The following is a 56595-nucleotide window of genomic DNA, read 5'->3' as shown; positions in this document are numbered from 1 at the left end:
GTTCGGTCCATTGGGCCTACAGACTGACCGGCCTCCCGGGAGCGCCCGGGAGGCCGGAGGTCACTGCTCGCTCAGCGGCGGACGTCAGTGGTTGACGCCGAGGTTGCCGAAGGCGGGGTTCAGCACGCCGACGACGTTCACGCTGTTGCCGACCGCGTTCACCGGGATGTGGACCGGGGCCTGGACGAGGTTGCCCGAGGCGACGCCGGGCGAGCCCACGGCCTGGCCGCCGGCGTGCGCGCCGCCGTCGGTGGCGGAGGCCATCCCGGCACCGGCGGCGATCAGCCCGCCGGCCACCATCGTCACGGCCGCTGCCTTCTTCAGGTTCTTCACTTCTAAGCCCTCCTAGCGATTGCCGCGGCAGTCGCCGCAGCATGCACTGAAGAACGCCGGAGATCCACGAAGGATGCGCCATCCGGGCGACATTCCCACGACGGTATGAATCTCAGCCCGGAGCGGAACTCTCCGTATTGCCGTCGGTCACGTCCTCCGCAGAGCGTTTCAGCCGGTCACGCCATGGCGTACGGCCCACAGCGCCGCCTGGGTGCGGTCCGCGAGGTCGAGCTTCATCAGGATGTTCGAGACATGCGTCTTGACGGTCTTCTCGGAGAGCACCAGGGCCCGGGCGATCTCGCGGTTGGAGCGGCCGTCCGCTATCAGGCCCAGCACCTCGCGCTCCCGCTCCGTGAGCGAACCGGCCCTCCCCTGGCCCGAGTTGGCCTCCTCCTGGGAGAGCAGAGCGCCGGCGACCTCCGGCTGGAGCAGGATGTGGCCCGCGTGGACGGAGCGGATGGCCCCGGCGAGGGCGTCGGGGTCCACGTCCTTGTAGACGTAACCCGCGGCGCCCGCGCGCAGGGCCGGGACCACCGTGCGCTGCTCGGTGAAGCTGGTGACGATCAGCACGCGCGCGGGGTTGTCGAGTTCGCGGAGCTTGCGCAGGGCGTCGACGCCGTCCATGCCCGGCATCTTGACGTCCATGAGGACGACGTCGGGCTTCAGTTCCTCGGCGCGGGCGACTCCCTCGGCGCCGTCGGCGGCCTCACCGACGACCTCGATGTCGTCCTGCACCTCCAGGAAGGTGCGCAGGCCGCGGCGGACCACCTGGTGGTCGTCGACGAGCAGCACCTTGATTGGGTCACCCACCGGGGACCTCCATCTCGATCGTGGTGCCCTTGCCGGGCGCCGATTCCACGGTCAGCGAGCCACCGACCCCGCTCGCCCGGTCCCGCATGGAGACCAGGCCGAGGTGGCGTCCGGCGCGGCGTATCCCCTGGGGGTCGAAGCCGCCGCCGTCGTCGGTGACCCGCAGGACGGCTCCGCTGCCGCGCCGGTCCAGGGTGACGTCGACATGCTCGGCTCCGGAGTGCCGCAGGGCGTTGTGCAGGGCCTCCTGGGCGACCCTGAGCAGGGCCTCCTCCTGGGCGGCGGGCAAGGCGCGGACGCCCCGGCCGGCGAAGGTCACGCGCGCGCTGTGGGCGCGGTCCATGACCTGGATCTGGGTACGGAGGGTCGCGGCCAGACCGTCCTCGTCCAGTGCCGCGGGCCTCAACTCGACGACGGCCGCGCGCAGTTCGTCGGCGGCCTCGGCGGCGAGGGCGGCCACCTGCTGCAGCTCGCCCTTGGCGCGGGACGGGTCGCGGTCCACGAGGGTGGCGGCGGCCTGGGCGGTCAGGCGCAGCGAGAACAGCTTCTGGCTGACCGCGTCGTGCAGTTCATGCGCGAGGCGGGAGCGCTCCTCGGCGATGGTCAGTTCGCGGCTGCGCTCGTAGAGCCGTGCGTTGGTGAGGGCGATCGCGGCGTGCTGGGCGAGGATCGACAGCAGTTCCTCGTCCTCCTCGGTGAAGCCGCAGCTGCCCTCTGGCTCGGGGCACGGGAGGTGTGGGGGGTTTCCCCCCACAGGGCGCAGCTTGTTGGCCAGGAACAGCGCGGCGATGACCTCGTCGCCGTCGCGGACCGGCAGGCCCAGGAAGTCGGACAGCTCGGGGTGGGCGGACGGCCAGCCCTCGAAGCGGGGGTCCTTGCGGACATCGGCAAGGCGCTCCGCCTTGGCCTCCTGGAGCATCGAGGCGAGGATGCCGTGCTGCCGCGGGAGGGGGCCGATGGCCCGCCACTGCTGCTCGCTGACGCCGTCGACGACGAACTGGGCGAAGCCGCCGTGGTCGTCCGGCACGCCGAGCGCGGCGTACTGCGCGTCGAGCAGCTCACGGGCCGAGGCGACGATCGTCTTGAGGACGTCGCGCACCTCGAGGTGCCTGCTCATGGCCAGCAGCGCGGAGCTCACCGCGGCGAGGCCGGACCTGGGGCCTTGACTCATGCCCTCACGGTACCGGCGGGGTGTGACAGCGCGGATCGGACCTGTGACGGCCCCGCCTAGGCCGGTGGGACCAGGGCGAAGGACCCCGACGGTTTGCGGCCCGCGTCCGAGGCGGTGCGGGCGGGCCGGTTCCTACGTTGGGGACACGCCGATGGGACGGCGTCGATGACGAGGGGACGGGTGTCATGCCGGTAGCGATCATCACGGGGGCTTCCAGGGGGCTGGGGCGGGCGCTCGCCGAGGCGCTGGCCGCGCGCGGCTGGGATCTGGTGCTCGACGCCAGGGGTGCGCAAGCCCTCGCGGAGACGGCGAAGGCGGTGTCCGGGTACGGAACACGTGTGGAGGCCGCGCCCGGGGACGTCACGGACACCGCGCACCGGGCCGGTCTGGTGGCCGCCGCCCGGAAGCTGGGCGGTCTCGACCTGCTGGTGAACAACGCGGGGATCCTCGGCGCGGAGCCCCTGGTGCCGCTCGGCAGTCATGCGCTGGACGGCTTCCGGGCGGCGCTGGAGACCAATGTGGTGGCGCCGCTGGGGCTGCTGCAGGAGGCGCTGCCCCTGCTGCGTGCGGCGCCGGCCGGTGCGGTGGTCAACCTGAGTTCGGACGCGGCCGTGGAGGCGTATCGGACCTGGGGTGGGTACGGAGCGACCAAGGCGGCCCTGGACCAGCTGTCGGCGGTCCTGGCGGTCGAGGAGCCGGGGCTGCGGATCTGGTGGATCGATCCGGGCGGGATACGTACGGACATGCTGGCCGCCGCCGAGCCGGACGAGGACCTGTCGGGGACGCCGACGCCCGAGGAGATCGCGCCGGCCTTTCTGCGGCTGCTCGACAAGCGTCCGGCGAGCAGCCGGTACACCGCGGCCGCGCTGCTGGAGTCACGGTGACCGTCGCGATGGGGGTCCCCTCGCTCGATCCCGTTCGAGAGTGGAGGAGGGTGCCCGAGGAGCTGTCCGCCCGGGTGCCGGTCGAGCAGCGGGCGCCGGGGCTGGACCGGGACGCCGTACGGCTGCTCGTGTCGCGCGGGACCGCGGTGTCGCACCACGCCTTCGTGGAGCTGCCGCGGCTGCTGCGGGCCGGGGACCTGCTCGTAGTCAACACGTCCCGGACGCTGGCCGCCGCGGTCGACGGTCGGGTCGGGCACGTGCGCGTGGTGGTGCACTTCTCCTCGCTCGGGGACGACGGGCGGTGGGCGGTCGAGCTGCGGGATCCGGACGGGAAGGGCACCACGCGTACGCGTGCGGGCGGACCGGCGGGAGCGCAGGTGCGCCTGCCGGGCGGGCTCGCGCTGACGCTGGAGGAGCCTCTGAGCGCCAGGAGCGCGCGGTTGTGGTGGGCGCGGTTCCCAGGGCCGGAGGGGGCGGCGGCGGTTCTGGGGCTGCTGCGGGAGTACGGGCGGCCGATTCGTTACTCCTATACGGAGCGGGACCAGCCGTTGTCCGCGTACCAGACGGTGTTCGCGCTGCCGTCGGCCGACGGGGCGGGCAGTGCGGAGATGCCGAGTGCGGCGCGGCCCTTCACGGCGCGGATGGTGGCGGAGCTGGTGAGCCGGGGCATGCAGTTCGCGCCGGTCACGCTGCACACCGGGGTGGCCTCGGCGGAGGCGCACGAGCCGCCGTATCCGGAGCGGTTCGCGGTGCCCGAGGCGTCGGCGCGGCTGATCAACGCGGTGCGGGCGGGAGACGGCCGGGTCGTCGCCGTGGGGACGACAGCCGTGCGGGCGGTGGAGTCGGCGGTCGGCGCCGACGGGGTCGTACGCGCGCGTGCGGGGTGGACGGATCTGGTCGTCACCCCGGAGCGCGGGGTGCGGGTGGTGGACGGGCTGCTGACCGGGCTGCACGAGCCGGAGGCCTCGCATCTGCTGATGCTGGAGGCGGTCGCGGGGCGGGCGGCGGTCGACCGCGGGTACGAGGAGGCGCTGGGCGGGCTCTACCTGTGGCACGAGTTCGGGGATGTCCATCTCGTCCTGCCGGCGGAGAGCCCTCACACAGAGCATTGCGTCAGCAACTGCTGGTGAGACTGATACCCGGCCGATGTGAGCCCCCACATAGGGCGCAGATCACGTACTAGGGACAATAGGAGATAAAGGTGCCCCGCATGAGCGGGAGAGACCTTCTAGTCTGTCCCGTTTTGCCCTTCCCCGATCCACTATCCGGCTTCGTAGGTCACACCTTTGCCTGGCCATTTTGCGGCCGCTAAGAATGGCTCTCGTCGCTCAGCGCCGCGGGTTCCGCCCGCGGCGTTTGTGCCGGAAGCACCCGTGTCCCCCACCGGACAGCGAGCGACCTCCGCGCTATTCGAAGAGGCCTACCCGCCATGCTCAAGAACACCACCAGCCGCGATCGCAGTCGTACGCTGATCAAGCGCCACAAGATCGCGATCGCCGGTGTCGCCGCCCTCGGTGCCGCCGCCCTCGCCTTCTCCGCGGTTCCGGGCAACGCGACCACGACCGCGTCCGAGGCCGTCGCGGCTCCGGTGGCGTTCAGCTCCGAGCAGTTCAAGACCGCCCAGGCCGGCGTCGCCGACCAGTTCGCCGAGGCCAGTCTGCAGGCCAAGGCCGCCGAGGCGAAGAAGAAGGCCGCGGACGAGGCCGCCAAGAAGAAGGCCGCCGCCGAGGCCGCGGCGAAGAAGAAGGCGGAGGCGGAGCGCAAGGCGAAGGAGGCCGCGAGCCGGTCCGCCAAGCGCGCCGCGGTCAAGCCCGTCGCCGCGAAGACCTACACCAACAACCTCGACGGCTGGATCAAGCACTCCCTCGACATCATGCGGGCCAAGGGCATCCCGGGCACCTACAACGGCCTGTACCGCAACATCATGCGGGAGTCGTCGGGCAACCCGAACGCCATCAACAACTGGGACATCAACGCCCAGAACGGCGTCCCGTCCCAGGGCCTGCTGCAGGTGATCCCGCCGACCTTCCAGGCGTACCACGTCTCGGGCACGTCCTGGAACATCACGGACCCGGTCGCCAACATCACCGCCGCCGCCAACTACGCGGCCGACAGGTACGGCTCGATCGACAACGTGTTCGGCGCGTACTGAGGCCGGCGCGGGCCTCTGACCGCGTACGCCGAAGGGCGGCACCCCACCTGACGGGGGTGCCGCCCTTCGGCGTCGTACGACCGCGGTTACTTGCGCATGACCTCGGGCTCGTGGCGGCGCAGGAAGCGGGCCACGAAGATGCCGCAGATCACGCCGAGGGCGATCAGGGCGGCCATGTCCATGCTCCAGGCGCCGATGGTGTGCTCCCAGAGCGGGTCGGCGCTCTCGCCCTTGCCGGGCGGGCTGATCTTGTTGAAGTCCAGCGTGGCGCCCGCGGCGCCCACCGCCCAGCGGGACGGCATCAGGTACGAGAACTGGTTGACGCCGATCGAGCCGTTCAGGGCGAACAGGCAGCCGGTGAACACGACCTGGATGATCGCGAACATGACCAGCAGCGGCATGGTCTTCTCGGCCGTCTTCACCAGCGCCGAGATGATCAGGCCGAACATCATCGAGGTGAAGCCCAGCGCCATGATCGGCAGGGAGAGCTCCAGCAGCGGCAGGCTCTTGAGGACCAGGCCCTCCTCCGGGATCTCCCGGCTGGCGAAGCCGATGACGCCGACCATCAGGCCCTGCAGCACGGTGACCACACCGAGCACGAACACCTTGGACATCAGGTACGCCGAGCGGGACAGGCCGGTCGCGCGCTCCCGCTCGTAGATGACCCGTTCCTTGATCAGCTCACGGACGGAGTTCGCGGCGCCGGCGAAGCAGGCGCCGACCGCGAGGATCAGCAGGACCGTGGTGGCGGTGCCGTTCGGGATGGGCTGGCCGGTCTGCGGGCTGACCGCGTTGGGCAGCAGGTCCTTGCCCGCGTCGATGAGCAGGCTCACCGAGCCCAGGACCGCCGGCAGGATCACCGTCAGCGCCAGGAAGCCCTTGTCGGAGGCGATCACCGAGACGTAGCGGCGCACCAGCGTGCCGAACTGGGACATCCAGCCCTGCGGCTTCGGCGGGCGCATCGCCTGCGGCGGAGGCATGTGTACGGACTGCGGGGCAACGGCGTCGATGTCCGCGGCGTACATCTGGTAGTGCTGCGAGCCCTTCCAGCGGCCCGCCCAGTCGTAGTCGCGGTAGTTCTCGAAGGCGGAGAAGACGTCGGCCCAGGTGTCGTAGCCGAAGAAGTTCAGCGCCTCCCCCGGCGGGCCGAAGTAGGCGACCGCACCGCCCGGCGCCATCACCAGGAGCTTGTCGCAGATCGCCAGCTCGGCCACCGAGTGGGTGACGACGAGGACCGTACGGCCGTCGTCGGCCAGGCCGCGCAGCAGCTGCATGACGTCGCGGTCCATGCCCGGGTCGAGGCCGGAGGTCGGCTCGTCCAGGAAGATCAGCGACGGCTTGGTGAGCAGCTCCAGGGCCACGGAGACGCGCTTGCGCTGGCCACCGGAGAGGGAGGTGACCTTCTTCTCCTTGTGGATGTCCAGCTTGAGCTCGCGCAGCACCTCGTCGATGCGGGCGTCGCGCTCGGCTGCCGTGGTGTCGGACGGGAAGCGGAGCTTGGCCGCGTACTTGAGGGCCTTCTTGACGGTCAGTTCCTTGTGCAGGATGTCGTCCTGCGGGACCAGACCGATGCGCTGGCGTAGCTCGGCGAACTGCTTGTAGAGGTTCCGGTTGTCGTAGAGGACGTCGCCCTGGTTGGCGGGGCGGTAGCCGGTGAGCGCCTTGAGCAGGGTCGACTTGCCGGAGCCGGACGGGCCGATGACCGCGATCAGCGACTTCTCCGGTACGCCGAAGGAGACGTCCTTGAGGATCTGCTTGCCGCCGTCGACCGTGACGGTCAGATGGCGGGCGGAGAAGGAGACCTCACCGGTGTCGACGAACTCCTCGAGCCGGTCGCCGACGATCCGGAACGTGGAGTGACCCACACCGACGATGTCGGCTGGCCCCAGTAGCTGCGAGCCGCCCTTGGCGATCGGCTGGCCGTTGACGTACGTGCCGTTGTGCGAGCCCAGGTCGCGGATCTCCATGCGGCCGTCGGGCGTCGCGTGGAACTCGGCGTGGTTCCGGGAGACCTGCAGGTCGGAGACGACCAGGTCGTTCTCCAGGGCGCGGCCGATGCGCATGACGCGGCCGAGCGCGAACTGGTGGAACGTGGTCGGACTGCGGTCGCCGTAGACCGGCGGCGCCCCCGCGCCACCACCGGGGCCCTGCTGCGGCGGGATGTGCGCGCCAGCCTGCTGGGGCGCGGCCTGCTGCGGCTGCTGCCAGCCGGCCTGCGGGGCCTGCTGCTGCGGCGGCGCCTGCTGGGCCCAGCCGGGGTTCGCGCCCTGCGCGGCGTACGGCTGCTGCTGGGGCTGTGCCTGCGCAGCGGCCGCCGCGGCGCCGGAGACGTTGACACGCGGTCCGTCGGTCGCGTTGCCCAGGTGCACGGCCGAACCGGGGCCGATCTCCAGCTGATGGATCCGCTGCCCCTGCACGAACGTGCCGTTGGTGCTGCCGTGGTCCTCGATGACCCAACTGCGGCCGCTCCAGCTGACCGTGGCGTGACGCCAGGACACCCTGGCGTCGTCGAGCACTATGTCACCCTGCGGATCACGTCCGAGGGTGTATGGCCTGGACGCATCGAGCGTCCAGGTCCGTCCATTCAATTCCAGTACGAGTTCCGGCACTCCATGCCCCACTGAGTAGTCCCCCGAGTTGTCCCCATCGCAGGGAGTCTAGGGATGTCGAACATCGTCGGGAACTATTTCAGGCTCGCCCCCCTGACCGAAAGTTGGGCCTTGTAAGGACCACGCGCGTACGCATCGTCCGGTTCCGTTGACGGGGTTGAAACCGACCCGGAGAGTGGTAATCCACGCGAGGGGGACATGCGCGGCAACCGCGCCACGCAGCGGATCGGGGGGTCTGCCATGAGCGCGTCCATGAGCGTCGAGACCGCGAGGCACGGCACGAGGCTGCCGTGGGGGGACGTCCTGCTGTCCGCGATCGCCTGCGTGAGCTGGGCGTTGATCGGGATGGCGGGCACGGCGGCACTGGGCCTGCATCTGCTGGAGGCGGACTCGACGGCCTCGCTCGGCCCGATGACTGCGGCACTTGTGGCTCTCGGGGCGGGTGGTTCCGTCACACCGTCCGGCGACGTGTCCGCGTTCGGGCTGACGGGTGCGGAGGCGACGACCGCCATCGAGATCACGCCACTCGGTGTGAGCCTGGTGGGTGCGCTGCTGCTGTCCTGGTTCTTCTTACGGTCCCTGCGGGCGGCGGGAGTTGTGATCGCGCCGTCCGAACTCCTCGCGCGCGCGGGTGCGGTGGTCGCGCTGTTCATGGCGATGCTGGGCGGGCTGGCCTGGGCGGGTCACGACGTGATCACGATCGACGGGAGCTCGCTGGGGCTCGACGACCTGCCCGGCGATGCCGGGGACGGCGGCCTCGAGATTCCCGGCGTGGGCGACGTCGGGGACATCGGGGGGCTGCTGCCCGACCAGATCGGCGACCTCGTCGACGCGCAGGCGGCGGTCGGCTTCACGGTCGACACGGCACCGACGATGCTGGGTGGCGTGGCCTGGTGCGCCGGGATCCTGCTGATCGCCCTGCTGGCCTCGCGCCGCACGCCGCTGCCGCCTGGCTGGGATGCCGTGCACCGCGTCGTACGGCCGGCCGTGTCCGCCCTCGTCACCGTGCTGCTGGTCGCGGTGGCGGCGGGGTTCGCTGCGGCGGCGTACGCGGCGATCGGCGACGACCATCCCAAGCGGATCGCGGGCGCGGCGCTGCTGGGCGCGCCGAACGGGACGTGGCTGGGCATCCCGATCGGCCTGTTCGTCCCGTTCGACGGCAGGGCGACGGGCCCGTTGGCCGGCCTCTTGCCGGATCCCCTGGACGACCTCCTGAGCTCCGAGTCCGACCAGTCCGTGACGCTGCCGAGGCTGGCGGAGCTGGACGGGCGGGTGTGGCTGCTGGGGGTGGCGGCGGCGTTGATGATGCTGCTGGCGGGGGTGTTGGTGGGGGTGCGGACGCCGGTGGGGGTTGTGGCGTCGGCTGCGGGAGTGCCTTCGGGGGCGTCAGGGACCGCGGGGGCTTCGGATGTTGGAGGTGTAGGGGCCTGGAGTTCCGGTGATGCGGGGGCCGATGGCGGCGGGGGTTCGGGTGCTGGGGGCGCGGGGGCCTGGGGTTCCGGTGGTGCGGCGGCCGGCGGCGCCGGGGCTTCGGGGTCTGGTGGCGTACGGGATCTTGGTGCCCTCGGCTTCGCGGGGCGCTGTTCGGTGCGACTGGGTGTCGCTACGGCGTTGGCCTTGCCGTTGCTCGCGTGGCTGACGGAGGTGTCCGTGGACGCCTCACTGTCGGTGCTGGGCTTCGACGCGTTCGGCGCCGGGATCGTTCTGCAGGGGAACCTCGGGATGGCGTTGCTCCTCGGTGCCGTGTGGGGCGGGGTTGCGGGCGCCGTAGGGGGGCTGCTCGCCCGCGCGAGCGGGGCTGCGGGTCAGCGGGCGGCGCCGTTGGCGCGGGGCGGGACGTCGGGTGTCAGGGCGTTGGCCGGAGGGCGCGGGCAGGCCGGGGGGCCCGGGTACGCCGAAGGCCAGGGACAGACCGAGAGGCCCGGATACGCCGAAGGCCAAGGACAAACCGAAGGACCCGGGTACACCGAAGGCCAAGGACAGACCGAGAGGCCCGGATACGCCGAGAGGCACAGGCAGACCGAAGGACCGGGGCAGGCCGGGAGCTCTGGGTACTCCAGCGAGCGTGGGCGGGCTGAAGACTCCGGGTATCCGGGGCAAGCGGGCGGGTCCGGGCCGTACGCGCCCGGTACGCCGTACCGGCCGCCCAACCCGGCCACCAATCCGTACCTGCGGTTGCCGGACGAGCCGCGGGAGCCGGAGGACGCCAGGCCCCCGGGCCCGCCTCCCGGAGGCGCGCGGCCGCCCGGGGCGACATCACCGCCGCCCCGAGGCGGCCGGCGGTTCGGCAGCGGTCGGCCGGGAGGGGGCTCGCAGGCCGCCCCCGGTCCACCCGCTCCCCCAGAGGGCCTCCAGGCGCCCGGCGCCCCTCAGCGACCCGGCAGCGGCCGTCGGCCCGCAGAACCGCCCCATCCCCGTCAGCCGCCCGCCACTCCGGCCCCTCCCTCAGGGAGCCTCCAGCCCTCCCCCACCCCTCAGCAACCCGACAGCGGTCGTCGGCCAGGAGACCCCCCTCCTCCCCCTGAGCCGCCTCCTGTCGCTGGTGACGACATGTACGGCGCGCCCACCGTCGTGCGGCCGCTCGGGCCGCCCCCACGGCCGCCGCGGCCTCCCGGGAAGCGGTCCTCGTCCTCGTCGGACGAGAGGCGGCCATCGCCGCCTCCGCCCCCTCCTCCGCCGCCTCCGCCGCCTCCGCCGCCTCCGCCTCGGGAGCCGAAGGGAGGGCGGTGAGTCGGCGGTGTCGGTCGTCTCGGTTCCTGCGGGGTGCGTGCTGGCGTGGCCTGAATGTCAGGGCCTCGTCACCTGCCGGACACCCAGTGTTCCGTGTCCGCCAGGCGGACCTCGGGCGCGGTAGGCACTGGGTGCCGGATACGGTGGGAGCACCATGAGCGCTTCGCAGACCTTCGACGTCCCCACTCTTCTCGTCAAGATCTTCGGGAAGGACAGGCCGGGCATCACGGCCGGCCTCTTCGACACCCTCGCCGCCTACTCCGTCGACGTGGTCGACATCGAGCAGGTCGTCACCCGTGGCCGGATCACACTGTGCGCGCTCGTGACCCAGCCGGCGACCGGACTCGAAGGGGATCTGCGGGCCACCGTCCACAGCTGGGCCGAGTCCATGAAGATGCAGGCGGAGATCATCTCGGGCCTCGGCGACAACCGGCCGCGCGGACTCGGCCGTTCCCTCGTCACCGTGCTCGGGCATCCGCTCACCGCGGGGTCGACAGCCGCCATCGCCGCCAGGATCACCAGGGCCGGCGGCAACATCGACCGTATCTTCAGGCTCGCCAAGTACCCGGTCACGGCCGTCGAGTTCGCGGTGTCCGGCGTGGAGACCGAGCCGCTGCGGACCGCTCTGGTGACCGACGCGGCGGCACTGGGTGTCGACGTCGCCGTGGTCGCCGCCGGACTGCACCGGCGCGCCCAGCGGCTCGTCGTCATGGACGTGGACTCGACTCTCATCCAGGACGAGGTGATCGAGCTCTTCGCCGCGCACGCCGGCTGCGAGGACAAGGTCGCCGAGGTGACGGCGGCCGCGATGCGCGGAGAGCTGGACTTCGAGCAGTCGCTGCACGCGCGTGTGGCGCTCCTGGCCGGCCTCGACGCCTCGGTCGTGGACAAGGTGCGCACGGAGGTGCGGCTGACGCCGGGCGCGCGCACGCTGATCCGTACGCTGAAGCGGCTCGGCTACCAAGTTGGCGTCGTGTCCGGTGGGTTCACCCAGGTCACGGACGACCTGAAGGAGCGTCTTGGGCTGGACTTCGCCCAGGCCAACACCCTCGAGATCGTCGACGGGAAGCTGACGGGCCGGGTCACCGGCGAGATCGTGGACCGCGCGGGCAAGGCGCGGCTGCTGCGCCGGTTCGCCGCGGAGGCGGGCGTACCGCTCGTGCAGACCGTGGCGATCGGGGACGGCGCCAACGACCTGGACATGCTCAACGCGGCCGGTCTCGGTGTCGCCTTCAACGCCAAGCCGGTGGTACGGGAGGCCGCGCACACCGCGGTGAACGTGCCGTTCCTGGACACCGTCCTGTATCTGCTGGGCGTCACCCGCGAAGAGGTCGAGGCCGCCGACATGCACGACGAGGACTGACAGTGAGGATGTGATGTGTCTTCTCCGCCGGGTCTGACTCACGGACTGACCGACGCCGACTGGCTGTCCTTTAGGGGATATGTCGGCCCCCCCACCGACATGACAGGACCCGGCACTGCGGCGGTGCCGGGCCCTGTCATGTCGGTGGGGTCACTCGGACGGCGCCCAGTAGTCGAGCAGCGTGGCCACGCTCGGCTCCAGGGCCTTCCAGGAGCCGCCGAACGACAGCACGGAGAAGGCGGCGGCCGGGAAGCCGCGGCGGCTCATCCGCTCGCGGGCGTCTTCCTCGGCCGATCCGGCCAGGATGTCCGCGAGGCCCTGCACACCGGGGTTGTGGCCGATCAGCAGGACGTTCTGCGCGTCGTCGGGGGTTTCGTTGAGCAGGGCGATCAGCTCGCCCGGCGAGGCCTCGTAGATCCGCTCCTCGTAGACGGTTTTCGGCCGGTGCGGGAACTCCTGGACGGCGAGCTTCCAGGTCTCGCGGGTCCGGACCGCCGTGGAGCACAGGGCCAGGTCGAAGGAGATGCCGGTGTCGGCCAGCTTGAGTCCGGCGACTGCGGCGTCCTTGCGGCCCCGCTCGGCGAGCGGCCGCTCGTGGTCGGTGACCTGTGGCCAGTCGGCTTTCGCATGCCGGAAGAGGACAATCCTGCGGGGTTCTGCGACGCTCATGGCACCCAGCTTCGCATGAAACACGCCATGGGGCGCAGGGAGTTGACCGGCGGCTCCGCGCGTGTTCAGCGGGCTATCAGCTGCTGGACACGCTCGACGAGCTGGGGGATCGCGGGGTCGGTGGCCGCCGCCTGCGCCTCGGACGGGTTGAGGATCAGCACCAGCAGGGTGATGAACGCGAGCGTGGGCAGGACGAGGGCCCACCAGGGCAGCCGGATGTCGGCACGGCCCATGGGCGCCGGGCGGGACCGGGTGTGCGTAGGGGCCGACATGGGTGCCTCCGCTGGTCTTCGAGGGGGTCCGTGTCCGCGTGTCGCGGCCACATCTCGAAGTTACGGAATGAGCGGCCCCCAACCCATCCGGTGATCCACCCAGTTGACCCTGACACTTACCCCCTAGGGGATGGTGGTGCTAGCCCCACCACGGGCGTCAGGGGGAGGCGATCGACGCGATGACGGCGATGATCACGAAGATGGCGAAGAACGAGCCGAAGACGAGCAGCATCTTCTTCTGGCCGTTCTGCGGGTTCGGGTCGAGCACTGGCATACGGCAAGTCTCGCACCCCTCCCCGGCGCCGGATCCCCCGGGGTGAGGCTCAGCGGGCCGCCTCGTCCTCCACCGTGCGGTTGCGGCCCGCCAGGACGCCCACCACCATCTGCGGGATCATCAGGCCGGCCATGAGCGCGATCGGCAGGCCCCAGCCGCCGCTGTGCTGGTAGAGCACGCCTACCAGGAGCGGGCCGGGGATGGAGATCAGATAGCCGGTGCTCTGCGCGAAGGCCGACAGCTGGGCGACGCCGGCGCCGGTCCTGGCCCGCATCCCGACCATGGTGAGAGCCAGCGGGAAGGCGCAGTTGGCGACGCCGAGCAGCACCGCCCAGGCCCAGGCGCCGTGCGCCGGCGCGAAGTACAGGCCGGCGTACCCGGCGAGCCCGCAGACGCCGATGGCGAGCACGATCGGGCCCTGGTGCGGCAGCCGGGTGGCCACCCGCGGGATGACGAAGGCCAGCGGCACGCCCATCACCATCGTGACGGCGAGCAGCAGTCCGGCCGTGCTCGCGGGCACGCCCGCGTCCCGGAAGATCTGCGCCATCCAGCCCATCGTGATGTAGGCGGCGGTGGCCTGGAGCCCGAAGAAGACGGCGAGCGCCCAGGCGGTACGGCTCCGGGTGATCCTCAGGGCGGGCGGCTGCTCCACGCGCGCGTGCACCGCCCGCCCGGTGCCCTCCTCGGCGGTTCCCTCGCTCCGCTTCCGTACGGACGGAAGCCACGGCAGTACGGCCGCCGCCGCCAGCCCCGCCCACACCGCGAGTCCGGTCTGCCAGCTCCCGCCGAGTGCGTCGGTCATCGGCACGGTGACCGCGGCCGCCGTCGCGGTGCCCAGAGCGAGGGCCATCGAGTACAGGCCGGTCATGGAGCCGACCCGGCCCGGGAACCAGCGCTTGACGATGACCGGCATCAGGACGTTGCTGACCGCGATGCCCATGAGCGCGAGGGCGCTGGCGGCCAGGAACCCGGCCGTACCGCCGGCGTACGGGCGGATGAGCAGGCCCGCGGTGATGGCGGTCATGCCGGCGCACACCACGGCGCCCGCCCCGAAGCGGCGGGCGAGCCGGGGGGCCATGACGCCGAACAGGGCGAAGCAGAGCGGGGGCACCGAGGTGAGCAGTCCGGCGACGCTGCCGCTCATGCCGAGCCCGTCGCGGACCTCTTCGAGGAGGGCACCGAGGCTGGTGATGGCGGGGCGGAGGTTCAGCGCGGACAGCACGATGCCGGCGACGACCAGGCGGGCTGTCCACGCGCGCGTGGCGGTACTCACCGCGGGTTCCGGGGATCGAGTCGGGGACGGGGACGTTCGTGCGGTCGTGGACTGCGTCGTCCGGGTTTCCTGGCGTGCCATGAGGCTCATCATAGAATCATAGGATGATTGGTTATCCACCGTCGCGGTGCTCGGGACCGGCCTCCCTGTGGGAAGGTGTGCCATGCCCCTGAGCCACCCCCGCCGCTCGGTGCTGTCCGAGCAGGTCATCGCCGCGCTGCGCACCCAGATCACCTCGGGCGAATGGCCGGTCGGCTCCCGGATCCCCACGGAGCCGGAGCTGGTCGAGCAGCTCGGTGTCGCCCGCAACACGGTCCGCGAGGCCGTCCGCGCGCTCGCGCACAACGGCCTGCTGGACATCCGCCAGGGCTCCGGCACCTACGTCGTCGCGACCAGTGAGCTGGCCGGTGTGATGCACCGCCGCTTCGCCGACGCCGCCCCTCGGCACATCGCCGAGCTGCGCTCCACGCTGGAGTCGTCCGCCGCGCAGCTGGCCGCGGAGCGGCGCACGGAGAAGGACCTCAAGCAGCTCGACGCGCTGCTGGCGCGGCGTGAGGAGGCCTGGGAGTCGGGCGACGCGGAGGCGTTCGTGACGGCGGACGCGACCTTCCACCTGGCGGTGGTGTCCGCGTCCCACAACGACGTGATGACCGCGATGTACGCGGACCTGGGCGAGGTGCTGCGGGACTGGCTGCGCGAGGACATCGGCGACGAGCTGACACCGGAGACGTACATGGACCACACGCGGCTCGTCGACGCGATCCGGGCGGGTGACGGGGCTGCGGCCGGCCGGGAGGCGGCGAGCTATCCGTTCCTGTGCCGTCCGGGGCGGTTCACCGCTTCTGGTGGCTGACCCACGCCGAGCGGACCTCCTTCCAGCAGCGCCCGGTGAGCCGTACGGTCGTCGCGGGCCCGTTGTCGACCGGGGCGCTGTCCGTGTCCAGGTCCCACCAGCGGTCGCACTCGATGTGCAGCCGTACGCGGTCGGTGCCGACCCAGGGGTTGTGGCAGTGGGCGACCACATGGGAGCCCCGGATCCGCGTCCGGCACTCGGCGCCGAACGGCTCCGGCGTGGCGGCCGCCACGCGTGCCTGCGGGGTCCGTGGCTCCACGCGCGCGTGCGGTACCGCGTCGTACGAGAGGGACGTCACGAGGGCGACGGCGACGGTCGCTGAGGCCAAGCTGCGGGGCAGGCGCACAAGGGGGACCTCCTCGGCCGGGCTGGGGAGGGAATGCGTAGTGAACGCGTAATCCAGAGTGCGCAATTGTGGTCCTGTTCCGCCCGGCCGGATAGGCCGAACGGGGGACACACCGAGGGCCCGCACCCGGGCGGGGTGCGGGCCCTCAGCGGCGGTCGGGCGTGAGCGGCAGCGTCACGCTCCGATGGCGTGCAGACCGCCGTCCACGTGGATGATCTCGCCGGTGGTCTTCGGGAACCAGTCGCTCAGCAGGGCGACGACACCGCGACCGGCCGGCTCGGGGTCCTTGAGGTCCCACTCCAGCGGGGAGCGGCTGTCCCACACGGAGGCCAGGTCGGCGAAGCCCGGGATGGACTTGGCGGCCATCGAGCCGATCGGGCCGGCGGAGATGAGGTTGCAGCGGATGTTCTGCTTGCCCAGGTCACGCGCCATGTAGCGGCTGGTGGCCTCCAGGGCGGCCTTGGCGGGGCCCATCCAGTCGTACTGCGGCCAGGCGTACTGCGCGTCGAAGGTGAGGCCGACGACGGAGCCGCCGTTCTGCATCAGCGGCAGGCAGGCCATGGTGAGCGACTTCAGGGAGTACGCCGAGACGTGCATGGCGGTGGCGACGGACTCGAACGGCGTGTTGAGGAAGTTGCCGCCGAGCGCGTCCTGCGGGGCGAAGCCGATGGAGTGGACGACGCCGTCGAGGCCGCCGAGCTCCTCGCCGACGATGTCGGCAAGACGGCCCAGGTGCTCCTCATTGGTCACGTCGAGCTCGATGACCTTGGTGGGCTTGGGCAGCTTCTTGGCGATGCGCTCGGTCAGCGTGGGCCGCGGGAACGCGGTCAGGATGATCTCCGCGCCCTGCTCCTGGGCCAGCTTCGCGGTGTGGAAGGCGATGGAGGACTCCATCAGCACACCGGTGATCAGGACGCGCTTGCCCTCGAGAATTCCGCTCATGGTGATCAGTGACCCATTCCCAGTCCGCCGTCTACGGGGATGACGGCTCCAGTGATGTACGAGGCGTCGTCCGAGGCGAGGAACCGCACCGTCGCGGCGATCTCCTCGGGCTGCGCGTAACGGCCGAGCGGCACCTGCTTCACGATGCCCTCGCGCTGCTCGTCGGTGAGCACCTTCGTCATGTCGGTGTCGACGAAGCCGGGCGCGACGACGTTGAAGGTGATGTTGCGCGAGCCCAGCTCACGGGCGAGGGACCGGGCGAATCCCACCAGGGCGGCCTTGGAGGCGGCGTAGTTCGCCTGGCCGGGGCCGCCGTACAGTCCGACGACCGACGAGATGAGGACGACACGGCCCTTCTTGGCGCGCAGCATGCCGCGGTTGGCGCGCTTCACGACCCGGAAGGTGCCGGTGAGGTTGGTGTCGACGACCGAGGTGAAGTCCTCCTCGGACATACGCATCAGGAGCTGGTCCTTGGTGATGCCGGCGTTGGCGATCAGCACCTCGACCGGGCCGTGTTCGGCCTCGATCTCCTTGTAGGCCTGCTCCACCTGCTCGGTGTCGGTGATGTCGCACTTGACGGCCAGGAAGCCGGCCGGCGGCTCACCCGAGCGGTACGTGATCGCGACCTTGTCGCCGGTGTCGGCGAAAGCGCGGGCGATGGCGAGGCCGATGCCCCGGTTGCCTCCGGTGACGAGAACCGAGCGGCTCAACGGATCACCCTTTCGATAGCGGTCTGACACACCTGCCCGAACACCTGGATGACAGGCGGCTTCCTCGAAAACCTATCGGTCCCGGCCCGCGTGCGGACAATCGGGCATCCACAGTGGCTTACGGGACTCACTGTCGGGTCCCTACAGAAAGATGCGGACTCCGGGCGGAAACGTGTGGTCCGCAGGGCCGCCCGCGCGACATGATCGGTACCGACAGGCCACGACAGCAGGGAGACCTCCGTGCCTCATACGATCGACGAAGCCTTTACGGCACTTCCCCTACGCGCCCTGGCCGATGCCGCGCTGGCACGCGCGCGTGCGCTGGGTGCCGAGCACGCGGACTTCCGGTTCGAGCGGGTGCGCAGCGCGTCCTGGCGGCTGCGGGACGCCAGGCTCGCCGGGTCGTCGGACACCACCGACCTCGGGTACGCGGTGCGGGTCGTGCACGGTGGTACCTGGGGGTTCGCGTCGGGCGTGGACCTGACGATGGACGCCGCTGCCAGGGTGGCGGCGCAGGCGGTGGCGATGGCGAAGCTCTCCGCCCAGGTGATCAAGGCGGCCGGTTCGGACGAGGTCGTGGAGCTGGCCGACGAGCCGGTGCATGCCGAGAAGACCTGGATCTCGTCGTACGAGATCGATCCGTTCACCGTGCCCGACGAGGAGAAGTCGGCGCTGCTGGCGGAGTGGAGCGCGCGGCTGCTGGCGGCCAACGGCGTCAACCACGTCGACGCCTCGCTGCTCACCGTGCACGAGAACAAGTTCTACGCCGACACCGCCGGGACCGTGACCACGCAGCAGCGCGTCCGGCTGCACCCGCAGCTGACCGCCGTGTCGGTGGACGAGTCGAGCGGGGAGTTCGACTCCATGCGCACCATCGCGCCGCCGGTCGGGCGCGGCTGGGAGTACCTCACGGGCACCGGCTGGGACTGGGACAGCGAGCTCGGGCGGATCCCCGAGCTGCTCGCCGAGAAGATGCGCGCGCCGAGCGTCGATCCCGGGCTCTACGACCTGGTCGTCGACCCGTCCAACCTGTGGCTGACCATCCACGAGTCCATCGGGCACGCCACCGAGCTGGACCGGGCGCTGGGCTACGAGGCCGCGTACGCCGGCACCTCCTTCGCCACCTTCGACCAGCTCGGCAAGCTGAAGTACGGCTCCGAGCTGATGAACGTCACCGGTGACCGCACCGCCGAGCACGGCCTGGCGACCATCGGGTACGACGACGAGGGCGTCGAGGGCCAGTCCTGGGACCTGGTGAAGGACGGCACGCTCGTCGGCTACCAGCTGGACCGGCGGATCGCGAAGCTGACCGGGTTCGAGCGGTCCAACGGGTGCGCGTACGCCGACTCCCCCGGCCATGTGCCGGTCCAGCGCATGGCCAACGTGTCACTGCGGCCGGATCCGGCCGGGATGGCGACGGACGATCTCATCGGGGGCGTCGACCGGGGCATCTACGTCGTCGGCGACCGGTCCTGGTCGATCGACATGCAGCGCTACAACTTCCAGTTCACCGGGCAGCGGTTCTTCAAGATCGAGAACGGCCGGATCACCGGCCAGCTGCGGGACGTCGCCTACCAGGCGACGACCACCGACTTCTGGGGCTCGATGGCCGCGGTGGGCGGTCCGCAGACGTATGTCCTGGGCGGCGCCTTCAACTGCGGTAAGGCCCAGCCGGGCCAGGTCGCGGCCGTCTCGCACGGCTGCCCGTCGGCCCTCTTCAAGGGCGTCAACATTCTGAACACCACGCAGGAGGCCGGTCGATGAGCGCTCGTACGAACAAGCCGCACGAGATCGTCGAGCGCGCCCTGGAGCTGTCGCGGGCGGACGGCTGCGTCGTGATCGCCGACGAGCAGTCCACCGCCAACCTGCGCTGGGCGGGCAACGCGCTCACCACGAACGGCGTCACGCGCGGGCGCACGCTCACCGTCATCGCGACCGTCGACGGCAAGGAGGGCACCGCCTCCGGGGTCGTCTCCCGGTCCGCAGTGACCCCCGAAGAGCTGGAGCCGCTGGTGCGGGCCGCCGAGGCCGCGGCCCGCGGTGCCGGGCCCGCCGAGGACGCGCAGCCGCTGGTGACGGACGTATCGGCGTCGCCGGACTTCACGGACGGGCCGGCCGAGACCTCCTCCGCCGTGTTCACCGACTTCGCGCCCGCGCTCGGCGAGTCCTTCGCACGCGCGCGTGCGGGCGGCCGCGAGCTGTATGGCTTCGCCAACCACGAGCTGGTCTCCTCCTACGTCGGCACGTCGACGGGCCTGCGGCTGCGGCACGACCAGCCCAACGGGACGCTGGAGCTGAACGCCAAGTCGCCGGACCGTACGCGCTCGGCGTGGGCGGGCCGCTCCACCCGGGACTTCAAGGACGTCGACCCGGCGGCGCTGGACGCCGAGCTCGCCGTACGGCTGGGCTGGGCCGAGCGGCGGATCGAGCTGCCCGCGGGCCGCTACGAGACGCTGCTGCCGCCGACCGCCGTCGCCGACCTGCTGATCTACCAGATGTGGTCGGCGTCGGGCCGGGACGCGGTCGAGGGCCGGACGGTGTTCTCCAAGCCGGGCGGCGGCACCCGCGTGGGCGAGAAGCTGAGCGAGCTGCCGCTGACCCTGCGCAGCGACCCGAACGAGCCGGGCCTGGAGTCCGCGCCGTTCGTGATCGCGCACTCCTCCGGCGGCGACCAGTCGGTGTTCGACAACGGGCTGCCGCTCACCGCCACCGACTGGATCCGCGAGGGCGAGCTGACCTACCTGACGACCACCCGGCACAGCTCCGGCCTGACCGGGCTGCCCGTCGCGCCGGCGATCGACAACCTGATCCTGGACGGCGGCGAGGACCGGTCCCTGGAGGAGATGGTCGCGAACACCGGGCGCGGGCTGCTGCTGACCTGCCTCTGGTATATCCGCGAGGTCGACCCGGCGACGCTGCTGCTCACCGGCCTGACCCGGGACGGCGTCTACCTCGTGGAGAACGGCGAGGTGAGCGGCGAGGTCAACAACTTCCGCTTCAACGAGTCCCCGGTCGACCTGCTGGGCCGGGCCACCGAGGCCGGGCGCACGCAAAAGACGCTGCCCCGGGAGTGGGGCGACTGGTTCACCAGGGCTGCGATGCCCGCGCTGAGGGTGCCCGACTTCAATATGAGCTCTGTCAGCCAGGGCGTATAACCTCGTACCTGATTACGAGCCCACCCGAGGAGATACGAGAACCGTGACGGACATCGTCGACGAGCTGAAGTGGCGAGGGCTGTTCGCCCTGTCCACCGACGAGGACGCTTTGCGCAAGGCGCTCGCGGACGGTCCCGTCACGTTCTATTGCGGCTTCGACCCGACGGCGCCGTCCCTGCACGTCGGGCACCTGGTGCAGGTACTCACGGTGCGCCGGCTCCAGCAGGCCGGCCACCGGCCGCTGGCGCTGGTCGGCGGCGCCACGGGCCTGATCGGCGACCCCCGCCCGACGGCGGAGCGCACGCTGAACGCCCCGGAGACGGTGGCCGGCTGGGTCGGCAAGCTGCGCGCCCAGATCGAGCCGTTCCTGTCCTTCGAGGGCGAGAACGCCGCCGTGATGGTGAACAACCTCGACTGGACCGAGGGCCTGTCCGCGATCGAGTTCCTGCGCGACATCGGCAAGCACTTCCGCGTCAACAAGATGCTGACGAAGGACTCCGTGGCCCGCCGCCTGGAGTCCGACCAGGGCATCAGCTACACGGAGTTCAGCTACCAGATCCTGCAGGGCATGGACTTCCTGCAGCTGTACCGCCGGTACGGCTGTGTGCTCCAGCAGGGCGGCAGCGACCAGTGGGGCAACCTCACGGCGGGCCTGGACCTGATCCACAGGCTGGAGCCGCACGCGAACGTGCACGCGCTGGCGACGCCGCTGATGACCAAGGCGGACGGCACCAAGTTCGGCAAGACCGAGGGCGGCGCCGTCTGGCTCGACCCGGAGATGACGACGCCGTACGCGTTCTACCAGTTCTGGCTGAACGTGGACGACCGGGACATCTCGACGTACCTGCGGATCCTGTCCTTCAAGTCCCGCGAGGAGCTCGAGGAGCTCGAGAAGCAGACCGAGGAGCGTCCGCAGGCGCGCGCCGCGCAGCGTGCGCTGGCCGAGGAGCTGACGACGCTGGTGCACGGTGCGGACCAGACGGCCGCCGTGATCGCCGCGTCCAAGGCGCTCTTCGGTCAGGGTGACCTCGCGGAGCTGGACGAGAAGACGCTGGCCGCGGCGCTCTCCGAGGTGCCGCACATCCAGGTCGAGCAGCTCGGGCCGGTCGTCGACCTGCTCGCCGAGGTCGGTCTGGTGGGCAGCAAGTCGGCTGCGCGGCGGACCGTGAAGGAGGGCGGGGCCTACGTGAACAACGGGAAGGTCGCGGCCGAGGACGCGGTGCCGGCCAAGGAGGACCTGCTGCACGGGCGGTGGCTGGTGCTGCGGCGGGGGAAGAAGAATCTGGCGGCCGTCGAGGTCACCGGAGCCTGAGACATACGCAGGGCGAAGGGGGCGGCTTTCGGGCCGCCCCCTTCGCCGTTCGTCATCACTGTCAGGTCCGTTGTTTTCTCTTGCCCAGCGTTGCCATGTACAGCATGTCGCCGACGCCCACGATGACGAGCGCGGCAACCAGCTGGAAGGCGTGCCGGCTCCAGTCGATGCCTGAGGTCTCGTCGACGCCCGCCGCCCGGGCGATCGAGTTGCCGACGATGGCGCCCAGCATGCCGAAGATGGTCGTCAGCCAGAGAGGACTGTGCTGCTTGCCCGGGATGATCGCCTTCGCGATCAGGCCCAGCACGAATCCCACGATGATCGCCCACAACCAGCCCATGGCTGCCTCCTCGTACGGCTCTACGTGAGCATTACGCCCAGTGTCGGGTCGCCTGCTCTACGTCGCATGTCGGTGTGCGCCATACGCGGTACGGCGCACGCCGTTCGCCCAGGCAGCAGGTGCCCCGGTCTCGTAGGCGGCGGAGGCGCGGCGTACCGTGGGATGTGTCCGGGCCCGGTCCCCCGACTGAGCGGAGTGGGTGCGGAAGGGCCGGGGACAGTCCGATGCGGGCGGATGGTGGAATGTGATGCGGAAGCTGCACGGCGGTGCCAACGCCCAGGTGTTCCGGATCACCGGAGCCCGGGCAGGGCTCCATGACGACGTGCGCGGCCGACAGCGCCGGTACGTCATCTCGATGACCGTCCGTACACTGTCGGTGATCCTCGCGGCCACGCTCTGGAACGTCGAACGGCACGTCGCCATCGTGGCGTTGGTGCTCGGGGCGGTCCTGCCGTACGTCGCGGTCGTCATCGCCAACGCCGGCCGGGAGAACGCGCCGTCGCTGCCGTCGACGTTCGTGACCGCGCCGACGCCGATGGGGGCACCCCCCACGCTTTCGGCAGCGGGGGAGCTCACGCCGCCGCGGACGGATGACGGTTTCGCGGAACCGGTCCCGGAAGATGTCCCGGGGGACGAAGCCGTCGGCGGACAAGCCAGGCCACGCGACGGGGTGTGACGTCGGCGGGGGTCCGGATCCGGACGTCGGCGCCGTACCAAGCTCAATAAAAGCTCAGATCAATAGTGTTGTTCCGGTGCCGGGCGACGGGCTACCCGTGACATACTTCGTAGGCGCTCCGCATCCCCCGTCGGAGCGACAGACCGACGCCGGGCAGCTCCCCCCGTGGCTGCTCGGCGTCGCCTTTTTCATCGTGCCTGTGAGACGAATCCGTGAGTGACGAGAACCCGATCTGCTCTGCCAAGGGCTGCCGCGCCGGTGCCGTGTGGGTGCTCGCGTGGAACAACCCGAAGATCCATACGCCGGAGCGGCGCAAGACGTGGCTGGCTTGTGAGGAGCATCGGGAGCACCTGTCCCAGTTCCTCGGCGTACGGGGGTTCCTCAAGGACGTGGTGAAGTTCGAGGACTGGGAAGCGCCCGAGAACTCTTAACCCCCGATGGCGGACATCGGCCTGTCCGGCTGGACGAACGTCGGGTCGTCCAGGCCCGCACCCGCCTTCTTGCCCCACATCGCCAGCTTCCAGATGCGGGCGATCTCCTCGTCGGGGGCATCGGAGCGCAGGGCGGCGCGAAGGTCTGTTTCCTCTGTTGCGAACAGGCACGTGCGTATCTGGCCGTCGGCCGTCAGGCGGGTACGGTCGCAGGCCGCGCAGAACGGGCGGGTGACGGAGGCGATGACGCCGACGCGGTGCGGGCCGCCGTTCACGAGCCAGCGCTCCGCCGGGGCCGAGCCTCGCTTCTCGGAGCCCTCCTCCGTGAGCTCGAAGCGGGTGCGCAGGGAGGCGAGGATGTCTCCCGCCGTGATCATGCCGTCGCGCTTCCAGCCGTGCTGGGCGTCCAGGGGCATCTGCTCGATGAAACGCAGTTCGTAGTCGTGCTCCACCGCCCAGGCCAGCAGGTCCGGGGCCTCGTCCTCGTTCAGCCCCGGCATCAGCACGGAGTTGACCTTCACGGGGGTCAGGCCCGCCTCTCGGGCGGCGAAGAGGCCCTCAAGGACGTCCTTGTGGCGGTCCCGGCGGGTGAGGGTCTTGAAGACGTCCGGGCGGAGCGTGTCCAGGGAGACGTTGACCCGGTCCAGGCCCGCCGCCTTCAGGGCGGGGGCCGTGCGCCTGAGGCCGATGCCGTTGGTCGTCAGGGACATCTGGGGGCGGGGCTCCAGGGCCGCGACCCGCTCGACGATGCCGACCAGGCCCGGGCGCAGCAGGGGTTCACCACCGGTGAAGCGGACTTCCTCGATGCCGAGGGAGGTGACGGCGATGTCGATCAGGCGGACGATCTCGTCGTCCGTGAGCAGGTCCGGCTTGGCGAGCCACTGCAGGCCCTCCTCGGGCATGCAGTAGCTGCACCGCAGATTGCAGCGGTCGGTCAGCGAGACCCTCAGGTCGGTGGCCGTCCGGCCGTAGGTGTCGATGAGCACGTGGGCCCCGTCCCTCGTCGCGGATCACATCTCTGCCATCTCCTGCGAGCCTACGTGACGCCACTGACAACAACAGAGCCCCGATCCCACGAGGTAAGACGCGGCCGCGTCGTAGGGACCTACGACGCGGCCGCTCCAGGGGGCGTTTCTCAGTGGGCGCCGGTGCCGGTGAGGGACCGGACCTCCAGCTCGGCGTACTTGCCGGTGTCCGGCTCCTCCTTGGAGAGGACCGTGCCGAGCCAGCCCATCAGGAAGCCGAACGGGATGGAGATGATGCCCGGGTTCTTCAGCGGGAACCAGGCGAAGTCGACGCCCGGGAACATCGCCTTGGGGGCGCCGGAGACGACGGGCGAGAACAGCACCAGGCCGACGGCGACGATCAGACCGCCGTAGATCGACCACAGCGCGCCCTGGGTGGTGAACTTCTTCCAGAACAGGCTGTAGAGGATGGTCGGCAGGTTGGCGGACGCGGCGACCGCGAAGGCCAGCGCGACCAGGCCGGCCACGTTGAGGTCGCGGGCGAGGGCACCGAGGGCGATGGAGACGATGCCGATGAAGACTGTCGCCCAGCGGGCCGCCTTCATCTCCTCCTTCTCGGTGGCCTTCCCCTTGCGGATGACGTTGGCGTAGATGTCGTGCGCGAAGGAGGACGACGAGGCGAGGGTGAGGCCGGCGACGACAGCGAGGATCGTCGCGAAGGCCACCGCCGAGATCGTGGCGAGCAGGACCGCGCCCCAGGCCGAGTCGACGCCGCCGAGGTGCAGGGCGAGCAGCGGGGCCGCCGTGTTGCCGGACGGGTTGGAGGCGATGATCTCTTCCTGGGAGATCAGCGCCGCGGCGCCGAAGCCGAGCGCGATGGTCATCAGGTAGAAGCCGCCGATGATGCCGATCGCCCAGTTCACGGACTTACGGGCGGCCTTGGCGTTGGGCACCGTGTAGAAGCGGATCAGGATGTGCGGCAGGCCGGCGGTGCCGAGCACCAGGGCGATGCCGAGGGAGATGAAGTCCAGCTTGGAGGTGCCGGTCGCGCCGTAATTGAGGCCGGGCTCCAGGAAGGCGGCGCCCTTGCCGCTGTTCTCGGCGGCCGAGCCGAGCAGGTCGGAGATGTTGAAGTTGAACTTCAGCAGCACCAGGAAGGTGATCAGGAGGGTGCCGCTGATGAGCAGCACGGCCTTGACCATCTGGACCCAGGTGGTGCCCTTCATGCCGCCGATGGAGACGTACACGATCATCAGGACGCCGACGAGGGCGACGATGGCGACCTTGCCGAGGTCCGAGGTGATGCCGAGCAGCAGCGACACCAGGACGCCCGCGCCCGCCATCTGGGCCAGCAGGTAGAAGATCGAGACGACGATCGTGGAGGTGCCGGCCGCGGTGCGGACCGGGCGCTGGCGCATGCGGTACGCCAGGACGTCGCCCATGGTGTAGCGGCCGGAATTCCTCAGCGGTTCCGCCACCAGGAGGAGCGCCACGAGCCAGGCGACCAGGAAGCCGATGGAGTACAGGAAGCCGTCGTAGCCGAAGATGGCGATGGCGCCCGCGATACCGAGGAACGACGCGGCCGACATGTAGTCGCCGGAGACCGCGAGGCCGTTCTGGAAGGCGCTGAACTGGCGTCCGCCCGCGTAGAAGTCGGCGGCGTCCTTGGTCTGGCGGCCCGCCCAGATCGTGATGACCAGGGTCGCGACGACGAACACCGCGAACAGGCTGATGATCAGTGGCCGGTGCTCGCTGGCCTCGCTTGCGGCCAGGACACTCTGCTGCGCGATGCTCATGCGCCGCCCTCCATCCGGGACTTGATCGCCTCGGCCTTGGGGTCGAGCTTCGCGGCAGCGTGCCGCGAGTACCACCAGGCGATGAGGAACGTGGTGAGGAACTGGGCGATACCGAAGACAAAGGCGACGTTGATGTTGCCGAACAGCTTGGTGCCCATGAAGTCACCGGCGTAGTTCGACAGCAGCACGTACAGCAGGTACCAGGTGATGAAGCCGATGGTCAGCGGAAAGGCGAAGGAGCGGTGGGAGCGGCGCAGTTCACCGAACTCCGCGCTCTCCTGGACCTCGGTGAACTCCTCGGTGGTGGGGAGTCGGTGTTGCTCTGTCGAGGGGGGCGGTGCGTCGGTAGCCACGGAGTCTCCTCGCGTTGCGGGCGCTGTTGCCAGGGCGGACGGGGGATGGTCGGGGGTGGGGGACGGGTTTGGTACGACGGACATGAACGGCTCTGTTCCTCGCAGTGACGTGGATCACCTGAGCCGGGTGGCGATGTTAGGGCCCCACGGCGTGATCCAACAGGGGGCTCGATCGTGCTTGCGCCTCCTGCCCAAGGTCACGGCGGCACGCGAGGACCGGTTCAACGTGACTGACTTCTTTCCAGAAGTCACCCCCTGTAGGTCATTGCTGGCCAGCGGCTTCGGGCGATAACTTCCCTCTGCAATACCCGTCATGTACCTGCCCGGGCACCACCTGTGTCTCGGGCCGGTTTCGTTTTCCGGATGATGTGGAGACCCCATGGCTCATCTGCCTTCCAGACGCCGACTCGCCCTCGCGGTTCCGGTCGTGCTGTCGTTGACCGCCTCCCTCGGTTTCCTGCCGTCGGCCGCCACGGCCGCCCCGCGCGCGGAGACCGTCGCCGAGGCCGCGGACGCGGGCTCCTTGGCCTACGTCGTCAACACCAAGGTGGACCGCCGCACGATCGAGTCGGTGAAGAAGGCGATCGCCGCGGCCGGCGGCACTGTCGTCACGACGTACGCGAAGATCGGTGTGATCGTCGCCCACTCGGCCAACCCGGACTTCGGGCAGCAGATACGCGCGGTGCGCGGCGTCCAGTCGGCGGGTGCGACCCGTACGGCGCCGCTGACCGCCGCCGGCACGACGGACGAGGGCGCGGCCGAGCTGCTGACCGACGCGCAGGCCGTGAAGGTCGCGAAGGCCTCCGCCGCGACGCCGGGCAGCGAGCCGCTCGAGGCCGACCAGTGGGACCTGCGCGCGATCGGTGCCGACAAGGCCGCGAAGATCAACCCGGGCAGCAGCAAGGTGACCGTCGCCGTGATCGACACCGGCGTCGACGACACCCACCCGGATCTCGCCCCGAACTTCTCCGCCGCGCAGTCCGCCAACTGTGTCGGCGGTGTCGCGGACACCAGTGAGGGTGCCTGGCGCCCGTACACCGCGGAGGACTACCACGGCACGCACGTCGCGGGCGAGATCGCCGCGGCCCGCAACGGCATCGGCGTGGCCGGCGTGGCCCCCGGAGTCAAGGTCGCCGGCATCAAGGTGAGCGACCCCAAGGACGGCCTCTTCTACCCGGAGAACGTCGTCTGCGCGTTCGTGTTCGCCGCCGACCACGGCGTCGAGATCACGAACAACAGCTACTACGTGGACCCGTGGCTGTACAACTGCATGGACGACCCAGACCAGAAGGCCATCGTCGACGCGGTCAACAGGGCCCAGCTGTACGCCCAGCACAAGGGCATCCTCAACCTGGCGTCGGCGGGCAACTCGAACCACGACCTGGACTCCGACGCGATCGTCGACGCCACCAGCCCCGACGACTCCACGCCGGTCGAGCGCACCATCGACCCGCACGAGTGCTTCGACGTGCCGACCCAGCTGCCGGGTGTCGTCACGGTCAGCGCGACGGGTGTGCAGAACCTCAAGTCGTACTACTCCACGTACGGCTACGGCGTGGTCGACATCGCGGCGCCGGGCGGCGACCGGCGCTACCAGCTGCCGGACACCCCGTCGAAGGACGGCCGTATCCTGTCCACCATGCCGAACGGCGAGTACGCCTTCCTGCAGGGCACCTCGATGGCCTCGCCGCACGCCGCGGGCGTGGCCGCGCTGCTGAAGTCGAAGTACCCGTTCGCGACCCCGGGCCAGCTGCAGGCGCTGCTCAAGGCGCAGGCGGACAACCCGGGTTGCCCCGAGTCGTACGACCAGAACGGTGACGGCACGCAGGACGCCACGTGCGTGGGCGGCGACCGCTACAACGGGTTCTACGGCTTCGGCATCGTCAACGCGCTGAAGGCCGTGAAGTAGCACTGCCGCAGGAACGGAGGGTCCGGGCGGCGTACCGCCCGGGCCCTCCGGTGGACATGTTGATCCAGTACATCCTGCAGAGTGCGGACATGACAGACATCGCTCTGGAAGCACGGCTTCCGGTACGAGAGTTGGCGCGTGCCTGCGTCAACGCCTGCGCGCTGGCCGCCGCCGAGCTGGGGGCGCGCCGGGCCGGCCTCGCCGAGGTACCCCGGATCCGGGTGGACGACGGCGCCGTCGCGACGGCGTTCACCAGCGAGCGGCATCTGTTGATCAACGGGCGCGCGCCGGTCAACTTCGCACCGCTGTCCCGGTTCTGGCGGACGGCGGACGGGTGGGTGCGCACGCACGCCAACTATCCGCATCACCGGGCGCGCTTGCCGGCCGCGCTGGGAGTGCCGACGGAGGACCCGGCGGCGATCGCGGCCGCGCTCGCCGAACGGTCCGCCGTCGAGGCCGAGGAGGCCGTGTACGCGGCAGGCGGCCTCGCCGTGGCGCTGCGTACGCCCGAGGAGTGGGCCGGGCACGAGCAGGGGGCCGCGGTGGCCCGGCGGCCACTGGTCGAGCGGGAGCGGCTGGACACGGCACGCGCGCGTGCGCTCACGCCGGTCGGCGCCTCTCCCCTGCTGCCCGCCGCCGGTGTGCGGGTCCTGGACCTGACGCGGGTCATCGCGGGCCCGGTCGCCACCCGTACCCTCGCCCTGCTCGGCGCGGACGTCCTGCGGGTGGACGCGCCCCAGCTGCCCGAGCTCCCCGACCAGCACGCCGACACGGGCTTCGGGAAGCGGTCGGCGCGGCTGGACCTGGCGGCCGACCGGTGTACCTTCGACGAGCTGCTGGCCTCGGCGGACGTGGTCGTCACCGGCTACCGTCCCGGCGCCCTGGACCGGTTCGGGCTCTCGCCGCACGCCTTGGCGGAGCGGCGGCCAGGGGTGGTCGTGGCGCAGTTGTCGGCGTGGGGCGCGTACGGGCCGTGGGGTGAACGGCGGGGCTTCGACAGCCTCGTGCAGGCCGCCACGGGAATCGCCGTGACCGAGGGGTCGGTGGAGAAGCCGGGGGTGCTGCCGGCGCAGGCACTCGACCACGGCACGGGGTATCTGCTGGCGGCCGCCGTGCTGCGGGAGCTGACCGAGCGGACCGAGGAGGGGCACGGCCGGTGCGTACGGCTGTCACTGGCGCGGACGGCTCACTGGCTGCTGCACGGGATCGGGGCGGCACCTGACGCCGCGGAATCCGTTGCCGCCGGGCCGGAGCCCTGGCTCGCCGAGACGGACAGCGCGCTCGGGCGGCTGCGGTACGCCCGGTCGCCGGTCGCCTTCGAGGGCGGGCCGGACGACTGGGCGCGGCCGCCGGGGGTCTGGGGGACGGATCCGGCGCGGTGGGCGTAGCCCTCCGGGAGACATCGGCTGAGCGCCGGGGCAGCCGGAGACGTACCCAGGGGCGGAATGCCGTACCGCCACTTGTTTTCCCGCACTTGCCCGGTTCTGTCCCGGCTGGTGAACATCTTGAGGTGACGTTGACAAGACCCACCCCAGGGGTGGCCGACGCGGGCGGGCCCGCACCGCGCCCCGGTACCGCCCGGGCCGTCGCCACCCTCCTCCTGGTGGGGCTGGCGGCAATGATCCCGCTGCTCGGACCGTCCGCCGCGCTGCACGGCACCGGGGAGGCCGCCGCGCCCGGCGCCGGCGGGATCGCGCTGCTGCGTGCGGTGCTGTTCGCGGCGCTGTGCGTGTCGGTCGGCGAGCTGTTCGTGAACCGGCTGGCCCGTGCCGTGCCCGGCGCTCCCCCGGCCGCGCCCCGCAGCTGGGCGGTGTACGCGGCCGCCGCCGGTTTCGTGGCCGCTCTCGGGCTCGCCTCGGTCGTGTCCACGGGGAACCTGGTGCCGGGCAGCCTCGCCGACCTCGATGTGGGCGGCCTCTACGCGTCCCGGGACGGCAAGCTCGCGCTGCTCGAGGTCAACGCCTTCGCCGTGGCCGGGCTGTGCGCCCTCTCGCGTCGGCCGGGCAGCCAGGTGTGGCCGCTGGCCGCGGTGGTCGTGGCGGAGGCGTTGCGCGCGCATCCCGCGCCCGAGCACAGTCCGCTGGTCGGTTCCGGGCTGACGCTCGTGCATCTGACCTGTGCGGCGCTCTGGGTGGGCGGGCTGCTGCACGCGCTGCGGACACTGCGCCGGTGGGGCGTGCCGGAGGCGGGCGCCGCCCTGCTGGGGCTCTACGCGCGCGTGGCGGCCGTTCTGCTGGGCGCCATCACGGCGACGGGGGTGTGGAGTTCGCTGCGCCGGATGCCGCCGGAGACGGTCCTGGAGCAGCTGACGCAGACGGCGTACGGGCGGGCGCTGCTCGCCAAGGTGATCCTCGTGGCGGCTGTCGCCGGGCTCGCCCTGTGGGCGCGGATCCGGCTGCGCCGCGCGAACGACCCGCTGACCGCCTGCTCCCCCGCGCGCACCGAGGTCGTCGCGCTGGGGGTGGTGGTGGCCGTGTCGGGGCTGCTGACGGCGCTGCCGGTGCCGATTCGTTGGTGAACCTCAGGCCGTGACCGCCGCCGTCGGTGCCGCGCGGACCTCAAGGGTTTTGAGTATGCCGGTGACCAGCAGAAACTGTGCGGTGATATACGTGAGCATGATCCAGAAGTCGGGCCGCGGCGGCAGGGGCCAGTCGGCGACACCGGCCGCTATGAGGGTGTCGGAGAGCACGAAGAGCACACCGCCTGTCCCGGCGAGGCGGCCGAACAGCGCGGTCGCCTGGTATGCCATGACGGTCAGCAGCACGCTGTAGCCGGCGACGGGGATGCGGAGGTCGGCGGGCAGGTCCGCCCAGAGGCTCGGCAGGGTGCTGACCAGTACGAGGGTGTAGACGCCGCCGAGGAAGGCTCCACGCGCGCGTGCCTTCGCCTGGTCGGTGCCGTGCAGCTGGAACAGGGCGATATAGCAGACGTGCCCGACCGCGAAGCAGGCCATTCCCGCGAGGAAGGCCGGCTCGGCGTCGGACAGGAGCAGGACGTCGCCGCCCCAGCCGCACAGGAGGGCGGCGATCAGCAGCCGGGGTGCCCCGGACCGGGCGGCGTAGACGGCGAGCAGCGGCATCAGCAGGGGCTTGGCCACGGTGTGTCCGGCGTCGAAGCCGGCCGCGAGGGAGGCGAGGTCGGCGAGTGCGGTCAGGCCGAGGGCGGCGAGGAGGAGGCGGCTGATCGTCACGCGGTCATGATCTCCTCGGCCGCCTCCGGCGCGGCAGCGGGTTTCCACCCCGGCCCCCGGAACACCCGCCCCGCCCGCTCGCGCCAACCGCGCGCCGCCCTCAGGTCCTTGACGATGTTGACGTACTCATGGGTGGCTACCTTGATCGGGTTGTATGTGTTGATGTTCTTGGTCAATCCGTACACGGGCCGCTCGGTCTCGGCCACGAACGACCCGAAGAGCCGGTCCCAGACGATGAGGATGCCGCCGAAGTTGCGGTCCAGGTAGCCGCCCTGGGAGGCGCCCCCGACACCTAAAGGCACCGGGGGCGTGTTCGCCAATTGCTGGTGGCGATGGGATCCCGCGGTGATGCGTGGATCCAGAACTGTTGGAGTTCTCTCCCGCACCAGGGCGGGAGACTCTCCCCTGGATCGCTCCGGGGAGTTTGACGGGTCACGCCCGTCCGGCGACCACCCTCCCGGCGGCCGGGGCGAGTCGGGGACCCGCACCGCAGTGGTCAACGAGCCACAGGCTGACAAGTTACGGCTCGCCCGGCAGCGGAGGAAGTCCTGGCCGAGGAGCATCAGGGGGACGGTCCACCACAGCACGGGCACGCGCAGCGGCGTGAGTTCGTGGACGGCCGTGTAGATCGCGACGATCGGGATCTTCCAGAGGAAGTCGAAGAAGAGGCTGCCGAGTCCCATCCCGATGCTCGTCGCGGCGTCCTTCGTCTCGTAGCCCGCCGCCTCCTCGTCGGGATGGAGGCGCACGCTGATCATCTCGATCACGGTGAGCAGCACGAAGGCGGGTATCGACCACAGCACGACATCGGGCAGGTTCGGCATGTCCGCACCGTAGAACCGCTGGCCGACCGCGACCAGACGTTGTTACTGACAAGTATTATCGACGGTACGCGCTTGCTTCTTGGCGATCTCCGCCAATGGCGTGGGGCACGCGCGCGTGTCACACCCCCGCCGCTCCCAGCAGCGACCCCGCCGCATAGGTGACGCCCATGGCGAGCGCCCCGCCCGCCACGTTCCGCAGGACCGCGCGGACCGGTTCCGCCGCGCCCAGCCGTGCACTGCTCCAGCCCGTCAGGACGAGGGCGGCGAGGACCGACGCCACGGTGATCGGGAGTCTGCCGGTCGCGGGCGGCAGGACCATCGCCAGCAGGGGCAGCAGGGCGCCGGCCGTGAAGGCCAGGAAGCTGGCGCCGGCCGCCTGCCACGGGTTGGTGAGGTCGTCGGGGTCGATGCCGAGTTCCACGCGCGCGTGGGCCCGGAGCGCGTCACGTTCCGTCAGCTGGACGGCCGCATCCATGGCCACGGCCCTGGTGAGCCCCCGTTCCTCCAGCAGCTCGGTGAGCTCCTCCAGCTCGGCCTCGGGCTGCTCACGCAACTCCCGCCGCTCCACGGCCAGCGCGGCCTGCTCGGAGTCGCGCTGGGTGGAGACGGACACGTACTCCCCCGCCGCCATCGACATGGAGCCGGCCAGCAGACCGGCCAGCCCGGCGGTGAGCAGCGCCGAGCGGTCGTCCGTCGCGCCGGCCACACCGACGACGAGGCCCGCGGTGGACACGATGCCGTCGTTGGCCCCCAGGACCCCGGCCCGCAGCCAGTTCAGCCGCGAGCCGAGCGTGCCGCCGTGGGCCTCGCCATGTGTCGGTTCGGTCATATCGGGAGGATTGCACCCCGGACGTCGGCAGCCCGAACCGACGCTCCGCGACCGGCCGGCTCGACGTCGGCATCCGAACCGCGCACCGCACGGCGGAACTTGACGGAGACCGCCCAGGGGCGCTCCGGTTCCGCGACGGCGAAAAGGGCAGCGGCTCTCGAACGGGCAGGCGTGGCACGGGCCCTGAGGGAACCACAGAGGACGCCGAAAGGCCGGGTGCGGGACAGGGCTGTCAGTGGTGGCCCGTATCCTCAGGGACCATGCTCGAAGACCCCATGACCGCAGTGTCCTCCCCCACAGCGTGGCCGGCCGCGTATCCGCACGGATACGCGGTCGTTGACGTGGAGACCACCGGCCTGGCCCGGGACGACCGGATAATCTCCGCGGCCGTCTACCGGCTGGACGCGCGCGGCGAGGTCGAGGACCACTGGTACACGATGGTCAACCCGGAGCGGGACCCGGGCCCCGTGTGGATCCACGGTCTGACGAGCGACATGCTCGAAGGGGCGCCCCTCTTCAGCGACATCGCCGAGGAGTTCTCGACCCGCCTGGAGGGCCGCGTCCTCGTCGCGCACAACGCCGTCTTCGACTGGCAGATGATCGCGCGGGAGTACGCGCGAGCGGAGCGCGAGGCGCCGGTGCGGCAGCGGCTGTGCACCATCGCGCTCTCCAAGGAGCTGGCCCTGCCGCTGCCCAACCACAAGCTGGAGTCGCTGGCCGCCCACTTCGGCGTCGTACAGGAGCGGGCGCACCACGCGCTGGATGACGCACGTGTGCTGGCGGAGGCGTTCCGGCCGAGCCTGAGGGCCGCGGCGGCGGGCGGCGTACGGCTGCCGTTGCACGAGTGCCGGCCGCTGACCGAGTGGACCGACCGGGCCGTGCCCCGGCAGCAGGCGGGCTACGGCGGCTACCGGCCGACCAGTTGGCGCCCCGCCCGTAAAAGGCCCGCATGCCCCTATCCCAACCCGGGCCGTTACGAAGAGGGCAAAAGACTCAAGCAGGGCATGCGGGTGGCCTTCTCCGGGGACACGTCGGTCGAGCGCGACCTGCTGGAGGACCGGGCGACCGAGGCCGGGCTGCATGTCGCCACGAGCATCTCCCGGCTGACCAGCCTGCTCGTCACCAACGACCCCGACTCGGGCACGTCGAAGGTGGTCAAGGCGCGGCAGTTCGGGACGCCCGTGGTGGACGAGGCGGCGTTCGGGCAGCTGCTGGGCGATGTCGAGCCGGCGTCGGAGGGATGACCGTACGGACGGGTGATTGCGCGGCGACTCGCCCGGCGTGCTCTCGCCCGTACGGCGCCGACGGCTCACCCTGTGGCGCATGGCGACGGGAAGCAGGCATGACCGCCAGAACTGCCTCGGCATCCCTTGCCAGCTCGGCAGGGAACGCCAAGATCAACGGATAGCTGCCGTTTGGAGGGCGGCTGCACGTGCTGAGCATAAGCGGACGCCCCAGCCACGAGCCTGACCCTCACCACCTCACGGTCGCCCAAGCCGGTGAACGTATGTGGTCAGAGCACTAGAGAACGGCTAGGAGAGCTTGTCGATCGAGCGGCAGCGGATCATAGTCCGGAAGGTGCTCCGGGCCGTACTCATTCACCCCGCCAAGAGTCGCGGCGGCCGGTTCGACGCGGCCCGAGCCGAACCGGCCTTCATCGCAGCCTGACCCAAACGCCGAGGCCCCTCCACGCGGGAGGGGCCCTTACTTATACGGCAGAACCAACCTTGTCCACGATGCCGGCCTTTCCCTCTGCACGCGAACAGTGGGCGCCGCAGTACCAGTGGCCTTCCACCTCGACGCCCTGGCCGATGATCTGCACACGGCAGTGCTCGCAGATGGGAGCCATGCGGTGGATCGCACAGGCGAACGAATCAAAGACGTGACGTGACCCGTCCTGGGTCTCCACAGTGAACGCCAGCTCGTAGTCATTCCCACACACTTCGCAACGTGTCATAAGCCGCATCGTCAGGGGCGGGGCGGGCGTTCGCAAGCTGACAGCGCTCTGCCGACCAGGCGTTCTACCTGGTCGGCGTAGCTGGTCACTTCAAGTCCATCAGCCGCTCGGACGGCTGCTGCGCGTCTTGCACTCCTGCGAGCCGCCCATGATGGCGCAGGCCGTGGGCGGACTGGCGAAGCTGGAACGCCACCTGGCCGCGGCCGATGGACTCCTAGACCCGCACTTCGCACGTCGCCGAAAAGGTTCGCCGCAGCGGCCTCCCAGCGTTCGATCTCGACCAGGCCGGACCGGGACCGCTATCGCCGCTACGATTCCGATCGGCGAGCGATCAGCTCCGACCGCTTGATCTTCACGATCGGGTGACCTGCGAAGTCCGGGCCTAGAGCAGGCCGAGGAGGAGCTGATCCGCCGTCTCACCCGGTGCCTGACGACGCTGCCGCCCATCTCCCACGGCCCGCGCCACGGCGACGTCCAACTGCGCAACCTGCTGCTCGACGACACCTTGGTGCTGGAACGCCCCTGCGCCGCTGCCGCCTCGCGGTGGCCACCAGCAAGACGGACCTCCTGGTCGAACGCGGCCTCGCCCCTGACCGCCTCGACGACAGCGCCGCCGTCCGCGACTGGCTGCGCGAGAAACTGGGCCTGCACAACCTGCTCCAGGCCATGGAGTTGGAGTTCGGCAAGGTCAGGTTCTTCTGCACAGCAGCCATGACGACGACCGACGACCACCGGGTCCACGGCAGCATCGCCCCGTTCGTCGACTGGTGCCTGAACTTCTGACGCGAACACTGAACCCTCCGATGCCGCTTCCAGCGGTCCACGTGAATCCTGCGCTTCTTCAAGATCCTGTCAAGTTCCTCCCCTTCCGCGTCATCGCACGGGGAAGGGCCACATGTTGGGAATCTCTAAGCGGGCGGGTCGAGCGTCCGGTCCCGTCCCGAGAACGCCTGGATGCCCTGGGACACGGCCGCGGCAGCGGCGAGGACCGGTGACACCAGTTGCAGCTGCTGGAACGCGTGGATGTGCGTCATCACACCGACGCCGGCGACCACCTCACCCTGCGCGTCACGCACCGGGGCCGCGAGCCCGCCGACGTTCGGCGAGGGGGTACCGGCGGCCACCGCGTAGCCCTGTCGCCTGATCCCCGCCAGACGGCGCTGCAGTGCCGGGTCTCCCGCGCCTGCCGCGGGGGGCGCGCCGGAACCCGGCTCGCCCCCCGTGGCCGCGCTCGTGTGAGCCAGCAGGACCAGACCCATCGCGGTGGTGTGCAACGGCCTGCGGCGCCCCAGGGCCCCGGGCGCCGTCGCGTGGCCGGGATCGCGGGAGACGAAGCTGACACAGACGCTCTCGTCGCCGTCGCGGATCACGAGGAGCGCGACTGCCGAGGTCTGGTTGTGCAGATCCACCAGGGAAGACTGCGCGATCTCCGACACCAGGGAACTGCGCGGGGCGAGCGTGCCCGCTTCCCACAACCTGATGCCGATGCCGTACCGGCCGTCGGTCGTCCGTCCCAGCACTCCCAGGCGGTGCAGTTTGGTGACAATCCGGTGGGCGGTGGCGACCGGGAGGCCCGACCGACGGCTGATCTCGCTGAGCGTCAGGATCTGGTTGTGCCGGTCAAAGGCACTCAGGATGCGAAGCGTGCGGTCGACTGCCGAGCGTTCGGGGACGGTGGGGTGGGTGGTCATCCCGTCGAGTTCCCTTCCCTTGACGAACTCGCCCGCGCACCTGAGGCCCTCTGGCGGCGAGCGATCACGCCACCATAATTGAACGATCAAGCACGCCCCTGAAAGGTTGATTAAGGAACGACTATGGTCAATTTCGCATCGGCGCCGATCCCCGTCTTTCCTTACGCACTCATATGCAGGGACCTGGAACTCGCCGTGACGACCTTCAGTACGGTTCGCAAACACGCGCCACTGGACTTGATGGCGTCTCCGCACCGGATCGATTTCCACCAGATCGCATTGGTCACCGAAGGCTCGGGCGAACTGTCGGCCGACTTCACCCCCTTCGGCCTCCGGCCCGGAACCCTTTTCTGGACCCGCCCGTCCCAGGTTTTGGAGTTCCGGGTGGCGCCGGACCTGGAGGCCTCCGTCATTCTGTTCACGGAGACGTTCCCACTGCCCCTCGGCGGGACCCTGGAGATGCTCGACGACGCGCTCCGTCCCACCTTCTGGCAGCTGTCCGGCACAGAAGTGGCGACCTTCCAGCCGATCGTGAGCCTGCTCAGGGAGGAGTTCGGGCGACCCGACCCGGGACTCGGCGATGACCTGCTCAGACATCTGCTGGCGGTGCTGCTGCTGCGGATCGACCAGTTGTGCCGCTGGCGTCACGCGTTACGGGCGGACGGGGGCGGCGTCCCGCGCGAGCACGGCCACGAGTCGATGACTCTCGTCCGCAGGTTCCGCCGCGAACTGGAGCGCTCATTCCGGACCACCAGGCTGGTGGATGACTACGCGGCCGCGCTGAGCTGCAGTACCCGCACCCTCGCCCGGGTCTGCCGGGCCGCCACCGGAAGGTCCACCAAGGACCTGATCGACACGCGGGTGACGCTGGAGGCACAGCGGCTGCTCGTCCACACGGACTGGGGGATAGGAGCCATAGCCCATCATCTCGGATTCACGGAAGTGACCAACTTCAGCAAATTCTTCATGCGTCGCGTCAATGTGCCGCCGGGCGCATTTCGACAGGAGGCCAAAGGGCGAGCGGCCGACCCCAGAGGGGCATGGCGAGAAACATATGGCCGAAAATAATCGCCGACTTCATGTCAAACATTCCGTTCGAAATCCCGGACTTCGCGCCATGCTCCCGGCCGGTCACCCAAAGCGGACGGCACGCCGAAAGAGCGGCGTGCCGTCCGCCTCGTACGCGCCGGATCCGTCACACCGTACGGAATGCCAGCACCACGTTGTGGCCGCCGAATCCGAAGGAGTTGTTCAGAGCGGCGATGCGCCCCTCGGGCAGGGCTCGGTGGTCGCCGCGGACGATGTCCGCCTCCACCTCGGGGTCGGGGTTGTCGAGGTTGATGGTCGCGGGGGCGACGCGGTGCCAGAGCGCGAGGACGGCGGCAACGGTCTCGACACCGCCGGCCCCGCCCAGCAGATGTCCCGTCATGGACTTGGTGGCGGACACCGCGAAGTGGTCGGTGTCGTCGCCGAACACCTTGCGCAGCGCGAGGATTTCGGCGACATCGCCCTTCGGTGTCGAGGTGGCGTGCGCGTTGACGTGGACGATCTCGGAGGGCTTGAGATCGCTGGTGTCCAGCAGGCTCGTCAGCGCGGCGGCGATGCCCCGGCCCGACGGCTCGGGCTGGGTGATGTGGTGGCTGTCGGCGGAGAGCCCCTGCCCGACGGCCTCCGCGTAGACACGCGCCCCGCGCCGGGCCGCGTGCTCGGCCGCTTCGAGTACGACGACGCCCGCACCCTCACCCATGACGAACCCGTCGCGGTCGGTGTCGTAGGGACGAGAGGCCGCGGCCGGGTCGTCGTTGCGCTTGGACATGGCCATCATGTTGCCGAAGGCCGCCATGTTCAGCGAGCAGATGGCCGCCTCGGTGCCGCCGGCGATGACCACGTCGGCCCGACCTGTGCGGATCATCTCGATGGCGTAGCCGATGGCCTCGGCGCCCGACGCGCACGCGCTGATGGGGCTGTGCACGCCGGCGCGGGCGCCCACGTCCAGACCCACGTTGGCCGACGGGGTGTTGGGCAGCATCATCGGAATGGTGTGCGGGGAGACCTTGCGGGCGCCCTGCACCTTGAGGATCTCGTACTGCTCCAGCAGCGACGTCACCCCACCGATGGCGGAGGCGATCACCACGCCGAGCCGGTCGGGGTCGACCGAGGCGTCCGTGCCCGCCTGGCCCGTGAATCCGGCGTCGGCCCATGCCTCGCGCGCCGCGACGAGGGCGAGTTGGGCCGTACGGTCGAGCTTGCGCGCCTGGGGTCTGGGGAGGACCTCCGTCGGCTCCACGGCGACTTCGGCGCCTATGCGCACCTGGACCTCGGCGGCCCAGTCGTGTGTGAGGAGCCGGACCCCGGAGCGGCCGGCCATCAGGCCCTCCCAGGTCGAGGCGCTGTCACCACCGAGCGGTGTGGTGGCACCGAGACCGGTGACGACCACGGTGCGGTCAATCGCTTTCACAGGAATCACTCCACGTCTGGATACGGGTGGTGCCGGACGGAACGGCGGCCGTCCGGCCGCCGGTCGGTGATGTGCCTGAAGTGCCTTGTCAGTCCCGGTTGTTGACGATGTGGTCGACGGCGTCGCCCACGGTCTTCAGTTCGTTCGCGCGCTCGTCGGGGATGGTGACCCCGAATCTCTCCTCGGCGGCGACGACGACCTCGACCATGGACAGCGAGTCGACGTCCAGGTCGTCGGCGAAGGATCGCTCCACGGCAACGTCCTCGACCGGGACCCCGGTGATCTCGTTGACGATCTCGGCGAGGCCGGCGAGGACTTCTTCCTGGGTGACGGTGGTCATGTGCTGCTCCCTGTAGATTGACGTAGTTCAGGTTCTTTGAATCAGAGTGGTCCGAGTGGTTACAGGGGGGCCTGCTGTCTGGAACGTCTTCGCTTTTTTCCGTACTCGGCGCTGTGCAGGGCGGCGAACCGTTCGGAAATGAGCTTGGCGGTGGCCAATACGAGTTCGGCGCGCTGCGCTGCGTCGCCGTTTTCCGTTTCGGTGACCTGGCCGATGGCCGCGATGACGGCTCCGTCGCCGTCGAATATGGGAGTGGCGACGCTGCAGACGCTCTCGCTCAACTCGCGGTCGCATATCGCGTATCCGCTTATTTTCACCTGCTCGACGATGGCGCGCAGGACCAGTGGGTCATTTTGGGTCCACCTCGTGTACGCGTGCAGGTTCCGGGTGTAGAGCTCCTCCTGCGTTTCGGGGCTTGCGTGAGCGAGGAGAACCCTTCCGGCGGCGGTCGCGTGGAGCGGGAATCGATTTCCCACGGCACCGCGACAGCGGGCCTCACTCGTCCACACGCCCTCCAGCCAGATTCCCTCCAGCTCGTCCCGGACGGCCAGCGTCACCGAGACACCCGCCCTGGCGTGGAGTTGCAGCATGTACGGCATGGCCACCGCACGGAGAGCGGAGTGCCGCGGAGCGAGCAATGCGATTTCCCAGAGCCGCAGACCGATACTGTACCGGCTTCCCTCTATTCGTTCCAGGGCTCCCCAGGAAACGAGTTTCGTGACGATGCGGTAGGTGGTCGCCACCGGCAGACACGCCCGTTGGCTGATATCGCTCACCGTGAGGGAACGGTCCTGGAAATTAAAGGCCTCCAGAACACTGAACGTGCGCTCGATGATCGAGCGGTCTTCGCTGACTTGCGAGACGGACATCCGGCAGGATTCCCTTCACATTCAAGACGCAGGCCCGGTCGAGAGCCATGGGGATAGTTGCATCTCCAGGTAAATCAGGAAAGGAGGCAGGGGGAATTCTAGCCACCCCGCCGATATGCGCAGCTGTAAATTTCGGCTACGCATTAGGGAATTTCTGTCCGTCGTCCCACGGATTTCTCCGGCTCCCCGCTCCGCCCTTTTCCGGACAGATCCGAGCAGGACGGAGCGGGTCAGAACCGGTCGTACTCAGGCCTCAGGCCTGTGCCCCCGCCTCCTCTCGGCGCGGGTGCCGCGGCCGGACCGCCGGATCGGTGGCCGGAAAACCCACTCGGAAGAAGACCAGGGGCCGCTCCCCGTCCTCGGCCCCGCACAGCTCGGCGAGGTCGTCCACCGTGCCGGGACAGTCGATGACATGGCTCTGCGGGTGGACGTACACGCCCTGTTGGAAGAATTGCAGCCAGAGCCGGGTGACCAGCCGCCCCGCCTCGACCTCCCGCGCCGGGTCGCTGCCCTTGCCGAGGATCACCAGGACCCAGCCGTCGCCGCTGGTCGCGCTGGAGGAGAGCACGGTGAGCAGCCGGACCAGGCCCAGCGGGCGCAGCAACCGGTAGACGAGGGGGGCGAACAGCACCCGCATCGCGGTCCGCTCCGCCCGGTTGAGCACGAGCATCACGTCATTGAGACCGTCCTGTCGGTACTCGGGCTGACGGGGGTTCAGCCGGGTCCAGGCCAGCAGCTCGGCCGCGATCCCGGCGTGGCCGAAGAACCAGTGGTACGCGCGGACCAGCAGGGGCCGGGCCGACGCCGTGGGCACCGCGGCCACGCGGAACCCGGCTTCCCGCGCCGCCCGCTGGGCAGCCCCGATCAGCGGCAGGTCCACCTGCCGGGGAGACCAGGGCCCCCGCCACACCCTGCGGCCCTCGATGTCGGAGACCGTGAACGGGGTCGTACGGGGAGTCCCGGCCGGCCACAGCCGGCCGACCCGGGTGGCCCCGGCGTCGTAGTCGGGTTCGAACTCCAGCGGTACGCCGGCCTCCGCGGCGCTGATCAGCAGGGTCTCCACGTAGGTGCCCAGGGACAGCCGCAGATCGCGGTGGGAGGGGTCGCTCGGCCCGAGGGCGTACTCGGTGCGCCAGCCCACCTCGATGTGGTCGGCCCGGTAACGCAGGTCCCATGGCTGGGTGTTGTGGGCGTTCGCCGCGCGTGCCGCGATGGCAGCGATCTCCGGCAGCTCGCGCTGGGAGCCTCTCTCTTCACTCTCGGTCGCGGTCATGGCAGAAGTCCCGTCTTCTCACGCTGGACGTCGGTCGTGGTCTGTTCCGTGCGGGGGGCGGGGGTTCGCGGCTCCTCCTCGGCCGACTCCCGGATGCCGAAGCGGCGGTGGAGGGCCTTGAGCGGGGCCGGGGCCCACCAGTTGTAGGGGCCGACGGCCCGCATGAACGCCGGCACCAGGACGCCCCGGACCAGGAAGGCGTCGAGGACGATCGCGAGGCCGGTGGCAAGGCCGTACATCTTGATCAGCGAGACGCCGGAGCTGAGCATGGCGAAGAAGGAGACAGCAAGGATGGCCGCCGCGGCGGTGATGACGGGGCCGCTGCCTCCCAGTCCCTCGCGCACCGAGCGGGCCAGGTCGCCGGTGCGGTCGAAGCGTTCCTTGATCCGGGCGACCAGGAAGACCTCGTAGTCCATCGACAGGCCGAAGGCGATGCAGAAGATCAGCACCGGCATGGACACGGCCAGCGGCGAGGGGGTGAAGCCGAGCGATTCGGAGAGATGGCCGTCCTGGAAGATCCAGACCGCCGAACCGAGGATGCCGACCAGGCTGAGTGTGTTGAACAACAGCGCCTTGATCGGCATCAGCACGCTGCCGGTCAGTAGGAACAGGAGGAGCAGGCTGAACAGGCCGATCAGGATGAGCGCGAGGGGCAGCTTGCCGGCGATGGAGTGGGTGATGTCGACGAGTTGGGCCGCCTGACCGCCGACCAGGACCTCACTGTCGCCGGGCGGGTCGACCGCGCGGATGTCGCGGGCGAGGTCGCCGCCCTCGTCCGAGTAGGGCACCAGGTCCGTCTCGACCAGCAGCCGGACCGCGCCGTCCTTCTGGAAGCCGGCGGCCGTCTGCGCCGGCAGCGCGGTGACCTTCGTACCGTCCTCGTAGACGCCGGCCGCGCCCGTCACCTGGGTGACCTCGGCCGTCTTCGACAACTCGGCGGAATACGTGGCAAGTTGGGCGTCGGTGCCCTTCCAGTCCGTGGAGACCACGTTGAGCGCGCGGTCGTCCCCGGCGCCGAAGTCGTCCCGTACCGCCTCGGTCACCAGTCGGCTCTCGCTGTCCTCGGGCAACACCCGCTCGTCCGGGACGCCGAACTGGGCGCCGCCGAACGGCACGGCCATCACCAGCAGCAGGGCGACCACCGGAGTGGCGAGCAGCGCCGGGCGGCGGAATGCGAGGGCGCCGAAGCGGCCCCAGAAGGTGTCCGCCGCGGGGCGGGGCGCCGTCCGGCGGCGGCCGAGGGCGAGGGCGTCGATCCGGTCGCCCAGCAGCACCAGCGCCGGGGGCAGCAACAGCAGCGAGCCGAGGACGGCCCACGCCACCACCGCGATGCCCGCCAGCGCGAAGGAGCGCAGGAAGTACTGGTCGAAGACCAGCAGCGCGGCGAGGGCGGCGGCGACCACCGCCCCGCTGACGAGGACCGTACGGCCCGCGGTGGCACGGGTGACGCGCAGGGCGTCGGCGTTGCTCCGGCCCGCCGCGCGTTCCTCGCGGTAGCGGGTGACGATGAGGAGGCTGTAGTCGACGGAGAGGCCGAGCCCCAACGCGGTGATGAGGTTGACCGCGAAGACCGACACCGAGGTGAACTGGGCGGCGACGTTGACGGCGGCCAGGGCGCCGACGATGGTGAGTGTCGCCAGCAGCATCGGCAGCAGCGCGGCGATCAGACCGCGGAACACGATGACGAGCAGCAGCAGGGTGATCGGGACCGCGATCGACTCGGCCGCGATGATGTCCTTCTCGACCTGCTTGTTCATGTCGTTGTTGATGGCGGTGATGCCGCCGAAGGACACCGACACGGCGCCGTCGGGGTCCGAGAGCTTCTCGTGCAACTCGTCGGCGGTGCGCATGCTCTCGTTCTCGTCGCCGTCGACCCGCACCAGGATCAGACCCGCGTCGCCGGAGCGCAGCGCCTTGTCGGGGGTCTCGAAGTACGAGGCCACGACCCGGGCTGACGAGGTGTTATCGATCGTCCGGTCGATGTCGTCGGCCTTGGCGGACGCCCGGGAGCTGTCCACTCCGTCCCTGGCGTCCTTCACCAGGATGACGAGGTTGGGCTGACTGTCGGGGAACGCGCGCTCCAGGGCCGAGGCCGCGTGCACAGAATCGGAGCCCGGATCGTCGAAACCACCCGATTTGAGATTGTCGAGCACACCGGCGCTCGCGGCGCCGCTGATGAGAAGGAACAGTAATCCCGCGAGGAGCGTGAACCACGGTCCGCGGCGTTTTTTCCGATCGCTCCTGGAGGGCACCGAGGTGGCCATCGTACGGAGTCCTTTCTGTTACTACTGCTGGAATCAGGCCGACGAAATCGCCATGAACTCCTTCGGAAGGTGTGGTTCACGGTGTGGTTCGGTGTGAATCGGTGCGCGGAATCCCGCCCGGGCTCAACATTGCGCCCGGGCCGGTCGACACGGTGGTGTGCGCCACGGGATTCAGGGGTTTTCACCGTGGGTAGAGCTCGATCTGTTTCATCCGCCGAGAGAGCAGTGCTCTCGCATGAGTGCAGTGTTACACCGATCGGCGCTCCGAAGCAAGAGCACTGCTCTCGTTCTTGGTCACTGCACCGAACAGTGGCAGACTGTTCGCATGGGTGTCATTCGAGGAGCCAGGGAACGCGCACGGGCCGAAGTCACCGAGGCCATCAAGGACGAGGCCCGCACACAGGTCCTCGCGGAGGGTGCCGCCAGACTGTCCCTGCGGGCGGTGGCCCGGGAGCTGGGCATGGCCTCCTCGGCGCTGTACCGCTACTTTCCCAGCCGTGACGATCTCCTCACGGCGCTGATCGTGGACGCGTACGACGCCGTCGGCATGGCCGCCGAGCAGGCGCTCGACAAGTCCGGGCCGGCGGGCACGGTGCAGGAGTGGATCGCCGTCTGCCAGGCCGTTCGCCGTTGGGCGTTGGCCCATCCGCACGAGTACGCACTGATCTACGGCTCCCCCGTGCCCGGGTACACCGCGCCGTCGGACACCGTGGGCCCGGCGTCCCGGGTCGTCCTCGTCCTGTTCTCCATCGCGGCGAGCGCCCACGCGGCCGGCGTGCTGGAGGTGTCCACCGAGACGGACGTCTCCGCCGACGGCATCGGTCCCGACGCCCGGCAGCTCGTCCGGGAGTCCGGCCACGACCTCCCCGCCGCGGCCGTGCCCGGGCTGGCCGCCGTCTGGGCCCAGCTCTTCGGGCTGCTGAGCTTCGAGGTGTTCGGGCGCTTCGACCGGGTGGTCGACGCCCGGGACGATCTGTTCGACCGGGCGGTCCTTGACCTCGCCCACCAGGCCGGCTTCCGACCGTAGAGGCGAAAACCAGGGCCCCGGCCGGTGATTCTCCCGGTTACCGTGAGTAGCTTTTCCGCTGGATGAGAAGCAGGCTTGTCCAGCCTCGCGTTGTCTCATGAGACTTTGAGCACCGACGCCACGGAAAGCGAACCAAGACGCAATCGCGGTGGCCCCCGACAACTCTTCGCGGGCGGCGTCGCCATGCGTTCAAGGCGTCGTAACAAATTCATCAGTCAACGTTGGATCGAGGTATCGACCATGGCTGGTATGGCTATTGTCGGAATGTCGTGTCGATTTCCCGGAGCCGCGAACATCGATGAGTTCTGGAAAATGCTGCTCAACGCCGAGCATCAGTTTTCCGAGGTGCCGCGAAGTCGCTGGGACCACTCCGCCTACTACCGGCCGGGAGACTTCCGGGAGCCGCACAGCGTCTACACCGACCAGGTGGCCTTCCTCCCCGAAGTCGATCAGTTCGCCCCCGCGCACTACGGCATCCCGCCGCGCCGGGCCCGCACGATGGACCCGCAGGCGAAGCTCTTCGTCGACCTGGCCCGGGAGGCCCTGCAGGACACGGGCTGGGAGCGAGGCGGCTTCGACCGTGCCTCGACGGGTGTGTTCGCGGGAGTGACCTCGCTGGACCACCGCGATGTCAGCGTCGCCAGGATCACGGCGAACCTGTTCGCGGACGGATCACTGCACCAGGACGGGGGAGACCCGCACCTGCTGGCCGCCCTGCAGGGCGCGGCCGGTTCGGCGCTGATGCCCTTCGGGCCGTTCACGATCCCCGGCGCCCTGGCCAACATGGTGCCCTGCACCGTGAGCGAGGTCTTCGACCTCGGCGGCCCCTCGCTGTCGGTGGACGCGGCCTGCTCCTCCGCGCTCGTGGCGCTCGACCAGGCAGTCCGCAGTCTGCGCTCCGGGGCCTGCTCCATCGCCCTGGTGGGCGGCGTCTATCTCGGTTTCTCGCCCACCCCGATGGTCGGCTTCTCCCGGGCCGGCGCCCTGTCCCGGGAGGGGGTGTGCCGCCCGTTCGACGAGCGCGCGGACGGCTTCGTCCTGGGTGAGGGCGGCGGCCTGGTGGTCCTGCGTCCGCTGGAGGACGCCCTCGCGGCGGGCGACCGCGTCTACGCCGTGGTGACCGGGGTCGGCACCGCCAACGACGGCAAGGGCGGCGGCCCGATGACACCGCAGGTCCAGGGGCAGATGGCCGCCCTGCGCGCCGCGTACCGGGACGCCGGGATCAGTCCCGGTGACATCGATCTGCTGGAGGCGCACGGCACCGCCACGCCGGTCGGCGACCGGACCGAGATTGAGGCAGTCCGGCGCTTGCGCGCCGAGTCCGAGCAGACCGAACCCTGCTATGTGACCTCCTCCAAGGCGCTGATCGGCCACACGATGTCGGCGGCCGGCGCGGCGGGCCTGGTGAAGACGGCGCTCGCCGTCCACCACGGAGTCGTCCCGCCGCAGCCGGCCGGGACCCGGGCCAACGACGCCCTGGCGCTGGGCGACGCGTCGCTGCGGCTGACCACCGAGCAGGTCCCGTGGCCCCGCAAGGGCGTGCGCCGGGCGGCGGTGAGCTCGTTCGGCTTCGGCGGCACCAACGCGCACGCCGTCCTGGAGGGCGTACCGACCGCCGCCGCCGGCGAAGGCCGGGACGGGCTCACCGCGCCCGCGGGGAAGGGCCGGGGCACGGGCAGGAACCGGGGCAGGAAGACCACCCCCGCCCGGGCGCGCCGGAACGCGTCGGCCACGCCTGCCGGGAACGACCAGGGCACGGAGAACACCCCCTGGCTGTTCCTGCTCTCCGCCGGGTCCGTACCGCTGCTGGCCGACCACGCCGAGCAGGTCCACCGGGCCGTCGCCGAGAACGCCGAGGCCACGCCCGCCGCCGTGGCCCGGACGCTGGCCGCCCGCGAACTGCTCACCGCGCGGCTGGCCGTGGTCGCCGCCACCCGCGAGGAACTGCTCGACCGCCTCGAACTGGCCGCCCGCCGCCTGGCGGAGGGCGCCCTCGGCGAACTGGCCCCGGGCGTCCACGCCGCGGACAAGCCGCTGCCGCCGGAGGAGCGCAAGATCGCCTTCGCCTTTCCCGGCCAGGGTTCCCAGCGCCCCGGCATGCTGGCCGACCTGGTACGGCGCTTCCCCGTGCTGGCCGAGCGCGCCGCGGAACTGGCCGCGCTGACGGCCGATCAGAACGAAGCACTGCCCGCGACACTGGCCGAGCTGCTCTGGGAACGGCAGGACCCCAACGACGCCGAGGCACAGGCGGCCCTGATGGTGACCGACATGTGCCAGCCGGGCCTCGGCATCACCGGGGTGGCCACCATTGAACTACTCGCCGCCTGCGGGGTCGAGCCGGATCTCGCCGTCGGACACAGCGTCGGCGAGTTCCCGGCCGCGGTCGCCGCCGGCGCGTTCGGCGGGCCGGAGGCGGTCGCGTTCATGGCCCGGCGCGGGGCCGCTCTCGCCGCCGCCGTGTCTTCCGGGACGGGCGCCATGCTCGCCGTGCAGGCACCGGCCACCGAGGCGGAGCGGGTCGCCGCAGACGTGGAGGGCGTGTGGCCCGCCTGCTACAACCACCGGGGCCAGCTGGTGTTCAGCGGCAGCGTCGAGGCCGTGGACCGGCTGCGCGCGAGTTGCGCCGAGGAGGGCATCGCGGCGGTCCGGCTCAAGGTCTCGCACGCCTTCCACTCCCCCCTCGTGGCCGCGGCCGACGAGGTGATGGCCGACACGATCGCGGCCCTTCCGCTGACCGGGCCCGCCCGGACGTTCGTCTCCAGCGTCAGCGGTCTCACCTGCGAACAGCCGCAGGATATACGGGAGTTGTGGGCCCGGCACAACACCGCCCCGGTACGGTTCACCCGCGCCGTACGGTCGGTCACGGACGCCGGGGTCCGCTTCCTGGTGCAGATCTACGGCGGTGACACCCTGCTGCGCATGGCGCGGCAGGACGAGGCCGGCGCCCGGCTGACCCTGCTCCCGCTGACCCCCTCCCGGCCGGACGGTGGCCAGGCCCTGCTGACCGCCCTCGGCCGGCTCGCGGTGGCCGGCGTACCCGTCGACCCGGCGCCGCTCTTCGCCGGCAGCACCGCGCCGCTGCTGTGGCTGCCGGTGTCTCCGCTGGAGACCGCGGCCTACACCATCCGCACCGGAACGGGCCGGGGGCGCCCCGCCGCCTCCCCCGGTTCCGCTCCGGCGGCCCTGCCCCCGGCGCCCACCCGCCCGGCGGCCACACCCGCCGCACCCGTGCCGCACATCCGCACGGTCATTCCCTCCCCCGCCGCCACCCACCTGATCGGAGAGCCGAGGATGAGCGGTCTCATCGAGCTGATGCACGCCCAGTTGTCCCTGCTCCAATCGTTCAACCCCACGGCCGCCACCGCGGGCGAGCCCCACCCGGGCGACCTCGCGGACCCCGCCGCCGGAGAGCGCCTGGTGGAGGCCGCGCTCGCGCCCCGTAGCGGGCACGTCCTCATGGCCGGACCCGTCCAGGTGCGGGAGCTGCCCGAGCCCCCGGTCGCCGCGGACGAGGTGGCGGTGCGGGTGTTCGCCGCGATCTCGCGGGTCAGCGCGTACTCCGAGGACTTCCTGCGGGCGGAGCACGTCTTCGCCACCGACCTCGGCTTCGACTCGATCATGCTCGCCGACCTCGCGGCACGGCTGCGCAAGGAATGGCCCGGCCTGGAGGTGCAGACCGCGGACGTGGTGAACATCACCACGATCGGGGAGCTGGTCGCGACCGTACAGAACCGGATCGGGGCGCAGCCGGTGACGTCCGTGCAGAGCGCGGTCCCGGCACAGCGCGCACACGCACCGGCCGCCGTCCCCGAGGCGGTGCGTCCCGCCCCGGCCGCCGTCCCGGACGCCGTCCCGGACGCCGTACGTCCCGCCGCGGAAACCGTACGGCCGGCCGCGGACCGTCGGCTGACCGCCGACGTCCGGGTCTTCCCGGAGGTCCTCGCCTCGCTGGAGCGCAGCCGGGTCGCCGAGCGGGCCGGGGTCCACAACCCCTACTTCCTGCAGCACGAGGGCACCATCCGGGACACCACCCGGATCGACGGCACGGAACTCATCTCGTTCTCCAGCTACAACTACCTCGGGCTGTCCGGCCATCCGGCGGTCGCCGAGGCCATCCGGGACGCGGTCGAGAGGTACGGCTCCTCGGTGTCCGCCGCCCGCATCCTGTCCGGCAACCGCCCGCTGCACGAGGAACTGGACCGCGGGCTGGCCGAACTCGTCGGCGCCGAGGACGCGGTGACGCTGGTCAGCGGCCACGCCACCAACGTCACCGTCATCGGGCACCTGATGGGCCCCGACGACCTGATCGTGCACGACGCACTCGCCCACGACAGCATCCTCCAGGGCTGCCGCCAGTCCGGGGCGAGCCGGCAGCCCTTCCCGCACAACGACACGGCCGCCCTGGACCGCATCCTCACCAACGTCCGCTACCGCTACCGCCGGGTGCTGATCGTCGTGGAGGGCGTGTACAGCATGGACGGCGACACCGCCGACCTGGCCGCGCTGATCGCCGTGAAGCAGAAGCACGACGCCCTGCTGATGGTGGACGAGGCGCACAGCATCGGCGTGATGGGCAAGACAGGTGGCGGCATGGCCCAGCACTCCGGCGTCACCCCCGAGGACGTCGACGTCTGGATGGGCACGCTCTCCAAGTCCCTGGCCAGCTGCGGCGGTTATGTGGCCGGGCGCCACGAGCTGATCCAGCACTTCCGGTACACGCTGCCGGGCTTCGTGTTCAGCGCGGGCCTGCCCCCGGCCAGTACCGCCGCCGCTCTCGCCGCACTGCGGCTGATCCGCGAGGAGCCCGAGCGGGTCACCCGGCTGCACGACAACTCGGCACTGTTCCTGCGGCTGGCGAGCGAGGCCGGGGTCGAGGTGGGCACCAGCGAGGGCACCCCGATCGTGCCGTGCATCACGGGCGACTCCATGAAGGCGCTGCTGCTCGCCGACCGGCTCTACAAGCGTGGCATCAGCGCCAACCCGATCCTGCACCCGGCGGTGGAGGAACGGCTGGCCCGGCTGCGGTTCTTCATCACCTCCGAGCACACCGAGAAGCAGATCACGGACACCGTCCGGATCCTCGCCGAGGAACTGTCCCGGCCGTTCTGAGGCCGCCGACATCCCGGCGCCCGGTCCCGGGCCGGTCCCCAGCCGGTCCCGGGCCGCCCCCGCCGCCGTCGTCGCCCCCACCGCCGCAGGCGCGGTCGCCTCTCCCCCCGACCCGCACCGGGGCCCGCCTTCGGATCCCCCGCCGCAGGCCGGCCCCGGTGTGCCCCCGGCAGCCCCCTGGTCGCCTCCGCCCTCCCCCTCCCCTTCAACCCTCTGGTGGTAAGAGCCCATGACCGAACCCATCCGCGTAGGTGTCATCGGTGCCAGTCCAGACAGGAGCTGGGCCGCCCGGTCCCATCTGCCCGCGCTCACCGCCCTCCCCGACTACGAGATCACCGCCGTCGCCACCTCCCGCTCCGGCAGCGCCGCGCGCGCCGCGAAGCTCCTCGGCGCGGCGCACGCCTTCACCGACCCGGTCCGGCTGGCCGGGCACCCCGACGTCGACCTGGTCGTGGTCGCGGTGAAGACGCCCGACCACGCCGACCTCGTCCTCCCGGCCCTCGAAGCGGGCAAACACGTCTACTGCGAGTGGCCGTTCGTCCGTACGACCAAAGAGGCCGAGGTCCTGGCACAGGCCGCCGCCACGGCCGGCGTCCACCACGCCGTGGGTCTCCAGGCCCGCTGCGCCCCGGCCGTCCGGCACGCCCGCGGACTCCTCGCCGGCGGCTCCATCGGCCGCGTCACCGGCGTGCACGTGTACGCGGCGCGCGCCAAGGGCAGCGGCGGCACCGTCACCTCCGACTCCGCCTACACCCTGGATCAGCGCAGCGGCGCCGGAACGCTGGAGGTGGCCGGCGGTCACACCCTCGATCTGCTGGAGTACCTGGGCGGTCCGGTCAACAAACTGTCCGCCTTCCTCTCGGTCCAGCAGCCCCGCCTGACCTTCTCGGACACCGCGGAGAGCGTGAGCGTCACCAGCCCCGACCACGTCCTCATCAGCGGGTTCCTCGCCACCGGCTGCCCGGTGTCGGTCCAGATCCACGACGGCAAGTGCGGTGACGCGCGCACCCGGCTGGAGTTCTCCGGCACCCGCGGCAATCTGGCCGTCGTCTCCGAGGGGCCCGCGTCGGGACACGGCATCCAGGTCAGTGACGTACGGCTGTACGAGTCCGCCCGACCGCCCCACGAGGGCTGGCAGGAGGTGCCGGTGCCCGACCGGCACCGTACGCCCGTGGAGGTGCCCGCCACCGCCGTGCGCAATGTGGCGGAGTCCTACGCGGCGCTCGCCCGGGACATCCGTACCGGTGAACGGACCGTACCCGACTTCGAGGCGGGGCTGCGGCTGCACAAACTCCTCGACACCGTGCGCGCCTCGGCCCTGACGGCGAGCAGCCGGGTACGGGAGGCCTGACATGACCGTCCAGCCCTTGGCCCGCCCCCGCCCGCCCGGCTCCGAGCCCGCGCCGGACTTCCGCACCGCGCTGACCGGCGGGCAGCTCGACTGGGACGCCTGGTGCGACCTGCCCGAGCCAGGCCCCGCCGAACGGCTCGCGGGCGACGAGGCGGTGACGCGGACGCTGGCCTTCCTCGCCACCCGCATCGACCCGGACGCCATCGATCGCACCGGGGAGCTGCCCGCCGGGCTCATCGCGGAGCTGCAGGACCTCGGTGCCTTCCGGCTGGGGGCGGCCAAGGACCTGGGCGGGCTCGGCCTGACGCCCTACAACGTCTTCCGGGTCGTCGAGGCCACCGCCTCCCGGTCCGTCGCGGTCGGCTTCATGCTGGGCGTCCACAACGGCATCGGGGTGGGCACTTCCCTGCTCCCGGTGCTGCCGGACGGCCCGCTGCGCGACCTGGTGCGGCGCCGGACGGCCGAGGGCCTGATCTCCGGCTTCGCGGACACCGAGCCGGCCGGGCAGAACAACCAGTGGCCCACGGTGACCGCGACGCCCACACCGGACGGATCCGCGTACACCTTGAGCGGCGAGAAGCTGTTCGTCAGCAACGGGCCGGTCGCGGACCTGCTGGGGGTCACCGTGACCGTGCGGGAGGCCGGCGGCACCCGGGTCGGTCTCGCGGTGGTGGACACCCGGGACCCGGCCTTCACGGTCCCGGCCGCGCAGGAGTTCCTGGGCGTACGGGGGTCGCCGAACGGATGGCTACGGCTGGACGGGGTGCGGGTGCCCAGGGAGCATCTCGTTACCGTCCCGCAGGGCGACCCCCGGACGACGCCCCGGCTCGCGTCGGCCGTGATGACCGCCCGGATGCTGATCCAGGCGGCCCCGGCACTCGCCATCGCCCGCAACTGCCTCGCCTGGTCACGGGAGTTCGTGACCCGCCGCCGGATCAACGGCATCGCCCTCGGGGAGTACGACCTCGCACGACGGACCCTCGCGGCCACCGCGGCGGACGTCCACGCCATGGACAGCGTGGTCCGCTGGAGCCTCGGCGCCGCGGATCCGGAGGACCGCTTCCTGGAGCGGAACCTGGCCCGCAACATCTGTACGGACGCGTGCGCCCGGGTCGTGGACCGTACGGTCTCGCTGCTGGGCGGCGAGGGTCTGGAGACCGCCCGCTCGAAGCGGGACCGGGGCGCGTTGCCGGTACCGCTGGAGCGGGCCTACCGGGACGCGCGGGTGCTGCGCACGGCGGGCGCCGTGGACTTCCTGGCGGACCTCCAGACCGGCCGTGCGCTGGTCGCGCGTCCGGCGGGCGGAGCGCGGCCGGAGGAGACCGCGGTGCTGCGGCGCCCCCGGACGGGGGCCCTCTCCCCGCGCAACTGCCGCCATCTGCACGCCCTCTTCGCGGATCTGCGCCGTTTCGACATCACCCGCCGGGCCGTCGGCGACGCGCTCGCCGAGGAGCGGGAGCCGCACACCCGCCAGTACGCGCAGGTGCTGCTCGGCCGGATCGCCCGCGAACTGTTCGCCATGGCCGCCGTGCTCGCCAGGACGGCACGGGACGGCGACCGGGAGCTCACGGACGTGCACTGCACGGCGGCCCGGTTCCGGCTGCATGGCCTGTGGGCGCGGCTCGACGCGCCGTCGGAGCCGGACTACGCCGCGATCGGCCACGCCGTACTCGCGGGCGACCGGCACCTGGACGACCTGCTCCGCAACTAGGGCCTGTATCGAAAGTGGCCCCTGCCGCGCAGACCTCCCCGCCCCTCCTCCCGCAGGAGCCCACCATGTCCTTCTCCGCGCCCCCAACTTCCCCGCACCGTCCCGCCGATGAGCCGTCCGGGGCTCCGCTGCCCGCCCTGCTCTCCCACTGGGAGATGATGCTCAAGGTCATGGCCGCGCCAAGGGCCGGCGACCGGGGCACCGTCGTCCCGCGCCGGGACCCTTCGTGACGGAGACCCGGCTGTTCGTCCCGGCCATCGAGGACTACCTCGGCCCCGGCGAGCGGCGCTTCTTCGGCGGCGGCTTCCGCCGGGTCGAGCAGCGGCTGCGGGACATCAGGGTGTCCTGCGGCCCCGAGTCCACCCGGCTGAGCGCCCAAGCGTCCGTGAACTATCCGCGCGACTGGTCCGCGAAGGGCTCCCGTGCCGAACTGGCCCCGCACCTGAGCACCATCGACGCCCTGGTGCTGGGCGCGCGGGTGTCCGAGATCCTGCTCGTCCACGCCTACGGGCTGGACCCCGGCGCGCGCTCCCGGATGTGGCTGCGGCGCGCCCGGGTCCGAGCCGGCGGCCGTCCGCAGGAGGACCTGGGCACGCTGTCCCTGCGAAGTGCCGGGCACGTCGCGGAATCCGTGCCGATCGCCGACGGGGCGCGGGTGTCCCGGGTCGAGTCGCACATCGGCTCGATGACGGTCGCGTGCGAGGTCCAGCACGAGGAGGGCGGCGGATACCGCTCCGGCGTGGCCGATGTCCACCACGCGGACGCCGACCGGGCACTGGGTGAACCGTACGGGCAGTACTTCGCCGAGCTGTTCCGGCACCGGCGCCAGCACATCGGGCACCTCCTCGTCGACTCCGCGGCCGGGCAGGTCGACGCCTCCGTACGCATCACCCCGGCTCCCGGTGAGGGCCCGTACTTCAACACCGGCATGGAGGCGGCGTACGCGCCGAGCGCCTCGATGATCGACGCGATCACCGTCATGGGCCAGCTCGTCCAGGTCCTGCTGTACGAACTCGACGGCATCGACCGCAGCGGCAGCGACACGCTGTGGCTGCGCCTGGCCGAACTCGCCACCGACCTGCCGCTGCGCCCGCTGGACGGCGCATTCCCCGTCCGCACGACGATCGAGGACAGCCGAGTGCTGATCCTGGCCGGCGACAGCTGGCGGGTCTGCGACCTCGGCTACGCGTTCCACGGCATCACCGGCACCTACTCCGTGGCACACCGACTACCGCCCCGAGGACTGTGATGACACCGACGACCATGACAAGGCCCCTGACGCAGGTGCGCAGGTTCGCCGTCTCCGGCACCTACTGCACGGGCAAGACGACGACCACGATCGCGCTCTCCCATCTCACCGGCATCCCCCGCACCCATGCCCGCACGATGCGGGAGATCCTCGTCGACGCCCTGCCGGGCAAGCGCCTGGAGGACTGCACGGCCCCCGAGCTGTTCCAGCTCGGCATCCGCCGGTTCACCGAACGCGCGGTCCACGAGTCCCACCTCGACGACGGGTTCGTCTCCGACGGCTCCTCCCTGCACGAGTGGGTCTACGGCAAGGTCCGGGTCCGCGCCGGGATCCATCCCAGCGACGGGTACGACGCCGGCGAGGCGCCTCCGGACTTCTTCGAGGAGGTGATCGACAACATGGGCTCGGTGTTCAAGGGGCACGCGCGGCAGGCGTACGACGTGTTCATCCACCTCCCGGTGGAGTTCGATCTGGTCACCGACGGGCACCGGCCCGTGTCCGAGCGGTTCCGGCTGATGTCCGACGAACTGCTGCGGGCCACCCTCGACGAACTCGCCATCCCCTACCACGTCGTCGGCGGCAGCATCGAGCACCGGCTCGCCACCATCGTCGACATCTTCGGCCTGCCCGCGCGGATGGGGCTCGACCGGGCGGTGGAACTGGCCCGTGCCGAGACCGCCGCGGCCGCCCGGGACTTCGCCGCGGCCACCGCCCGCCACCACGACTGAGCCATCACCACACCCCCAGGGAGTGCCTTCATGTCCGACACGACGAGCGTCGCCGCCGTTGCCCCCGATTCCGTGCCCGAGGTCGCCCCGCTGTTCCGGCCCTTCTCGGTGGGCGGCCTGAGTGTGCCCAACCGGCTCGTGATGGCGCCGATGACCCGGAACTTCTGCCCGAACGGGGTGCCCGGCCCGGAGGTCGCCGGGTACTACGCCCGGCGGGCCCGGGGCGGGGTCGGCCTGATCATCACCGAGGGCACGGTCGTCGGCCACGCCGCCTCCGCCCCGACGTCCACCGTGCCCCGCTTCCACGGCGAGGACGCCCTGGCGGGCTGGGCCCGGGTGGTCGAGGAGGTGCACGCGGCGGGTGGTCGCGTCATCCCGCAGCTGTGGCACGCCGGGCTGGAGCGCAAGGGCGACGAGGTGCCCGACCCCGACATCCGGGCCGCGGGGCCGAACACGCTGTCGGAGTCGGAGATCGGCGAGGTGGTCGCCGCGTTCGGCCGGGCCGCCGCCGACGCCAAGCGCCTCGGCTTCGACGGGCTCGAACTGCACGGCGGACACGGCTACTTGATCGACCAGTTCCTCCGGGTCGGCACCAACTCCCGTACCGACGGCTACGGGGGCGATCCTCGGCGTCGTACGAGGTTCGCGGCGGAGGTCGTGGCCGCGTGCCGGGCCGCAGTGGGGCCGGACTTCCCCGTGTTTCTGCGGATCTCGCAGTGGACGGTCAGCGACTTCGGCGCCCGGCTGGCGGCCACCCCGGACGAGCTGGAACTGCTGCTCGCCCCGCTGGTGCAGGCGGGTGCCGATGTCATCGACTGCTCGACCAGGCGCTTCTGGCTGCCGGAGTTCCCCGGGTCCGGGCTCGGTCTCGCCGGGTGGGTGAAGAAACTGACCGGCCTGCCGACCGTCGCGGTGGGTTCGATCGGCCTGGACGACAGCGAGTTCCTGAGCGCGCTGATCGAGGGGAAGGGCGCGGACAACTCCTCCCTCGACCGGCTGGTGGAGCTCATGGAGCGCGACGAGTTCGACCTCGCCGCGGTCGGGCGGCTGCTGCTGTCGGACCCGGAGTGGGTGGCCAAGATCCGCGACGGTCGGCACGCCGAACTGCGGCCGTTCTCCGCCGAGGCGCTCCTCGGCCTGACGTGAGCCGAACACGGCAGGACCCGAACCGCACGACGTAGTCCGAACCCGGTGCCAGCCCAACTCCGCGCGAGCCCGACCCGGTGCGCGAGCGCCGTCCGTCTTTACCCCAACACCCCTGCATCCGAACGGAGTTCAACCATGCGTGTGTTGTTCACGATCTTTCCCGCGACAGCCCATCTCCACGCGATCGTGCCGCTCGCCTGGGCCCTGCGCAGCGCCGGGCACGAGGTCGTTGTGGCCTGCCAGGCCGACGC

Annotated in this window: 51 protein-coding genes (1 of these 51 only partly in view); 26 read left to right on the top strand and 25 right to left on the bottom strand. The window is 70.9% G+C overall.

The genetic code is table 11. From position 1 onward, the window contains the following. Positions 1-84: 84 nt before the first annotated feature. The 3 genes from chpE to AQJ91_RS03265 all read right to left on the bottom strand — a co-directional run bounded on the left by chpE (position 85) and on the right by AQJ91_RS03265 (position 2314). Positions 85-333: a chaplin ChpE gene (gene chpE / locus AQJ91_RS03275; RefSeq protein WP_067015946.1), complete on the bottom strand. Its 249-nt coding sequence runs from the start codon at positions 331-333 to the stop codon at positions 85-87. A gap of 168 nt (positions 334-501) precedes the next feature. After that, complete coding sequence (locus tag AQJ91_RS03270) at positions 502-1143, bottom strand: response regulator (protein WP_067015943.1); 642 nt, start codon at positions 1141-1143, stop codon at positions 502-504. Continuing rightward, positions 1136-2314 (bottom strand): GAF domain-containing sensor histidine kinase, encoded by a 1179-nt coding sequence (locus AQJ91_RS03265; RefSeq protein ID WP_067015940.1) that lies wholly within the window; start codon positions 2312-2314, stop codon positions 1136-1138. Before AQJ91_RS03265 ends, AQJ91_RS03270 begins: the two co-directional genes overlap by 8 nt. 185 nt (positions 2315-2499) lie before the next feature. Between AQJ91_RS03265 and AQJ91_RS03260 the strand changes: the two genes are divergently transcribed. From AQJ91_RS03260 to AQJ91_RS03250, 3 genes are all read left to right on the top strand, one after another. After that, positions 2500-3198, top strand: a complete 699-nt coding sequence (locus AQJ91_RS03260; RefSeq protein ID WP_067015937.1) for an SDR family NAD(P)-dependent oxidoreductase — start codon at positions 2500-2502, stop codon at positions 3196-3198. 8 nt (positions 3199-3206) lie between these two features. Continuing rightward, positions 3207-4328 carry an S-adenosylmethionine:tRNA ribosyltransferase-isomerase gene (locus AQJ91_RS03255; protein WP_067016142.1) on the top strand — a complete coding sequence of 374 codons (1122 nt, stop codon included), beginning with the start codon at positions 3207-3209 and terminating at the stop codon, positions 4326-4328. Between the two features lie 299 nt (positions 4329-4627). After that, positions 4628-5350: a transglycosylase SLT domain-containing protein gene (locus tag AQJ91_RS03250; protein WP_067015934.1), complete on the top strand. Its 723-nt coding sequence runs from the start codon at positions 4628-4630 to the stop codon at positions 5348-5350. Positions 5351-5436: 86 nt separating this feature from the next. Here AQJ91_RS03250 and AQJ91_RS03245 read toward each other — a convergent pair whose 3' ends face one another. Further along, positions 5437-7959, bottom strand: coding sequence for an ABC transporter ATP-binding protein/permease (locus tag AQJ91_RS03245; protein ID WP_067015931.1), 2523 nt, complete (start codon positions 7957-7959; stop codon positions 5437-5439). 240 nt (positions 7960-8199) lie between these two features. Between AQJ91_RS03245 and AQJ91_RS51785 the strand changes: the two genes are divergently transcribed. After that, complete coding sequence (locus AQJ91_RS51785; protein ID WP_234381786.1) at positions 8200-10689, top strand: streptophobe family protein; 2490 nt, start codon at positions 8200-8202, stop codon at positions 10687-10689. 154 nt (positions 10690-10843) lie between these two features. Beyond that, positions 10844-12052, top strand: coding sequence for a phosphoserine phosphatase SerB (gene serB / locus AQJ91_RS03235; protein ID WP_067015928.1), 1209 nt, complete (start codon positions 10844-10846; stop codon positions 12050-12052). Positions 12053-12202: 150 nt separating this feature from the next. Here serB and AQJ91_RS03230 read toward each other — a convergent pair whose 3' ends face one another. The 4 genes from AQJ91_RS03230 to AQJ91_RS03220 form a co-directional block, all read right to left on the bottom strand. Then, entirely contained in the window at positions 12203-12721 is a 519-nt protein-coding gene (locus tag AQJ91_RS03230) for a SixA phosphatase family protein (RefSeq protein WP_067016139.1), read from the bottom strand. 65 nt (positions 12722-12786) lie between these two features. Next, positions 12787-12993 carry a hypothetical protein gene (locus AQJ91_RS03225; RefSeq protein ID WP_067015925.1) on the bottom strand — a complete coding sequence of 69 codons (207 nt, stop codon included), beginning with the start codon at positions 12991-12993 and terminating at the stop codon, positions 12787-12789. Between the two features lie 157 nt (positions 12994-13150). Beyond that, complete coding sequence (locus tag AQJ91_RS57275; RefSeq protein WP_107082878.1) at positions 13151-13267, bottom strand: SGM_5486 family transporter-associated protein; 117 nt, start codon at positions 13265-13267, stop codon at positions 13151-13153. A gap of 49 nt (positions 13268-13316) precedes the next feature. Beyond that, entirely contained in the window at positions 13317-14633 is a 1317-nt protein-coding gene (locus AQJ91_RS03220) for a CynX/NimT family MFS transporter (protein ID WP_067015922.1), read from the bottom strand. A 70-nt stretch (positions 14634-14703) separates the two neighbouring features. Here AQJ91_RS03220 and AQJ91_RS03215 point away from each other — a divergent pair, with 70 nt between their 5' ends. Continuing rightward, positions 14704-15393 (top strand): FadR/GntR family transcriptional regulator, encoded by a 690-nt coding sequence (locus AQJ91_RS03215; protein ID WP_067015919.1) that lies wholly within the window; start codon positions 14704-14706, stop codon positions 15391-15393. Here the strand turns inward: AQJ91_RS03215 and AQJ91_RS03210 are convergent. The 3 genes from AQJ91_RS03210 to fabG form a co-directional block, all read right to left on the bottom strand. Further along, positions 15374-15739: a hypothetical protein gene (locus tag AQJ91_RS03210; protein WP_067015916.1), complete on the bottom strand. Its 366-nt coding sequence runs from the start codon at positions 15737-15739 to the stop codon at positions 15374-15376. The genes AQJ91_RS03215 and AQJ91_RS03210 overlap by 20 nt on opposite strands. Before the next feature lie 174 nt (positions 15740-15913). Then, on the bottom strand, positions 15914-16681 hold the full coding sequence (gene fabI / locus AQJ91_RS03205; RefSeq protein WP_067015913.1) for an enoyl-ACP reductase FabI: 768 nt from the start codon (positions 16679-16681) through the stop codon (positions 15914-15916). Positions 16682-16686: 5 nt separating this feature from the next. Next, entirely contained in the window at positions 16687-17391 is a 705-nt protein-coding gene (gene fabG, locus AQJ91_RS03200) for a 3-oxoacyl-[acyl-carrier-protein] reductase (protein WP_067015910.1), read from the bottom strand. Between the two features lie 240 nt (positions 17392-17631). Here fabG and AQJ91_RS03195 point away from each other — a divergent pair, with 240 nt between their 5' ends. Genes AQJ91_RS03195 through tyrS form a run of 3 tightly spaced genes read left to right on the top strand, consistent with a single transcriptional unit; the run spans position 17632 to position 21858 of the window. Beyond that, a complete protein-coding gene (locus tag AQJ91_RS03195; RefSeq protein WP_067015909.1) occupies positions 17632-19155 on the top strand; it encodes a TldD/PmbA family protein in 1524 nt (507 codons plus the stop codon). After that, positions 19152-20546 (top strand): metallopeptidase TldD-related protein, encoded by a 1395-nt coding sequence (locus AQJ91_RS03190; protein ID WP_067015908.1) that lies wholly within the window; start codon positions 19152-19154, stop codon positions 20544-20546. Before AQJ91_RS03195 ends, AQJ91_RS03190 begins: the two co-directional genes overlap by 4 nt. A gap of 43 nt (positions 20547-20589) precedes the next feature. After that, positions 20590-21858, top strand: coding sequence for a tyrosine--tRNA ligase (gene tyrS / locus AQJ91_RS03185; protein WP_067015907.1), 1269 nt, complete (start codon positions 20590-20592; stop codon positions 21856-21858). Positions 21859-21919: 61 nt separating this feature from the next. On the opposite strand, the gene AQJ91_RS03180 is transcribed toward tyrS, so the two are convergent. Next, entirely contained in the window at positions 21920-22198 is a 279-nt protein-coding gene (locus tag AQJ91_RS03180) for a GlsB/YeaQ/YmgE family stress response membrane protein (RefSeq protein ID WP_067015905.1), read from the bottom strand. A gap of 247 nt (positions 22199-22445) precedes the next feature. On the opposite strand from AQJ91_RS03180, the gene AQJ91_RS03175 reads away from it, so the two are divergent. Further along, positions 22446-22874 (top strand): DUF3099 domain-containing protein, encoded by a 429-nt coding sequence (locus AQJ91_RS03175; RefSeq protein ID WP_067015903.1) that lies wholly within the window; start codon positions 22446-22448, stop codon positions 22872-22874. A 212-nt stretch (positions 22875-23086) separates the two neighbouring features. Further along, positions 23087-23305, top strand: a complete 219-nt coding sequence (locus AQJ91_RS03170) for a hypothetical protein (protein ID WP_067015901.1) — start codon at positions 23087-23089, stop codon at positions 23303-23305. On the opposite strand, the gene moaA is transcribed toward AQJ91_RS03170, so the two are convergent. From moaA to AQJ91_RS03155, 3 genes are all read right to left on the bottom strand, one after another. Further along, on the bottom strand, positions 23302-24291 hold the full coding sequence (moaA, locus tag AQJ91_RS03165) for a GTP 3',8-cyclase MoaA (protein ID WP_067015899.1): 990 nt from the start codon (positions 24289-24291) through the stop codon (positions 23302-23304). The genes AQJ91_RS03170 and moaA overlap by 4 nt on opposite strands. A 149-nt stretch (positions 24292-24440) precedes the next feature. After that, complete coding sequence (locus tag AQJ91_RS03160; protein WP_067015897.1) at positions 24441-26066, bottom strand: solute symporter family protein; 1626 nt, start codon at positions 26064-26066, stop codon at positions 24441-24443. Continuing rightward, positions 26063-26419: a DUF485 domain-containing protein gene (locus tag AQJ91_RS03155; protein ID WP_067015894.1), complete on the bottom strand. Its 357-nt coding sequence runs from the start codon at positions 26417-26419 to the stop codon at positions 26063-26065. Before AQJ91_RS03155 ends, AQJ91_RS03160 begins: the two co-directional genes overlap by 4 nt. A 379-nt stretch (positions 26420-26798) precedes the next feature. On the opposite strand from AQJ91_RS03155, the gene AQJ91_RS03150 reads away from it, so the two are divergent. The 3 genes from AQJ91_RS03150 (at position 26799) to AQJ91_RS03140 (ending at position 30846) form a co-directional block, all read left to right on the top strand. Next, positions 26799-28328 (top strand): S8 family peptidase, encoded by a 1530-nt coding sequence (locus AQJ91_RS03150; protein ID WP_067015891.1) that lies wholly within the window; start codon positions 26799-26801, stop codon positions 28326-28328. Positions 28329-28417: 89 nt separating this feature from the next. Further along, a complete protein-coding gene (locus AQJ91_RS03145; protein WP_079084642.1) occupies positions 28418-29716 on the top strand; it encodes a CoA transferase in 1299 nt (432 codons plus the stop codon). A gap of 122 nt (positions 29717-29838) precedes the next feature. Next, positions 29839-30846: a CopD family protein gene (locus tag AQJ91_RS03140; RefSeq protein ID WP_067015888.1), complete on the top strand. Its 1008-nt coding sequence runs from the start codon at positions 29839-29841 to the stop codon at positions 30844-30846. A 3-nt stretch (positions 30847-30849) separates the two neighbouring features. On the opposite strand, the gene AQJ91_RS03135 is transcribed toward AQJ91_RS03140, so the two are convergent. From AQJ91_RS03135 to AQJ91_RS03125, 3 genes are all read right to left on the bottom strand, one after another. Then, positions 30850-31518, bottom strand: coding sequence for a lysoplasmalogenase (locus AQJ91_RS03135; protein ID WP_067015884.1), 669 nt, complete (start codon positions 31516-31518; stop codon positions 30850-30852). Then, the gene (locus AQJ91_RS03130; RefSeq protein WP_067015881.1) at positions 31515-32342 is read right to left on the bottom strand and encodes a sterol desaturase family protein; all 828 of its coding nucleotides are present in this window, start codon (positions 32340-32342) and stop codon (positions 31515-31517) included. Before AQJ91_RS03130 ends, AQJ91_RS03135 begins: the two co-directional genes overlap by 4 nt. A gap of 118 nt (positions 32343-32460) precedes the next feature. Then, positions 32461-33171: a VIT1/CCC1 transporter family protein gene (locus tag AQJ91_RS03125; RefSeq protein WP_067015878.1), complete on the bottom strand. Its 711-nt coding sequence runs from the start codon at positions 33169-33171 to the stop codon at positions 32461-32463. Between the two features lie 260 nt (positions 33172-33431). Here AQJ91_RS03125 and AQJ91_RS03120 point away from each other — a divergent pair, with 260 nt between their 5' ends. After that, positions 33432-34415: a DEDDh family exonuclease gene (locus AQJ91_RS03120; RefSeq protein WP_067015876.1), complete on the top strand. Its 984-nt coding sequence runs from the start codon at positions 33432-33434 to the stop codon at positions 34413-34415. Between the two features lie 464 nt (positions 34416-34879). Here the strand turns inward: AQJ91_RS03120 and AQJ91_RS03115 are convergent, their stop codons facing one another. After that, positions 34880-35128 (bottom strand): hypothetical protein, encoded by a 249-nt coding sequence (locus tag AQJ91_RS03115; RefSeq protein ID WP_067015873.1) that lies wholly within the window; start codon positions 35126-35128, stop codon positions 34880-34882. 543 nt (positions 35129-35671) lie between these two features. Between AQJ91_RS03115 and AQJ91_RS53330 the strand changes: the two genes are divergently transcribed. Further along, positions 35672-35911 carry a hypothetical protein gene (locus AQJ91_RS53330; protein WP_067015870.1) on the top strand — a complete coding sequence of 80 codons (240 nt, stop codon included), beginning with the start codon at positions 35672-35674 and terminating at the stop codon, positions 35909-35911. A gap of 125 nt (positions 35912-36036) precedes the next feature. Here AQJ91_RS53330 and AQJ91_RS03105 read toward each other — a convergent pair whose 3' ends face one another. After that, entirely contained in the window at positions 36037-36819 is a 783-nt protein-coding gene (locus tag AQJ91_RS03105; RefSeq protein ID WP_067015867.1) for an IclR family transcriptional regulator, read from the bottom strand. 123 nt (positions 36820-36942) lie between these two features. Between AQJ91_RS03105 and AQJ91_RS03100 the strand changes: the two genes are divergently transcribed. Further along, positions 36943-37887 (top strand): helix-turn-helix domain-containing protein, encoded by a 945-nt coding sequence (locus AQJ91_RS03100; RefSeq protein WP_067015864.1) that lies wholly within the window; start codon positions 36943-36945, stop codon positions 37885-37887. Between the two features lie 127 nt (positions 37888-38014). On the opposite strand, the gene fabF is transcribed toward AQJ91_RS03100, so the two are convergent. The 5 genes from fabF to AQJ91_RS03075 form a co-directional block, all read right to left on the bottom strand. Then, a complete protein-coding gene (gene fabF, locus AQJ91_RS03095) occupies positions 38015-39277 on the bottom strand; it encodes a beta-ketoacyl-ACP synthase II (protein ID WP_067015861.1) in 1263 nt (420 codons plus the stop codon). A gap of 88 nt (positions 39278-39365) precedes the next feature. Beyond that, positions 39366-39617 carry an acyl carrier protein gene (locus tag AQJ91_RS03090; RefSeq protein ID WP_067015858.1) on the bottom strand — a complete coding sequence of 84 codons (252 nt, stop codon included), beginning with the start codon at positions 39615-39617 and terminating at the stop codon, positions 39366-39368. 59 nt (positions 39618-39676) lie between these two features. Further along, entirely contained in the window at positions 39677-40486 is an 810-nt protein-coding gene (locus AQJ91_RS03085; protein ID WP_067015855.1) for an IclR family transcriptional regulator, read from the bottom strand. Between the two features lie 253 nt (positions 40487-40739). Next, positions 40740-41759, bottom strand: a complete 1020-nt coding sequence (locus AQJ91_RS03080) for a nitroreductase family protein (RefSeq protein ID WP_067015852.1) — start codon at positions 41757-41759, stop codon at positions 40740-40742. Further along, entirely contained in the window at positions 41756-43912 is a 2157-nt protein-coding gene (locus tag AQJ91_RS03075; protein ID WP_234381784.1) for an MMPL family transporter, read from the bottom strand. Before AQJ91_RS03075 ends, AQJ91_RS03080 begins: the two co-directional genes overlap by 4 nt. 436 nt (positions 43913-44348) lie before the next feature. Here AQJ91_RS03075 and AQJ91_RS03070 point away from each other — a divergent pair, with 436 nt between their 5' ends. From AQJ91_RS03070 to AQJ91_RS03030, 9 genes are all read left to right on the top strand, one after another. Next, entirely contained in the window at positions 44349-45050 is a 702-nt protein-coding gene (locus AQJ91_RS03070; RefSeq protein ID WP_067015847.1) for a TetR/AcrR family transcriptional regulator, read from the top strand. Positions 45051-45299: 249 nt separating this feature from the next. Continuing rightward, on the top strand, positions 45300-50159 hold the full coding sequence (locus tag AQJ91_RS03065; RefSeq protein ID WP_199847829.1) for a type I polyketide synthase: 4860 nt from the start codon (positions 45300-45302) through the stop codon (positions 50157-50159). Between the two features lie 229 nt (positions 50160-50388). Further along, positions 50389-51510 carry a Gfo/Idh/MocA family protein gene (locus AQJ91_RS03060; protein ID WP_067015839.1) on the top strand — a complete coding sequence of 374 codons (1122 nt, stop codon included), beginning with the start codon at positions 50389-50391 and terminating at the stop codon, positions 51508-51510. A gap of 1 nt (position 51511) precedes the next feature. Next, complete coding sequence (locus AQJ91_RS03055; protein WP_067015836.1) at positions 51512-53221, top strand: acyl-CoA dehydrogenase family protein; 1710 nt, start codon at positions 51512-51514, stop codon at positions 53219-53221. Between the two features lie 65 nt (positions 53222-53286). After that, a complete protein-coding gene (locus AQJ91_RS03050) occupies positions 53287-53451 on the top strand; it encodes a hypothetical protein (protein ID WP_159054469.1) in 165 nt (54 codons plus the stop codon). Further along, positions 53448-54470 carry an AvrD family protein gene (locus AQJ91_RS03045; RefSeq protein WP_067015830.1) on the top strand — a complete coding sequence of 341 codons (1023 nt, stop codon included), beginning with the start codon at positions 53448-53450 and terminating at the stop codon, positions 54468-54470. Before AQJ91_RS03050 ends, AQJ91_RS03045 begins: the two co-directional genes overlap by 4 nt. Before the next feature lie 14 nt (positions 54471-54484). Next, a complete protein-coding gene (locus AQJ91_RS03040; RefSeq protein ID WP_067016133.1) occupies positions 54485-55198 on the top strand; it encodes an AAA family ATPase in 714 nt (237 codons plus the stop codon). A 30-nt stretch (positions 55199-55228) separates the two neighbouring features. Then, a complete protein-coding gene (locus AQJ91_RS03035; RefSeq protein ID WP_067015827.1) occupies positions 55229-56344 on the top strand; it encodes an NADH:flavin oxidoreductase in 1116 nt (371 codons plus the stop codon). 135 nt (positions 56345-56479) lie between these two features. Then, a protein-coding gene (locus tag AQJ91_RS03030; RefSeq protein WP_067015823.1) for a nucleotide disphospho-sugar-binding domain-containing protein crosses the window boundary here: on the top strand, positions 56480-56595 show its 5' end (the start). 1195 nt of this gene lie beyond the right edge of the window; 116 of the gene's 1311 nt are visible here — the first part of the coding sequence; its start codon is at positions 56480-56482; the stop codon falls past the right edge of the window.

This window comes from Streptomyces dysideae (assembly GCF_001514305.1).
Taxonomy (GTDB): domain Bacteria; phylum Actinomycetota; class Actinomycetes; order Streptomycetales; family Streptomycetaceae; genus Streptomyces; species Streptomyces dysideae.
Note: the sequence above shows the minus strand (reverse complement) of the source record. Positions and strands in the feature narration are given on the sequence as shown.

Bases quoted from the DNA above. Each gene is read 5' to 3' on its own strand.
- AQJ91_RS03265 (WP_067015940.1), bottom strand. From the start codon at position 2,314: ATGAGTCAAGGCCCCAGGTCCGGCCTCGCCGCGGTGAGCTCCGCGCTG.
- AQJ91_RS03260 (WP_067015937.1), top strand. From the start codon at position 2,500: ATGCCGGTAGCGATCATCACGGGGGCTTCCAGGGGGCTGGGGCGGGCG.
- AQJ91_RS03255 (WP_067016142.1), top strand. From the start codon at position 3,207: ATGGGGGTCCCCTCGCTCGATCCCGTTCGAGAGTGGAGGAGGGTGCCC.
- AQJ91_RS03250 (WP_067015934.1), top strand. From the start codon at position 4,628: ATGCTCAAGAACACCACCAGCCGCGATCGCAGTCGTACGCTGATCAAG.
- AQJ91_RS51785 (WP_234381786.1), top strand. From the start codon at position 8,200: ATGAGCGCGTCCATGAGCGTCGAGACCGCGAGGCACGGCACGAGGCTG.
- serB (WP_067015928.1), top strand. From the start codon at position 10,844: ATGAGCGCTTCGCAGACCTTCGACGTCCCCACTCTTCTCGTCAAGATC.
- AQJ91_RS03230 (WP_067016139.1), bottom strand. From the start codon at position 12,721: ATGAGCGTCGCAGAACCCCGCAGGATTGTCCTCTTCCGGCATGCGAAA.
- AQJ91_RS03225 (WP_067015925.1), bottom strand. From the start codon at position 12,993: ATGTCGGCCCCTACGCACACCCGGTCCCGCCCGGCGCCCATGGGCCGT.
- AQJ91_RS57275 (WP_107082878.1), bottom strand. From the start codon at position 13,267: ATGCCAGTGCTCGACCCGAACCCGCAGAACGGCCAGAAGAAGATGCTG.
- AQJ91_RS03220 (WP_067015922.1), bottom strand. From the start codon at position 14,633: ATGATGAGCCTCATGGCACGCCAGGAAACCCGGACGACGCAGTCCACG.
- AQJ91_RS03215 (WP_067015919.1), top strand. From the start codon at position 14,704: ATGCCCCTGAGCCACCCCCGCCGCTCGGTGCTGTCCGAGCAGGTCATC.
- fabI (WP_067015913.1), bottom strand. From the start codon at position 16,681: ATGAGCGGAATTCTCGAGGGCAAGCGCGTCCTGATCACCGGTGTGCTG.
- AQJ91_RS03190 (WP_067015908.1), top strand. From the start codon at position 19,152: ATGAGCGCTCGTACGAACAAGCCGCACGAGATCGTCGAGCGCGCCCTG.
- AQJ91_RS03180 (WP_067015905.1), bottom strand. From the start codon at position 22,198: ATGGGCTGGTTGTGGGCGATCATCGTGGGATTCGTGCTGGGCCTGATC.
- AQJ91_RS03175 (WP_067015903.1), top strand. From the start codon at position 22,446: ATGCGGAAGCTGCACGGCGGTGCCAACGCCCAGGTGTTCCGGATCACC.
- AQJ91_RS03160 (WP_067015897.1), bottom strand. From the start codon at position 26,066: ATGAGCATCGCGCAGCAGAGTGTCCTGGCCGCAAGCGAGGCCAGCGAG.
- AQJ91_RS03150 (WP_067015891.1), top strand. From the start codon at position 26,799: ATGGCTCATCTGCCTTCCAGACGCCGACTCGCCCTCGCGGTTCCGGTC.
- AQJ91_RS03145 (WP_079084642.1), top strand. From the start codon at position 28,418: ATGACAGACATCGCTCTGGAAGCACGGCTTCCGGTACGAGAGTTGGCG.
- AQJ91_RS03130 (WP_067015881.1), bottom strand. From the start codon at position 32,342: ATGCCGAACCTGCCCGATGTCGTGCTGTGGTCGATACCCGCCTTCGTG.
- AQJ91_RS03125 (WP_067015878.1), bottom strand. From the start codon at position 33,171: ATGACCGAACCGACACATGGCGAGGCCCACGGCGGCACGCTCGGCTCG.
- AQJ91_RS03120 (WP_067015876.1), top strand. From the start codon at position 33,432: ATGCTCGAAGACCCCATGACCGCAGTGTCCTCCCCCACAGCGTGGCCG.
- AQJ91_RS03115 (WP_067015873.1), bottom strand. From the start codon at position 35,128: ATGACACGTTGCGAAGTGTGTGGGAATGACTACGAGCTGGCGTTCACT.
- AQJ91_RS03105 (WP_067015867.1), bottom strand. From the start codon at position 36,819: ATGACCACCCACCCCACCGTCCCCGAACGCTCGGCAGTCGACCGCACG.
- AQJ91_RS03100 (WP_067015864.1), top strand. From the start codon at position 36,943: ATGGTCAATTTCGCATCGGCGCCGATCCCCGTCTTTCCTTACGCACTC.
- AQJ91_RS03090 (WP_067015858.1), bottom strand. From the start codon at position 39,617: ATGACCACCGTCACCCAGGAAGAAGTCCTCGCCGGCCTCGCCGAGATC.
- AQJ91_RS03085 (WP_067015855.1), bottom strand. From the start codon at position 40,486: ATGTCCGTCTCGCAAGTCAGCGAAGACCGCTCGATCATCGAGCGCACG.
- AQJ91_RS03080 (WP_067015852.1), bottom strand. From the start codon at position 41,759: ATGACCGCGACCGAGAGTGAAGAGAGAGGCTCCCAGCGCGAGCTGCCG.
- AQJ91_RS03070 (WP_067015847.1), top strand. From the start codon at position 44,349: ATGGGTGTCATTCGAGGAGCCAGGGAACGCGCACGGGCCGAAGTCACC.
- AQJ91_RS03065 (WP_199847829.1), top strand. From the start codon at position 45,300: ATGGCTATTGTCGGAATGTCGTGTCGATTTCCCGGAGCCGCGAACATC.
- AQJ91_RS03060 (WP_067015839.1), top strand. From the start codon at position 50,389: ATGACCGAACCCATCCGCGTAGGTGTCATCGGTGCCAGTCCAGACAGG.
- AQJ91_RS03055 (WP_067015836.1), top strand. From the start codon at position 51,512: ATGACCGTCCAGCCCTTGGCCCGCCCCCGCCCGCCCGGCTCCGAGCCC.
- AQJ91_RS03050 (WP_159054469.1), top strand. From the start codon at position 53,287: ATGTCCTTCTCCGCGCCCCCAACTTCCCCGCACCGTCCCGCCGATGAG.
- AQJ91_RS03040 (WP_067016133.1), top strand. From the start codon at position 54,485: ATGACAAGGCCCCTGACGCAGGTGCGCAGGTTCGCCGTCTCCGGCACC.
- AQJ91_RS03035 (WP_067015827.1), top strand. From the start codon at position 55,229: ATGTCCGACACGACGAGCGTCGCCGCCGTTGCCCCCGATTCCGTGCCC.